The organism is Amycolatopsis sp. lyj-108, from assembly GCF_046549005.1.
Classification (GTDB): Bacteria; Actinomycetota; Actinomycetes; order Mycobacteriales; family Pseudonocardiaceae; genus Amycolatopsis.
Window position 1 is genome coordinate 1 of sequence record NZ_JAJPWQ010000022.1, and the last position, 42,579, is coordinate 42,579.

The following is a 42,579-nucleotide window of genomic DNA, read 5'->3' on the forward strand; positions in this document are numbered from 1 at the left end:
AGAGCGACGCCAATGATCGAAGTGTCCATGATGACCATGAACTGAGCCAACGCGATGAGCCCCAACGCCCACCACCGCCGTGGGTCCGGGGATGACTCCGCCATGACAACCGTCCTTTCGCAACCTAATTACCCCTAGGGGGTATCTGACGGAGATGAACCTAGGCCGCTTCAGGACGCTGCGCAAGTACCCCCAGGGGGTACCTATGTAGTGCTGGTCACACCCCGCTCGGCGACACGTTCGACCTTGCCGACCAGGAAGACGTACGACAGGATCCCGGCGACCGTGATCACGGTCATGTAGGCGAAGCCGGGCGCGAAGCTGTCATCGATGACGATCAGGCCGATGACGATCGGGGTGGCGATCGACGACAGGTTCCCGATGAAGTTGAACATCCCACCGGTCAGCCCGAGCAGCCGTCGCGGCGCCAGCGCGGAGACGAGCGACCAGGTGATCGACGCGAGACCGTTTCCGAAGAAGGCGACCGAGAGGATCACGATGACCAGCGTGGTCGAGTCGGTGAAACCGGCCCCGACCATCACGGTGCTCAGCAGCAGCCCGGCGATGATCGGGCCTTTGCGCGCCACTCCGAGCGACGCCCCGCGCCGGACCAGGAAGTCCGACAGCACACCGGAAGCCAGCACACCGATCAGTGCCGCGATGAACGGCAACGACGCCAGGAAGCCGGACTTGATGTAGTCCATTTCCCGGTATTCGACGAGATAGGTCGGGAACCAGGTGAGGAAGAACCAGAGCGTCGAGGTCAGGCAGAACTGTCCGAAGTAGATTCCCCACAGTTTCCGGCTGCCCAGCACGGTCGCCAGATCCGCGCGCGTGATCCGCGCCCGCTCCGGCCGCTCGTTCGGCAGGTCCACCAGGCCACCGCCGGATCGGATCAGCTCCACCTCGGCCTCGTTGGCCCGCGAGTCGCGCGGCTCGCGGTACTTCGCGTACCAGAGCACCGCCCAGAGGATGCCGACCAGACCGGTGGCGATGAACACCCAGTGCCACGACAGCGCGGTCTGCAGCCAGGACAGCACCGGCGTCAGCAGGGCGAGGCCGATGAACTGACCCGAGGTGTAGAAACCGATCGCCGTGGCCCGTTCGCGTTCCGGGAACCAGACGGTCGCGATCTTGCTGTTGATCGGATAGGCGGGCGCTTCGAAGACGCCGACCATCAGCCGCAACGCGATCAGCGCCACGAACCCGCCGAACACCCCCATGAACAAGGTCGCGAGCGACCACAGGATCAGGCAGGCCGGATAGAGCAACCGCGGCGGGATCTTGTCGACCAGCCAGCCGCCGGGAAGCTGCAACGCGGCGTACGTCCAGCCGAAGGCCGACAGGAGCAGACCTTGTTCCGCTTTGGACAGCTCGAGTTCGCCGGCGATCGCGGGCATCGCGATCGACAGGTTCGAGCGGTCCAGATAGTTGATGACGACGGTGATGAACAGCATCACCGCGATGAGCACACGGTACCGGGAGGGGCGGGTGGCGAGTCCCGTGTGGACGGAGGTGGTCATCGCGCTCACCATTCCGCGAACGAGCCGTCGGCGTGCCGCCACACCGGATTCCGCCAGCGATGACCCTCGGCCGCCCGTTCGGCGACGTACTCCTCGTTGATCTCGATGCCGAGCCCCGGGCGGGCGGGGATGGCGACCTGCCCGTCGTCGTAGGCGAACACCGACGGATCCACCAGGTAGTCGAGGAGATCGTTGCTCGTGTTGTAGTGGATGCCGAGGCTCTGTTCCTGGATCGTGGCGTTGTAGCAGCCCGCGTCGATCTGCAGGCAGGCCGCCAGCGCGATCGGGCCGAGCGGGCAGTGCAGGGCCAGTCCGACGTCGTAGGCCTCGGCCATGTGCGCGATCTTGCGTGCTTCGGTGATGCCGCCGCAGTGCGACGGGTCCGGCTGGATGATGTCGACGGCACCCGAGGCCAGGACGGCCTTGAAATCCCACCTCGAGTACAGCCGTTCGCCGAGCGCGATGGGGATCGGCGAGTTGCGGAGCACGTCGGCGAAGCCGTCGACGTGCTCGGACAGCACCGGTTCCTCGACGAACATCAGCCGGTACGGCTCCAGTTCGCGCAGCAGGACCTTGGCCATCGGCTTGTGCACGCGGCCGTGGAAGTCCACCCCGATGCCGATGTTCGGGCCCACCGCCCGACGGACGGCGTCGACGTTGGCCACACAGCGATCGACCTTGTCCCAGGTGTCCAGATAGGACAGTTCCTCGGTCCCGTTCATCTTCACCGCGCTGAACCCGCGGTCCACCACCTCACGCGCGGCGCGGGCGGTCTCGGCGGGACGGTCGCCGCCGATCCACGAGTACACCTTGATCCGGTCGCGCACGCGACCGCCGAGCAGTTCGTGGACCGGCACGCCGAGCGCCTTGCCCTTGATGTCCCACAAGGCCTGGTCGATGCCGGCCAGCGCGCTCATGTGAAGACCGCCGCCGCGATAGAACCCGCCGCGATAGAGGACCGTCCACAGATCCTCGATCCGCGAGGGATCCTTGCCGATCAGGTAATCGGAAAGCTCCTCCACGGTGGCGGCCACGGAGGCGGCCCGGCCCTCCAGGACCGGTTCGCCCCAGCCGGTGACGCCCTCGTCGGTCTCGATCTTCAGGAACGACCAGCGGGGCGGCACCTGATATGTCGTCATTGACACGATCTTCATCGGTTTCTTCCTTAGTCCTGGTGCCAGATCTCGGAGAGTTCGCGAGCACGGACCGCGACCGTGTCCGCGCTGTCACCCGGGCGGTAGAGGCAGGAACCCAGCCCCGCTCCGGCCGCACCGGCGGCGGCCCATGCCGCCAGGTTCGTCGCGTCGACGCCGCCGACCGGCAGCAGTTCGACCTCGCGCGGCAGCACCGCGCGCCACGCCTTCATCCCCTCGATCCCGACCGCGTCGGCGGGGAACAGCTTGAGGTGCCGGGCGCCCGCGGCCAGCGCGGCGAACGCTTCGGTGGGCGTGGCCACGCCGGGATACGGCGTCATGCCGGCGGCCACGGCTGCGGAGATCACCGCGGGATCGCCGTTGGGCGCCACGATCATCCGCGCGCCGGCCTCCCGCGCCCGCCCGACGTCTTCGGTGGTGAGCACGGTGCCCGCGCCGATCGCGCACCGCTCCCCGAACGCGTCGGCGAGCAGGCGGACGCTCTCGAACGGATTTGGCGAATTCAGTGGCACTTCGATGGCGGGGAAGCCCGCGTCGACGAGCGCCCTGCCGACGCCGATCACCTCGGCAGGGGTCACTCCGCGCAGGATCGCGATCAAACCGGTCACGGCTTCACTGTCCTTTCGAGACGGTCTTCGAGCAGTCCGGCGGACGTCGCGATCCGCCACAGCCCCCTGGCGGTGACCTCCTCGGACAGCACGGTCGCCTCCACTCCCCTTTCGGCGAGTGCGGCGGCGTAGCGACGGCAGAGTTCGCTCGCTCCGCACAGCACCACGCGGGTATCCGAGTCACGCAGCAGATGGGAAACCTCGTCGGCGATCAGCACGCCCGAGAGGTAGTCCGGCAGCGACGCCGGTCCGAGTACGCCGTCGAGCACGAGCGGCCGCGCGCCGAACGCCTCGGTGGCGAGCCCCCGCGAACGCCGTCCTGCGGCCAAACCCCGCGAGAACGCCTCGTCGTCGGGAACCGGACCGGCGGCCGTGCGGGCCAGGATGCCGTGCGTGGTCAGCAATCCGTACAGTTCGCCGGTCATCGCGGTGGCGAAGTCCGTCACGAGCCCGTTCTCGACACGGACCCATTTGCTGTGCGTACCGGGCAGCACCACCGTGAGCGGCCCGGCGGGTTCGCCGAGCGCCTCCAGCACGCCGACCAGTTGCGTTTCCTCACCGCGGATCACGTCGCCGGGGCGCTCACCGGACGGGATCCGCAGTCCCGGCACGAGGTGGAGCACGCCGTCGCGATGGGGCACCGGGACGAGCGAGGGGGAGTCCGGTTTCGCCGGGACGGTGCGATAGCCGGAGTCGGCCCAGCCCTGCGCGCTGCCCACCATGCCGGCGGCGATGGACGGCAGCCCGGGGAACGCCGTGAGCCAGTCGCCGCAGGTCTCCAGGAAGGCCGACTCGTAGGCGGCGGCCCTGGCTCGCGGGTCCCGCGAATCCACGTCCTCGGTCGTGGTGAGCAGTCCGCGCCCGGTGTCGCGGGCGGCCAGGATCTCGCCGGTCCTGCCGAGCAGCCAGGCACGCTGACCGGAGGTTCCCCAGTCGAGCGCGATCAAGGCGGGTCCGATGTCCGTCACGAGCGACATCGTGCGGCGGCGTTCCCGATAATGCGATCGCCGTCCCTATATGTAGGATTCTGGCATGTCCGAACCAGCGCCGCCCGGCACCCAGACCCTCGCCCGCGGTCTCGCGGTGATCCGCGCCGTCGCGGGCGGCGCGACCGATCTCCGCACCCTGGTCGAGCGCACCGGGCTGGGCCGCAGCACGACGCACCGGCTCGTCCAGCTGCTGGTGAGCGAGGGATACCTGCGCAGCGGACGAGACGGGTACACCCTCGGCCCCACCCTGATCGAACTGGGTTTCCAGGCCCTGCACGGAAGTCCGCTGCCGGTGGTCGCCCGGCCGGTACTGGAGGAGCTGGCCGCCCAGTTGCGCGACGCGGTGCACCTCGCGGTCCGAGACGGGGATTCGGTGCTGTACCTGGACAAGCTGCCAGGTTCACGGGGCGCGGAGATGCGCTCCCGGATCGGGCACCGGATGCCCTTGACCCGCACGGGTGTCGGCATGGCGCTCCTGCTGGACTCCTCGCCGGAATGGCGGGAGCTGTACCTCGCCGAGACCCCGGCGGAACCGGGCCGGGTACACCCCGAGGACCTCGACGCGTTCCTGGCGCGGATGCGCGAGTACGCGGAGGCCGGGGTGGCGATGGACCTCGAAGACAACGAGCCGGGGATCCGCTGCGTCGCGGCGCCGATCCGGGACGCCACCGGCGCGATCGCCGGAGCCATCAGCGTTTCGGCGACCAGGCCGTACATGCCCGCTGCCCGGATGCGCGGCCTGAACCGCGTCGTCGGCCATGCGGCACAACAGGTTTCCGCCGGCCTCGGTCACCGCGAACACTGACGGCCCGGCGTCAGACCCCCAACGCGCCCACGAGCAGCGCGCTGACGCCATCACGGTTGGCGGGGACGTCCTCCCACCGCACCCTCCGGCCTGCTTCGACCACCACGCCGAAACCGGCGTGCACGAGCACCCTCGCCTGCCGCTGATCGAGTTCCGGCCGCGCCGACCGCAGTTGCTGTTCCCAGACGGCGATGTGCTCGCGCTGCGCGCTGACCAACGGCCGCTGCAGAGCCGCGGGCAGACCCGCCAGTTCGGCGTTGGCGACGCTGGTGAGCGCGGTGTGTTCGAAGCTGTAGGCCACATAGGTCCGCGCCAGCGCGAGCAGGGCGTCGTGCGGACCGTCGACCCCGTGAAGGTTCTGTTCCACCGCTTGGGCCAATATCCCCGCGGCCTGGAGACAGGCAGCGGCGAGAATGTCGGCCTTGCCGGGGAAATACCGGTAGAGCGCGGACGGGACCAGCCCCACGGCTTCGGCGATCCGTCCGTTCGTGACGTTGACGAAGCCGTCCCGCTCGAACAGCGGGATGGCGGCCGCGAGAATCTCCGAACGCCGCGTACGTGGCACGGGCCGGGACGGCAGCTCGACGGCGCCCGCGTCCGCGACGCTCGTCGTCGGATCGGTCGCGGCCACCCGGAGGGCGGACTCCACCAGCACCTCTTCGACGCGGCGCTGGGCGATCGAGGTCCGGTGCATCGTGATGGACCCGATCACCCCGAGCGCGGCCACCGCCCGCAGTCCCGGGTCGGGGAGCGGGTACTCCCGCCGCACCGCCTCGGTCACCCGGTCGACGACTCTCGCGAACTTCTCCCCCAGCGCGTGCCTGTCGTCGCTGTCGAGATACCGGGACTCCCAGCGGTACAGGCCACTCGACGCGCGGTGGGTCACCGTGCCCTGGGTGACGGCGGCGAGCACGTCCGCCAGCGGCGCGCCGGGCGGCACCTCGTCGAGGGTGGCGGCGAGCCGGTCCGCCATCACGTTCGCGCAAGCGGCGAACAGCGCGTACTTGTTCGGGAAGTGCCGGTACAGGGCCGCCGCGGTGATGCCAACGTCGGCGGCGATCTCCTCCATCGAAGCCGCGTGATACCCGTGTTCGCTGAAGATCCGCCCGGCCGCGTCGACGATCAGTTGCTTGCGATTGCGGGGCCGGACGGCCGCCGTCGAGTCGGCGCTCATCGCCGGATCCGGACGGCTGCGGGCGGGAACAGGGCCATGCGGGGAAGTCAACCACGAACCGGATCACCACCGCCCGAACCGTCCGGCGCAGACCGGCCAACGATGTGATTCCCGATTAACTTATCGCTTCTCAACCGGCGGCTTGGCATGCATACTGGCCTCGCGACCAGTACCGTTCCGACACCTGAGGATGGCCATGTCGACCGCTTCGGCTCCCGCCTCGTCCTTCCGGCACCACTGGATGGCGCACGCGGCCACGCACGCGATGACCCGACCGGACAAGCCCGCCCTGCGCTACCTCGGCGAGACGACCACCTGGGCACAGCTGTCGCAGCGGTCGTTGCGCTTGGCGGCCGCCCTCGCCGGACAAGGTGTCGCCGAAGGCCACCGCGTGGCCACGCTGACCCTGAACCACCCGTGGTTCGTGGAAACCGTGTTCGCGGCGAACAGCCTGGGCGCCATGGCCGTCCCGCTCAGTTTCCGGCTCGCGCCCGCGGAACTCGACTACATCCTCGCCGACTGCACGCCGTCCGCCATCGTCGTCGACGCGCGGCTGCTCCCCCTGCTCGAGGCCGCACCGAGCGCCGCGGCGATCGGGACGGTGCTCGTCGTCGGCGAGCCGGACGAGGGCCGCACTGCGTACGAGGAATTCCTGAACGCGCGGGAGCCGATGGAACCGCCCGACGTCAGCGAGGAGTCGACGGCGCTGATCATGTACACCTCGGGCACCACCGGCAGGCCGAAAGGCGTACTGCTCTCCCATCGGAACATGCAGTTGCAGGCGCTCACCTGCATCCGGGCGATGAAGATCTTCGACGATTCCGACGTCGGTTTCCTGACCGCGCCCTTCTTCCACATCGCGGGCCTCGGTTCGATCGTGGCGAACTTCCTGGTCGGCAGCGTGGTCGTGATCCACCCGCTGGGCGCCTTCGACCCTCGCGCGGTGCTCGACGCCTACGAACGCGAGGGCGCCACCGTCGTGTTCAACGTTCCCCAGCAGTGGGACCAGATCTGCGCCGAGCCGGATATCGCCGCGCGGGACCTGAAGCTGCGGATCATCAGCTGGGGCGCCGCGCCCGCGAGCCGGGCGACCCTGCTGGCCATGGCCGAGAAGTTCCCCGGCGCGCTCAACGTCGCCGTGTTCGGCCAGACCGAAACCTCCCCGATCACCTGCGTGCTCAGCGGCGAGGATTCGGTGCGCAAGCTCGGTTCCGTCGGCAAGCCGATCCCGACCCTCCAATACCGCGTCGTGGACGACGACATGAACGACGTCGCACCGGGAGAAGTGGGCGAGATCGTTTACCGCGGCCCCACGGTGACCAAGGGCTACTGGAACAAACCGCAGGAGACCGCGGAAGCGTTCGCGGGCGGCTGGTTCCACTCCGGCGACCTGGTGACGCAGGACGGCGACGGCTTCGTCTGGGTGGTCGACCGCAAGAAGGACATGATCATCAGCGGTGGCGAGAACATCTACTGCGCCGAACTGGAGAACGCGATCTCCGCGCATCCGTCGGTACTCGAGGTCGCCGTGATCGGCAGGGCCGACGAACGCTGGGGCCAGGTGCCGGTCGCGTTCGTCACCACCCCGCCGGAGGCCGAACTGTCACTGGGGGAACTGACCGCGTTCCTCGACGGCAGGCTCGCGTCGTTCAAGCTGCCCAAGGATCTCGTGCTGGTCCCCGAACTTCCCCGCAACGCGGGCGGGAAAGTGCCCAAGGGCGCGCTCCGCGACCTGGACGAGAAACGAGTCTGACCTCGGCCGAAGGGGACCGATTCAGGTCTGGGCTTCCCTTGCCGACCACCCGACCGCTTCGTTATGTTAATCAGGAATCACTCATCGGACGCACCGGACGCGTCCCGAACCTACCAAGGAAGTTAGGTAAGTAAATGAGCGATCTCAGCAGGAGGAATGTTCTGTCCCTCGGCGTCGCGTTGGGCCTTGTCGGCGCGGCGAGCGTCGCGCCCGCCTGGGGCGAGACCCGGACCGGGACGGCCGCCGATCCTTGGTGGGTCTGGGACGACGAAATCGACCGCATCATGGCGGCGGTCCTCGAAGCCGGCCAGGTTCCGGCGGTCAACACCGCGATCGGCCCGTGGGTGGACAACAACGATCCGCTGCCCGGCGGCCTTCCCGCCGATCTGGCGGGTTACCTCCAGCGCGTCAACAAGCTGCCGTCCTGGGCCGATCCCGCGAAGCTGCGCCGCGCGGCCGATTTCAACCGGCGCAAGGACACCTATCTGTTCATGCTGTACGGGCTCGGCAGCGGCATCATGAGCACGGTCATCCCGCGCGAGGCCAAATCCGTCTACTGGTCCGCGGGCGGGGCCGACATGCAGGACCGCGCCGCCAAGACCTTCACTTTCGGCTACGACCTGAGCGACCTCAACGCTTTCGAGCCCGGCGGCCAGTTCGTGGTCACCGCCAACAAGACGCGGCTGGTGCACGCCGCGGTACGTCACCTGCTGCCGCAGTCGGCGCACTGGAAGGCCGTCGCGGACGAACGGATCCCGATCAGCAACGGTGACATCCTGGTCACCTTCCACAGTCTCGGCACCTTCGTGCACCGGAAGCTGCGCGAATGGAAGGTCCCGATGTCGGCCGCGGACGAGGCCGCCTTCCTCCACATGTGGCAGGTCGCGATCCATCTGCTCGGCGTGCGGGAGGAGTTCATCCCCCAGACGTGGGCCGCCGCGCACGCGCAGTCGGCGCAGGTGCTCACCCCGATCCTTTCCCCGTCGCACGAAGGCAAGGAACTCGCCGAAGACCTGCTCGGCTTGACCGCACAGGTCGATTTGGGTGTCACGCGCGGATTCCTCAACGAGTTCGTGCGGTACGTGCTGAGCGACGCGATCGGCGACTGGCTCGGACTGCGCCGCGACTACGCTTCCGCCGCCCTCATCCGCACCGCGTGGCCCGCCTACATCGCGTTCCGGGAAGGGCTGATCCCCGTCATCCCCGCGGGCTTCTACATGCTCGACCAAATGGTGCGCGCGCTGGCGATGTTGTTCCTCAACAAGGGGACCTCACCGACGACGACCCGCATCACGATCCCCAGCGGGAACCGGCCCGGAGCCTGAACCCGATCTCACCGGCATGACACTCGCACGTCGCGGAATTCCCCTTCGCGTGACAATTTCGAAAAAGCGACCCTAGGAGGCCGTCACCTCTCAGTAGTTTCCACGACGCGCGCCCGGCCGCGGTCCCGCTATACCTGGGAAACCGTTCCATCCCCGGAACGGTTCTCCCGAGAGGACAAACGCGATGAAGCGTGGACCACAGTGGACCGCCGCGGTCGTCGGCGCGGTGACCGCACTCCTGGTGGCGGTACCGGCCGCCGCCGAGGAAAGTCCTTACGCCCGCGGCCCTGAGCCGACCACGGCCACGATCGAAGCGGACCGCGGATCGTTCGAGATCGCCACCGAGAAGGTCCCGGCCGGACAGGGTTTCGGCGCCGGGACGATCCACTATCCGACCGACACCGGCCAGGGCACGTTCGGCGCGATCGCGATCGCCCCCGGCTTCCTGGAATCCGAGGCGGCGATCGCGTGGTACGGCCCGCGCCTGGCCTCCCAGGGTTTCGTCGTCATCACGTTCTCGACGAAGAGCACCTGGGACACTCCGGACAACCGGTCCGAGCAACTGCTCGCGGCACTGCGCTACGTCACCGAAACGAGTCAGGCCAAAAGTCGCGTCGACCGGGACAGGCTCGCCGTCATGGGACACTCGATGGGCGGCGGCGGTGCCTTGATCGCGTCGCAGAAGGCACCGGCGTTGAAGGCGGCGATCCCGTTGACGGGCTGGAATCCGAACACGACGTTCTCCGATCTGAAGGTCCCCACCTTCGTCGTCAGTGCGCAGAACGACTTCATCGCGCCGGACGGCACCTATTCCCGCCCCTTCTACCAAAGCCTTCCCGACTCGTTGGACAAGGCGTACGTGCTTTTGGCCGGGGCAGGCCATATGGTGCCGACGAAACCGAACGTGACCATCGCGAAGTACAGCATCTCCTGGATGAAACGCTTCGTGGACGACGACACCAGGTACGACCGGTTCCTGTGCCCCCTTCCGGCGAACGATCCGAAGATCGCCGTGTACCGGGGAACTTGCCCGATCGGCTGATCACCGCGTCCTACGGGCGGCGTCTCGCTGCTCGACCCAGACGGCCAGCTGCGTCCGGTTGGCGAAGTCGAGCTTGTGCGCGATGTGCTGCAGATGTGTCTCCACCGTGCGCCGCGCGATGACCAGTCGCGCGGCGATCTCCCGGTTGCTCAGCCCCGCCGCGACCAGCCGCGCGATCTCCGACTCGCGCGGCGTCAGCGGCGGGAGACCGGCGGACGGGACTTCCGGGCGTGCCCGCGGGCCTGCCAGGGCATCGTGCGGATTCCGCCGGCGTCCTTCGGCGAACGCGGCGTCGAACTTCTCGGCTCCCAAGGCTTTCCGGGTGGCCTCGGAGAACGCCGTGTGGGTCGCGGTGACGGCCACATCGGGTACGGCGTTGCAGCGGTCCCAGAGCGTGGCGGCGGTGCCGAACAGCTCCGCCGCCCGGACCCATTCCCCGCGCCGCGCGGAAACCCAGGCCAGACCGTCCACCCGGTACGCCGCGGACAGCACGTCGGACGTACGGAGGTCGATCTCCAGCGCGGAACGGATGAAGCGTTCGCCGTCGTCGAGGTCGCCGCCGAAGCAGACCTCGGCGACCCCCAGCCCGAACAGGGCCATGGAGCGATACCGGAATTCCCCCGCTTCCTCGCACAGCTGGCGCATCGAGCCCAGCAGCGCCCGCGCTCCCGGAAGGTCGCCCAGGTAAGCCAGTGCGACCCCTTGAAGGAACATCGGGTGCATCTGGCGCCGTACATCGCCTCGCTCACCGAAGATCCGCACGGCCTCCGCCGCTTCGGTCATCGAGTTCGGCTCGATGGACAGCATCCGCACGAAGGCACGCGCGTGGGCGATGTACGGCACGGCTTCGTCGTTCTCGATCGCCTCGGCGGCGGTCAGCCGCTGCCGGGCACGCGGCAGATCCGCGTGCAGCGCGGCGCAAAGGGCCGCGATCGCCAGGCCCCGGGCCCGGCCCGGGGTATCCGGTGAGACCACGTCGAGGGCCCGATCGATCCAGTCACGCAGTTCCCAGGCCGCGCCACGGGCCACCCAGTACTCGATCACGCCGGTGGCCATCTCCAACGCCACCGGACCTTCCCCAGGGGTGCGGAGCGACCACGACAGCGCCTCGCGGAGGTCGGCGTGCGCCGCGATCAGGCACTCGTACGCCTCGTCCTGCCCCGGCCCGAACCAGGTGCCGGCGGCGTGTTCGATCAGCCGGGCGTAGTGATCACGATGCTTCCTCGCGACGGCGAGCTCGTCACCGGAATCGGCGAGCCGCCCGCCGCCGTATTCGCGGATGAGCCGGAGCATCCGGTAGTGCACCCTGTCCGTGCCGTCGACGCGGGCCAGCACCGATTTGTCGACCAGGCCGTCCACCGCGTCCAGCACGGCCATGGCGTCCAGCCCGCAGTCCCCGGTACAGACGTCCTCGGCCGCGGACAGGTCGAACTGCCCGGCGAACACCGAACAGCGCGCCCAGACGATCCGCTCGGTCGCGGTACACAGGGAGTGGCTCCAGTCGAGGGTGGCGCGCAGCGTCCGATGCCGCTCGACGGGCGCCCGGAGACCGGTGGCCAGTAGACCCGGGTCGTTCTCGACCCGGTCCGCGAGCTGCGACGGCGACAGGACGCGGATCCGGGCGGCCGCGAGCTCGATCGCCAGCGGCAGGCCGTCGAGCCGCCGGCACAGGCGGACGACGTCCGCGACGTTGCTTTCGGTGACCTCGAACGAGGGCACGACGACGGCGGCGCGCTCCGCGAACAGCCGCACCGCGCCGAACGTGAGCGCCTCTTGGGATGTCGTGTTCTCTTCGTGGGGTACGGCCATGGGCGGGATCGGCAGGACGTGCTCGCCGGGGACCCCCAGCGAGCAACGGCTGGTCGCCAAGACCACGAGATCCGGGCAGTCACGCAGTAACGCCGTCACCAGGTCCGCGCTTCCGGCGAGGAGATGTTCGCAGTTGTCCAGCACCAGCAACGACCGCCGGGGACGCAGGTACGACACCACCGCCTCCAGGTCGGTCCGCCCCGCCGTGTCGTGCAGACCGAGGCCGTCGGCGACCGTGCGCGCGACGAGACGTTCGTCCCGCAGCTCCCCCAATCCGGCCACCGCCACGCCACCGGCGAAGGCCCGGGTGAGCGAACTGGCCACCTGAGCGGCCAACCGTGTCTTGCCAACGCCGCCCGCCCCGGTCAAGGTGACCAAGCGTCCCGCGCCGAGCAGCCGTCGTACCTCGTTCTCGTCGTCCGCGCGACCGACATAACTCGTCAGCGGCCGCCGGTGGACGTCACTCTCGCTCGCCATGGACCTCCTCACCCGTGGTCTCATATCGAAGCACGTCCGCCGCACGGGCGAACCCCGGAACGAGCGGTCACTGTGGGCTGTTCACACCACAGCCCGGGTTCTCCCGCATAGTGTCCGCGCACGCGGCGACGACATGAGACAGGTGGGGCACGCCATGACCGGACGGCTGGACGTCGCCAAGGAGCAGGTCGAAGGCGTACTCGGCCCGAAGGCCGCGAAACGACTCGGCGCGTTCGACGACGGGACCCTCTATGTCTCGGCGAGCGAGTGGGCGGAACTGGCGGCCTGGTTCGTGGACTTCGCCGTCTATCTGCTGGGCGCGGCGATCGGTTTCGTCGTGTTCGCGGTTGTCACCCGCGACAGCGCGTTGCCCGACGAGGCGGCACTCCTGACACTGCTCGGTCTGCTGATCGCCGTTCCGGTGCTCTATGGCCTGTTCTTCGGCGGTGGCCGCCTTCTCGGCGCCGTCCTCACCGGGACCCGGCTCGTCCGGATCAAGGACGGCGGCCGGATCGGCGCGGCGGCCTGCTGGGCCATGCTCGTGCGCACGGTGCTGGCTCCCCTCATGCTCGTCGCGATGGTGATGACCGGATTGGGCGCTGGCTCGGTCAGGAGGATCAGCATCGACGACGAAGCCACCCGGCGGCTCCACGCGGCCGGGTTCCCGCGCCTGGTCCGGCCGAACTGACCGGCTAACGGCCGCGCTCGTCCCATTCCGGCACGTCGACGAAGTGGACGTCATACCGTTCGTGAATGCGCTCGACCTCCTCCGGAGCGACGTTCCCGCGCAGGATCTCGGGCAGCACACGGAAATAGCCGAACCGTTCGACGCCGGGCGCCAGCGTGATGAGGACGTCCGCGGCGACGTCCGGCGGCGCGGCGAACGCGTGCCGGACACCCGGCGGGACCACCACGTAGCCACCCCGCTCGACCGTGAGCGTCTCGGCGCCCACCAGCATCCGCAACGCTCCCTCCAGCACGTAGAAGGCTTCGGCGGATTTCTGGTGATAGTGCGGTTTCGTGCCGGGTTCGCCGGCGCGCAGGGACAAGCGGTTCGCGCTGAGGAACCCGCCCGTGTGCTCGCCGTCGGCCAGTAACCACAACGCGGGCTTCTCGATGACCTCCGCGTCCTTCTCCTGCATCACCCAGGCTTCGTTCGCCATCGCGCTCTCCCATCTAGTTGAAGTCTTCAACCAAAGCTAGACCGAAGTGGTTGAAAGCGTCAACTGTTACGGTGTGGCCGTGACCAACTGGCTCGACACGGAACAGCAGCGTGACTGGCGGGCGTTCATCGAAGGATCGGTGCGCTTCATCGACCTGCTCGACCGGCGGCTGCGCGAGGAACATGGGCTTTCCCTGGCGGAGTTCGAACTCCTGGTGCGACTGTCCGAAGCCACCGGCAGGTCGATGCGCATGGCGGACCTCGCGAAATCGGCGTACTACTCCCGCAGCCGGCTCTCGCATCGTGTCAGCGGGCTGGAGACCCGTGGTCTCGTCCAGCGGGAATCGACCGCCGACGACGGCCGCGGCGTACGCGCCCGGCTCACCGACGAAGGGCACGAGACCTTGCGCCGCGCGGCACCGGACAACCTCCGCACCGTCCGCGAACACTTCGTGGACGTGATCGCGCCGGAAGACCTCCAGGCCGTGGGCCGCGCCATGCGCGCCGTCGCCGCACGACTCGATCAGTGACGCGAGGCGGCGGTGGCCGCGGACCGCTATGAGCCGGGCCACACGCTCTGCCACCCGTGGCGACAGCCGGTAATCTCCGTTTCATGAGCGACGCGCCGCCGAGCCCTTCCGAGGCCTTCGACCTTCTGCTCGCCGGTAACCGGCGTTTCATCGCCGGCACCCCGGAGCACCCGAACCAGGACGCCACCCGCCGCGCCGAAACAGCCCCGGGACAGCGTCCGTTCGCTGTCCTCTTCGGCTGTTCCGACTCGCGGCTCGCCGCCGAGATCATCTTCGACCGGGGGCTCGGCGATCTGTTCGTCGTCCGCACCGCCGGTCACGTCGCCGGTTCGGAGGTGCTGGGCAGCATCGAATACGCCGTCAGCATCCTCGGCTGTCCCCTGGTCGTCGTGCTCGGCCATGACTCCTGTGGCGCCGTCGCCGCGACTCGCGCGGCGCTGACCGAAGGACTCGGCACCAACAGCTTCGTCCGCGACGTCATCGAACGGGTCACACCTAGCGTCCTCGCCGCCCGCGCCGCCGGGCTCACCGGCGACGACGAGATCATCGACGAGCACATCCGGCACACCGTCGACCTCTTGGCCGACCGTTCGCGGCTGCTCGCCGACAAGATCGAAGCCGGGGAAACCGCTCTCGTCGGACTGTCCTACCACCTGGCCGACGGCAGCGCGCGCGTCGTCACCACCCGTGGTTTGAGCGAGCGACCGGCGGACGCCCAGCCTGCTTGAGGGCGAGGACGCCGAGGGCCACGGCGAGCAGTCCGATCGCCAGGGCGATGAAGCCGCCGACGATTCCGTAGCCGGTGCCGGGACCACCCTTGGCGGCGACCACCACGAAACCGCCGCCTGCCATGCCGAGCAGGCCCGCCGTCAGGGCCACGACGGCTCCGCGCCGGGTGCCGCCGGAACGGAAACGAGTGAGGCCGCCGGCGATCACCCCGATCAGGCCGGCGAGCACGGCCACCAGCGACCAGAGACGGCCGGCGGTCAGGTAAGCGCCGGTGGCTTCGTTCGCGGCCAGTAGTTGGTGGACCGACATGGGGCACTCCTTCGCTCGATGACTGGATGCCCCTTGATGGTGTCCGTCTGCCCGCCTCCGGTCGTCCCGTGGACGCAGACAATCCGGACTGCCGCCGACGCCGTAGAAGCTCCGGAACTACTGCGTGCGCGGTAGCCGGCGGATCGTCCCCGCGGAGGAGTCGCGCGGCCGGACGGCTGGCTAGTGTGCACGCATGAGCAGGGGCCGGATCGGGATCTGGGACTGGGCGATCGCCGCCGGGGTGACGGCGGTTCTCCTGGTCACGGAACTTTCCGGCTCCTCCTCGAGTTTCGACCCGCTGGGCTACGTGCTGCTGGCAGCCGGTGGCCTGGCGCTCGCCGCGCACCGCCGGGCTCCGCTCACGGTGCTGGCCGTGACCGGCGTGTGCGCGCTGGGATACCAGGCCGTCGGTTTCACCGTGCCCGTCGTCGCCTATCTGGTCGCCGTCCACGCCGCCGTCCGGGCCGGTCACTGGATCGTCGCCGTGGCCGGATCGCTGCTCATGGTCGGCGCGCTGCCGCTGGCGATCCTGGCGTCCGGCAACGCCACCGCCGTGAGTGACGCACTCACCCAAAGCCGGGACGCTCTCCAGCTGGCTTGGCTGATCGCTGCCGGCGCGGCGGGCGAAGCGTTGCGACAGGCCGAACGCCGGGCCGACGAAGCCGAGCGCACCCGCGAGGAGGCCGCGCGGCGCCGGGCCGACGAGGAGCGGCTGCACATCGCGCGGGAACTGCACGATTCCCTCACCCACCAGATCTCCGTCATCAAGGTGCAGGCCGAAGTCGCCGTCCACCTGGCGACCAAACGGGGCGAGCCGGTGCCGGAATCGTTGCTGGCGATCCGGGAGGCGGGCCGGGAAGCGACCCGGGAACTGCGGGCGACCCTGGAAGCCCTGCGTGACGATGAGACGAATCCGCCGCACGGGCTCGACCGGATCGCCGACCTGGTGGAACGGGCACAGGCGACCGGTCTGGACGCGACGTTCATCGTCGAGGGGCAACGGCACGACCTGCCCGCGGCGGTGGACCGCACCGCGTACCGGATCGTCCAGGAGTCCTTGACGAACATCGCCCGGCACGCCGGGGCCACGACCGCGTCGATCCGGATCGATCACCTTCCGGGCGTCGTCGCCATCCAGGTCGACGACGACGGCAAGGCCACCCCGGACACCGAGCCGATCCCCGGTGTCGGGCTGCTGGGGATGCGTGAACGGGTCACCGCTCTCGGCGGCAGGCTCCACGCCGGACCGCGAACCGCGGGCGGCTTCTCCGTCCAGGCCGAACTTCCCGTGGAGCGAAAGTGATCCGTGTCCTGTTGGTCGACGACCAGCCGCTCCTGCGCAGCGGGTTCCGCGCGCTGCTCGACGTCGAGGACGACATCGAGGTCGTGGCCGAAGCCGCCGACGGCCGCGAAGGCGTGGCACTCGCCAAGGAGCACCTGCCCGACATCGCGCTCATCGACATCCAGATGCCCGTCGTCGACGGCATCGAAGCGACCCGGCGCATCGCCGCCGACCCGGCCCTGTCCGGCGTGCACGTCGTCATCCTGACCAACTACGGCCTGGACGAGTACGTCTTCAACGCCCTTCGCGCGGGCGCGGCGGGGTTCCTCGTCAAGGACATCGAGCCCGAGGACTTCCTTCACGCCGTACGCGTCGCCGCGCGCGGTGACGCCCTGCTCGCTCCGTCGATCACCCGCAAGCTGATCGACCGGTACGTCACCCAGCCGCCCCGCACCGGCACCGGAAACGGGTTGAAGGAACTGACGAACCGGGAACGCGAAGCCGTCGCCCTGGTCGCACAAGGCCTGTCCAACGACGAGATCGCCGACCGGATGGTGATCAGCCCGTTGACCGCGAAAACCCACGTCAACCGCGCCATGACCAAACTCCACGCCCGCGACCGCGCGCAACTCGTGGTACTCGCCTACGAATCCGGCCTGGTCGTACCGGGTTAGCCGTCCCGCACCGAGGGACCGCTCCCGAAAACCCCAGTTCCGTCGTCTGCGGCGACAGGACTCGCGACGCCGTAGCGGCATCCCATTGAGGGGTAAGGCGAACGTGTCGCGTTCGTCGCTGAACCCGTGGTCGAGATGCGTCGCGAAAGCCACTTTCGCGACGCCTGACGTCCCGAAAGTGGCTTTCGCGACACGGTCGCCCCGCGGCTGCGAGCGAATCCCCGCGACGCGACACCTTTGACCTTCTACTCAATAGAACCCTCATTGCCACTCACGGCCCCGGCCAAGAACCCCCCACATGGATGCCAATCGGACGTTCGGCTCTCAGAGAGCGCCCTTTGTGGATGGTCGAGGAGACCCGGTCACGCCACCTTTGCCTTACCCCTCAAATAAATGCCTGGTCGCACGGCATCTCCTGTCTCGTCGGTCCCGTTGCCGATCTTCGAGCGCCCGGTTGCGGGCACGCGAATCATGACGGGCAGCGGCGGGCCGCGAGACTGGCGAGCGTGCGATGACAGACCTTGCCGGTCCGGCCCAGCGGGAGTTCGGGAAGGGTGAGCAGGAGTTCCGGCAGTTTGCGGACGGCGAGGCCTCCGGCGGTGAGGAACGCCGTGAGCTCGGGCAACGTCGGCGAGTGTCCGTCACGGACGGTCACGCAGGCGCAGAGCCGTTCCCCCAGGCCGGTGTCCGGGACCGGGACGCAGGCGACCTCGCTGATCGCGGGATGGTCCCCGATCGCGAGCTCGACCTCGGCCGGGCTGATCGTGTACCCGCCGCGGATCACCACGCGTTTGCGCCTGCCGGTGACGTGGAGCCTGCCCTGCTCGTCGAACCGGCCGTTGTCACCCGTCCGCACCCAGCCCCCGTCGAGCCGGTTCGTGGCGTCCAGTTCCGGCGCGGCGACGTAGCACAACGGTGTCATGGGACCTCGTGCGCAGATCTCGCCGTCGACGAGGCGGATCTCGCAGACGGCGGGATCCGGGACGCCGACACCGTTCTCCGGCTCCGTCGTATGACAGTTGACGCCGTCGGACGAGCCGTAGATGTCGATCATCCGGACGCCGAACCGCCGACGGCAAGCGTCGCGTGTCGACGGCGGCAGCGTGTCACCGCTCGACACGATGGACACGAGTCCGGAGGTGTCCACCGTCGCGGGGTGCTCGACCATGCGCCGCCACATCGCAGGTACGGCGAACACCTGCGTCGGACGGTGCTCGGTGATCAGCCGGAGCGCCGCGCCCGCCTCGAATCGGCGTGTCAAAATCAGCGTGCCCCCGGCGCGGCACAGTGTCACCGGCACTCCGAACGAACCGAATCCCGAGGTCAGCGAGACGAGGACCAGGTCGCGAGGCGCCGTGGTGCCGCCATGGACGGCACGGAGATAGTTGGCCCGGCCGCCGGCGAAAGCGTTGTGCGAGTAGGCGACCATCTTCGGCTCGGCCTCCGAGCCGGACGACACCAGGATCCGGGCCGGAGCGTCCGGATGCGGACGGATGTGTGCGGCGCGGCGCGGATCCGACGATCCCTCCACTCGTCCGTTCTCGATGACGAACCGGACACCCGCGCGGTCGAGGAGGCTGTCCGAGCCGGACGGCAGTGGCAAGACCACGGCGCCGAGTGCGAAGACGGCCAGTTCGGCGATCACCGCGTCCCGCCCGTCGGGTTCCCGCACCGCGACGATATCCGTCGAACCGCATCCGGCGACCGAAAGCCGGGCCGCCAGTTTCCGCACCGCGGTGTCCAGCGTCGTGTAGTCGAGCGCGCCCTCGTCGTCGATCACCGCCGTGCGAAGCGGATGCTCGCGCACCCGGTCACGGAACAACGAGTACAGCTCGCGATCCGGGCAATGTCCACATCGGACCCATTCGCGGCGTAACGCGGCGGGCACGAGGTCACGCAGGATCACCCCGGTCGCCGACACCCAGGTCATGACCTGAATTCCCACGGCGATCCGACGAGTACGCAGTCGGTGTGGATCAGCGCGCGGGAAAAGCGGGGATCCGCGGCGAGGGCGGCGAGGTCGTCGCACACCGGAACGGTGAGCGGGCGATCGCAGGTCCGCCGCGCGCCCGCGTTGAGCCTGCCCGCCGCGGACAGGAGCGACGAGTCGACACGGGTGGCGCCACGGGCCAGGCCCGTCACGATCCCGTGTGCGCAGACGACGCCGCCGAACACGTCGACGATCGTCATCAGCGACGACGGGATCCCCGCGTGGGCCTGCACGACGAAATCCGTGCCCACCGGGGGTTCCGGGCCCAGTTCGGTGCCCCATCCCGACGCGTGCGCGTACAGGATCCCCGGCCGGGCACGCGCCAGATCGAGAGCGCGCAGCGACCATCGCCCGGCCTTGCCCGGTGCCCAGTTGTGCAGGAACACGTCGGCGCCGACGGCGAGTTCGAGCAGGTGGTTCCTGCCTTCCGGGGTGCTCAGGTCGATCTCGACGGCTTCCTTGCCGTCGTTGAGCGCGCGGAACCTGGCCGAAGTCCGCCCGGCGATCGGCGGGACCCAGCGCAGCGGGTCGCCGCCCGGCGGTTCGATCCTCAGCACCGTCGCGCCGAGCAGCCGGAGCAGGTGTCCCGCCAACGGACCCTGGACCCGGCGGCAGGATTCGAGCACGACCAAACCGGACAACGGAAGTGGCTCCACCGGCCGGACCGGCCGGTACCCGCGGCCCTCGCCGCGCACGACGAACGCGGGCGAGATCTCGATCGGGCGGTCCGCCACTCGCACCAGCGTCATCCCGGACCGGACGGCGACGTCCTCGATGTCGGCGATCGGCCGGGCGGCAAGGGTTTCCGTCAGCCGCGGCGGCAAGGGGCAGGTCGCGGTGGCGAAGCGTTGCATGAACGGCCGCCAGCCATGGGAAGTCGTTCGCTCGTCGACACCGAGACCCGCCCAGAATCGTTGCCACACCGCCGGATCGAGGGTCTCGATCTCGAAGAAGACCCCGTCGGCCGAAGGGAAAGGCGGTCCGCCGGGAACCAGCGGCTCCTCGTGATCGTCGTCGGTCGTCGCCGCCGCGAGATACTGCGAGATCGCCAGCAAAGCCGCCTGCGCCAGTGAAGTGGACACGCCGCGCAGCGGGATGCCCCGGCCGTGGGCGAGCTTCAGCGCGACGGTGCCCAGCTCGGCGAGTTCGGCCGCGAGGATGGACGCGTAGTCGAGGCCCAGCCGGGTCGGCCCGCCGGACCTCCGGCCGTGTACGTGCATGATCCCGCAGGCGGCTTGCACGTCGAGCTCACCGGCCAGCGGCAGGTCGACGGGGCCTGCCACGGTCACGGTGTCGAGTGCGGCGCTCATCCGGCGCGCCTGCCGTGCACGGAGTACACGACGCACGACGACGCGCGGAAGCCCGGATCCGCCATGACCGCACGCACCTCGGCGAGCTCGTCGTCGGTCAGGCCGGCCGCGATCAGCTTGTCCCGCAGGTGATGGGTGTGGTGGATCAGCAGGTTCAGCCCGGGTGAGCCCGCCCGCCACGGGAACAGCACGGGCACCGGATCGACGTCGACCAGGCCGGCGGCGGCCATCGACGCGGCGGCGCGGCGGCCCCACGTGCCGTCCCCGCCCGCCATGGTGAACGTCTTTTCCTTGGCCGCCAGGAACTTCTCGTAGAGTTCCGCCGATCGCGCGTCGGGCGCGAGCAGCACCGGACCGTAGGAGATGTCGAACTCGTCGATCTGCATCCAGCCGCCCGGTTTGAGGGCACGCACCAGCTTTCGAAGCACGGCCTCCCGCTCGGGCAGATGCTGCAGTACCAGCCTGGCGTGGATGAGGTCGAAATCGTCGCGGGGCAACGGATCTCGGACGATGTCGTGCCGGAGCACGGTCAACCCCGGCCCGGAGGCGAGGTGGCCGGTCTTGATGTCGGTCGCCAGCACCGACCCGGTCGGCGCCACCCTGGCGGCGAGCCACTGTGCGACGCCGCTGCCGCCCGCGCCGACCTCGAGGCAAGCCCAGCCATCACCGACGCCGGTCTCCCCCAGCCGCGCCAACGTGATCGGGTCATACGCCTCGGAAAGACAGCGATGCTGTTCGATGGCGTGTCCACTGTCGTTGTCGAACACGTAAGCCGTTGTCACGTCCACCTTCCCGATCCGTGCGTTTCGGCCGTCCCGGTCAGCCGCGCCAGCAGTTCCAGTCGCCGCACCTTCCCGGTGCCCGTTCTCGGGACCTCGTCCCACCGGAGCACCACCGGCTCCCCCAGCGGCGGCAGGTCGAGTACCGCGGCCCGCCAGCGCGCCGGATCGAGGCCGGTGTCGGTCACGACGACCGGGATCGGCGCCTGTCCCGCCGCGGAAAGCAGCACGCATTCGGCGATGGCCGGGAGGCGGTCCTCGATCTGGTCCTCCACGGCGAGGCAGCTCATTCCGGGAACGCTGTCGACCTCGCGATCCAGCAGGGTCACCGCGCCGGTCCGGCTCACCACGCCGAGGTCTCCGGTGTTCCACCACGGTCCGTGGGCCTTGGCCTCCCACCGGTCCTGTTCACCCACGTACGCCACGCATCGGGCGCGAGTGCGGGCCAGCACCAGCCCGGCGGTGCCCCGCGGCACCGGTTCCGCGGTCTCCGGGTCGACGACCCGCAACCGGGCGAGGCCCGGCAACGGCCTGCCGAGATCGCGCGTCGTATGCGCGGAACGTCTGGTGAAGAACCGGAACGAGAGCGGTCCCGTCTCCGATTGACCCCAGCCCTGCATCCACAGTGGACGCTTCCGGCGGGTCGCGTGGAGCATCGTCCTGATCACCGGAGGATGCACGGCGTCGTAGGTGCTGACGAACCTCCGCACGCGGCGGAACGGGTTCTCCAGCGTGTCCGCGAGCGGCCGCCAGCGCACGTATGCCGACGGGAGTGCCTCGATGACGGTCGGCCGATGACGGCCGAACACCTTTGCCGCCGAAGAGGAATCGCTCAGGATCACGATCTCCTTCGGCGCGAGGCACAGTGCCGACGCCGTCCAGCAGAAGGTGCGGCCGTGCGCGTACGCGCTGGCGTTGCCCAGCACGTCGTCACGCCGGAGCCCGAGGACGGGCCAGCGGACCGACTCCGGCCGCGCCAGCCGGTCGATGATCGTCCGCGTCGTGTGGACGACCAGTTTCGGTGTTCCGGTCGTTCCCGAGGTGTGGCAGATGAGCAGCGGTTCGTCGTCGTGCCTCCGGTGCGGCGCGGGCGGCGACGCGGCGGCGAACTCCTCGACCCGCAGGACCCGGTCCGCGCCAGGGGCCGGGCGATCGGTGACGAGCACCGCGGGACCGAGGCGTTTCAGCAGGAGCTCCACCGTGTCGTCCGGCAGCAGGCCGGACAGCTTCGCCGGGACCGCCCCGATCCGCACCGCGGCGCAGGCGAGCAGGTCGTAGTCCCAGTGGTTGCGCTTGACGATGGCCACCCGGTCCCCCGGCCCCACACCGGCTTCGGACAACCATCCCGCGGCGTCCCGCACCAGCCCGGCGAGTTCGGCGACCGTGTACTCGGTGCCGCGCATCGGCGCGATGTCGAACGGCCGGTCGAGGTGGACCCTCGTACCGGTGTGCGCGCACTGGTCGAACAGCGTTCCCATGTCGTGCGGTTTCATCGGGCCCTTTCCTCCGCCGGACTAGTGGCGAGCCGTCGTGCGGCCCGGATACCGGACCGGACGGCCGCTTCGCTGCACGGGCTCAGGAACACCCAGTCACCCGCGTAGTCGACGACGCCACGGCCGAGACCCGCCTCGAACGAGGCCCGCAGGGCGAGCGCCCGAGGCGTCGCTTCGGGCGCCGCGTGCCGAACCCGCCGGACGATCGAGCGGCGGGTCGCCGAATTCAGGCCGGGAACGAGAGGTTCGGCGGCTCCTGCCAACCGGCTCGCCACGTCCTCGTCGGAGGCGTCGAGCAGCTCCGGTACCACGGCCGGATGGGCCATGAGCGTGACCAGTCCGCGGCCGTCCGGCGCGCGGCCGGGGTGTTTCAGATGGTCGAAGATGACCGTCGACACCGTGCCGTTCTCCGCGGTCGGCACGACCATGGCGTAGTCGGGACCACCGAGCGGACGATCGAGCAGCAGATGCGCCTTGACGACCGGGGTGAACGAGCAGGCGTCGAGGAAGTCCGAACCGTGCCGCGGGTGCAGCCGCGCGGCCACCGGGGCGGGCACGGCCAGCACGACCGCGCGCGCCGTGATCTCGCGCGTGCCGCTGAGGATCCGCGCCGAGGAACCGTCATCGATGACCTGATCGACCCGGAACCCCGTGCTGACGTCCGTTTTCGCGGCGAGAGCGCGGGCGAAGGTGTCCATGCCGTCGCGGTACGCCCGCCAGGTCGGCGGCGGTCCCACCGCGGTCAGCAGGGCGAGCAGGGGTGCGGCCGCCGAACGCGCCGGATCCCAGCCGAAGAAGCCGGAGACCACCGGCTGTAGCAGGTAGTCCAGGAGATCCGGATGATGTGGTGCGGCGAACTCCGCGACGGTGGTCTCACCCAGCCGGGAGGCCTCCGGGCGTTCGGTGTCGAAGCTCCCCCGGATCACGCGCGCCGCGTCCAGCCGCGCCCGGAGGGACAGCCCCGCTCCGGTGAGCAGTCCTCGCGGCTGCGCGACGCCGGACCGCGCCCGGCCGCGCCACATCGCGATGCCACGGCCGATCCGGGGCGCCGCGGCGGCGTCGACGCCCAGTTCCGCCAGCAGCCGCCAGGTCGCCTCGTAACCCCGCTCGGCCATCTGCTCGGCACAGGTGTCGATCAGATAGCCGTCCTCGCGCAACGTCGTCATCCGGCCGCCGACCACGTCGGCCGCTTCGAAGACCCGCGCCTCCCGCCCCGACCGGCCGAGCCGGTACGCGGCGGTGAGCCCGGCGACGCCCGCGCCGACCACCGCCACGTCGACGTCGGTCACGTGATCACCACCAGGTTCACCACGACCAGTATCAGCACGGTGAGCCGGTGGATCCGGATGCCGAGCATCCGCGCCCGCAGGATGTCGTCCTGCGCGAACCCGAGCCACAACTGCCGGATCCGCGCCACGATCGTGGGCGACAGCGCGAGCGGGAACCACCACGGGCCGCCGAGCGCGGGTACGGCGAGGATCAGCGCGAACTCGGCCGCCGAAACGGCGATCACGAAGAACATGTTGCCCCGCGGGGAGGTCAGGGCCGCGACCGTCGGCCTGCCGACCCGCCGATCGCCCTCGACGTCGTTGGTGTTGGAGTAGACGCCGAACAGCAGCGGCCCCAGCCCGAACAGCAAGGCCTGGGCGAGCGCGAATCCGGTGAACTCACCGGAGGCGAGACCGTACGGTGCCAGCACCAGCGCCCAGCCGAGCGCCGCGATGAAGAACTCCTGGAAGCCGTGATAGCTGAGCTTCACGCCCCAGGAGTACTGCAACGAGAAGACGTAGGTGACGACGATGAGCACGACAGTCCACACAGGACGGTTGGGGGCGATCGCGATGGCCGCGAGCCACAAGGCCGCACCGATGACACCGGTCGCCCACGCGAACCGCAGCACCTGGTCCTCGTTCAGCGTTCCCGCCACCAGTGGCTTGCGGTACCGCTTGCGCCGGAGGTCGTCGGGCGAGTAGTTCGTGATGTCGCTGCCGTCGCGGTAACCGGTGAGGTCGTCCAGCGCGACCATCGCCGCGATCACGAACACCTCGCCGAGCAGGAACACCCCGACCGACGCCAGGACACTCGCGTCGAACCTCGACGTCGGCGCGAGCAGCGTCCACACCAGGATCACGCCGAGGTAGTAGTCGACGATGTCGAGCTTCGCGAGCCGGAAGTACGCTTTGCCGCGAGTGACGGCAAGGGTGGTCATCGCGGGTCGTCCAGCGCGATCAGCGCGGCGAACGACCGGTCGCCGCCATAATGCAGCTCACGCCGTTCGAGCAGGTGGGCGCCGGGAAGAAGGGCCAAGTACTCCTCCACGGTCCGCAACCTCGAGAACCTGCCGACCGGGACGTCGGCCTCCTCGTACTCCACCAGGACGAGATGCCGGGCCGCCGCGGCGATCGCCCGGCACGCTCCGGCGATCTCGTCGTCGTCCAGGACGTGCATCAGCACCCACACGCAGACGGCGGCGTCGAATCGCCTGTCCTGCCAGGGAAGCCGCTGGACGGTCGTGTGCACGAAGTCCACAGTAGACAGATGGGCGCAGTTCTCCTTGGCCAGCGCGAGCATCCGCGGGGTCATGTCGATCGCCGTCACCGTGCGGGCCTGCGCCGCGATCGCCGGGGTGAGCCTGCCCATCCCGCACCCGATCTCCAGCGCGGCCCCCACCCCGCCGAGTGAACGCAGCAGGCTCGTGACGAGCCGGATGGTGCGCGCGGTCGTTTCGGCCGCGAGTTCGGCGGGCTGGGAGGCCCGCATGACCCGGGCCAGTCCGGGGCGCTCCGCGCGTCTGCGCCACTCGTCGGCGACCTCACTCGGCGCGGGGGTCCGGGTTACCTGCTGCATCACGACTCCTTCGCGAATCGGCACACCGCGTCCGCGATGCGTTCCACCTGCTCGTCGGTCAGATGCGGGTAGATCGGGATGGCCAGCGTGCGCCGCGCGGCCGACTCCGCCGCGGGCCAGGCGTCGCCCGGCCGGGTGTAGCCGACGAAAGCGGGCTGCCGCGGCAACGGCGCCCGGTAGTACACGTGCGAGCCGATCCCTTGCGCCGCCAAGTGGTCCCGGAGTTCGTCCCGGCGCTCGCTCAGGAGCGAATAGACGTAGTAGCACCGTCCGTCGCGAGCCGGAGGCGGCGCGAGCACACCGCAACCGGCCAGTTCGGCGAACCGTCCGGTGTAGTACTCGCCGATCCGTGCCCTTCGTTCGAGCCGGGCGGACAGGGTCGGGAACCGGTACAGCTGGAACGCCGCCATGATCTCGTCGAACCGGCTGTTGTACCCGACACGGTGATACAGGAAGCGGCTCTTGCCGTCCTGGCCGTGGTTGCGCAACATCCGTACCACCGAGCCGAGCTCGCGGTCGCCGGTGACGACCATTCCGCCCTCGCCCGGCATGCCGAACGTCTTGACCTGCACGAACGAGTACACCCCCGCGTCGCCCCACCGCCCGGCCGGGGTGCCCGCGAGCGTCCCGCCCTGTGCGACGGCGGAATCCTCCAGCAGCCGCACGCCCGCGTCGGTGGCGATCCGGCGCAACGCGGGCATGTCCGCCATGACCGAGAACATGTGCGCCGGCATGATCACCTTGGTGCGCGGGGTGATCAGCCGGGCGACCTCGGCGGGGTCGACGACCATGGTCCACGGGTCGATGTCGGCGAACACCGGCGTCGCGCCGAGCAGCGCGGGCGCGGCCGCGAGCGGTGCGCACCCGAAGGCGGGCACGATCACCTCGTCCCCGGCGCCGACGTCCATCGCGCGCAGCACCAGCATCAGCGCGGAGGTTCCACTTCCGCAAGCAATCGCGTCCGCGGCACCGACCGAATCACGGATGACCTGCTCGAATCGGGCAGTATGCACTCCGAGAATGAATTTCTGTTCCGGCGCGAGACCGACCATCCTGACGATGTCCAGAAGTTCTTCGCGGTCGTCGTCGAAGAGATCCGTCGGGAAGAACGGCAGCGTCATCCGCGCCGCCCCGGAAAGAAATCGCGGATCGAGTCGCAGACCCGGTCGCAATCGGCGGCCGGCATATCCGGATACAGCGGTAACGCGAGAGTGTGACGGCAGGCATTCTCGGCGTTCGGGAAATCACCCTTTCGATAGCCGAGTCCGGCGAAGCAGGGTTGCAGATGAAGCGGCGTCGGGTAGTACACCTCGGTCTGCACGCCTTTCGCCGCCAGATGCGCCGCCAGATCGTCCCGCGAGTCCACCTCGACCACGTACACGTAGAACACGCTGTCCGGCCGCGTCACCGGCAGCTTGCGTACCCCGGCCACGTCCGAGAGCGCCTCGTTGTACCGGGAAGCCAGTTCCGCGCGCCGGGCGATGTCGTCGTCGAGCCCGGTGAGCTTCGCGAGAAGGACGGCCGCCTGGATGTCGTCCATCTTGCTGTTCACACCGGGCAACCCGGTCTCCGTCGAGATCGCGGGGAAGTCGGCGATCGTGCCGCCGAACCGGCCGTGGTGGCGGAGCCCGTCGACGGTCCCCGCGATCCGCGGGTCGTCGGTGAGCACCGCACCCGCGTCACCGAGCGCGCCCAGCGTCTTCGTCGGGAAGAACGACAGCACGCCACCGGCGCCGAACAGTCCCGCGTGGGTGCCGCGGTGCCGCATGCCGATGGCCTCCGCGCTGTCCTCGATCACCGTGAGCCCGAGGCGGCGCGCGACGCCGAGGACCCCGTCGATGTCCGCGAGCTGCGAGAACAGATGCGTCGGCATGACGAACCGGGTGCGCTCCCCCGCGGCGTCGGCCACCGCGGCGGGGTCGATCCCGTACCCGTCCGGCTCGATGTCGGCGAAGACCGGGGTGCCGCCCGCGAGCACGACCGAGGTCGCCGTCGCGCCGAAGGAGAAGGCCGGGACGACCACTTCCTCACCGGACCGGAGACCCGCCGCCCGTAGCAAGAGGACGAGCGCGTCCGTTCCGCTGTTCACCCCGATGACGAACTTCGCGCCCGTGTACGCCGCCAGCGCGGCTTCGAGCTCGGCCACCTTGCGACCGTGCGAATACTTGCCATTCTCGATCACGTCGAGAATATGTCGCCTGGTACTGGTCCAGGTTCGCTCGAATGTGGCCGATTGGTTGTGGAAAGACACCGACAGCGTACCCACCTCCGGTGGCGTAGGAACCGTTCCCGAGCGTAGGTCAGGCAATCCGGCAAGCAGGCAGGTTCGCACTTCCTGGTCAACCCGGGACCGAAGCATTGACACTTGATCTTCGTGATGTCAGTTTTGAAATGGATTTCGAATTGCGAAACTCGAGGAGCAGACTCACCAGTGCGTTCATTCGTTGTGGGACTCGGCCGCGCCGGCGCGGGTCTGCATCTTCCGGTCTTGGCCAAACTCCGCGAACGAACCCCTCAGCTCTTCGACGATGGCCCCGTCACGGCGTGCGAGCCGCGACAGAACGTCGCCTCCCGGCCGGGTCTCGTGGTCGCGCCGACCATCGACGCCGCGGCCACCGGGCTCGATCCCGACGACACCGTCGCCCACGTCTGCACACCGCCGACCGAACGTCTCACGGTGCTCACCGAGCTCGCCACGCTGGGCTTCCGCAAGGTGATCGTGGAGAAACCGCTCGCCGCCGACATCGACGACCTCGCCCGCATCATCCGCCTGCGCCGCAAGTACAAGCTGCATGTCGAGGTCGTCGAGCCCTGGCTCGCCAGCACACTCACCGCACGGTTGGTCGAGCTGATCCGCGACGGCCGGTTCGGCGCCGCGAAGTCGATCGACATCGTCCAGAACAAGCCGAGATTCCGCCGTTCACTCGTCCGGCCTGGGCATCCGACCGCCTTCGACGTCGAACTGCCGCACGGGGTCGCGCTCGCGCTGCGGCTCGCGGGCGCCGCACGGGTCACCCACGCGTCCGGGACCGATCTCGAAGTCGAGGGCAACATCGGCCCCCGGATGGGCGGCGCCACGATCGGGCTCCGGCACAACTCGGGTATCCACACGGAGATCCGTTCGGACCTCACTTCCCCGGTGCGGGAACGGCGGGTCACCCTCGAATTCGAACAGGGCACCGCTGTCGGGCATTTCGCGGTGAGCGGCGACGACCACCACTCCCAGCTGACGCTGTCTTCGAACGGCCGGTCCGAGCACGTCGTGCTGCGGGACGACGCGATGACCGAGTGGATGTTCGAGGCCTACCGGAAGTTCCGGCTGGACGGGGAGCAGACCCAGGGGTTCACCTTCGCCACCGAGGTGGTGCGGCTGCTTTCGGTGGCCAAGAACATCTGCGCGGAACCGGTCTCCCGGCCGAGGCGTCCCGAACCCGACGCGGTGGCCACCCATGCCGGATGACCCGGTGCTCGCCGGCATCACGGACGAGGCGGCGGCGGACCTCGGCGGCCAGCTCTCGGTGCTCGACGCACTGGGGTGGAAGGCGATCGAACTGCGCAGCGTCGACAACGCCGCCATCGCCGACCTCTCCGACGAACGGTTCGACGCCGTCGCGACCACCTTGTCGCACCAGGGAGTGCGCGTGGTCTGCCTGGCGTCCCGGATCGGTGGCTGGGCCCGGCCGATCGGCACCGATTTCCGGCACGACCTTGTCGAACTCGACGTACTCGCCGGGCGGGCCAAGACGGTCGGCACCCGCTACCTCCGGATCATGTCCTATCCCAACGACGGGCTGAGCGATCACCGATGGCGCGCTCAGGTCATCGCGCGGATCACCGTCCTCGCCGAACGCGCCGAAAAGCACGGGGTGACGCTGCTGCACGAGAACTGCTCGGGCTGGGCGGGGACCAAGGCCGAGCGCATGCTCGAACTGCTGGACGAGGTCGCCAGCCCGGCGCTGAAGTTGTTGTTCGACACGGGAAACGGCGTCGCCCACGGGTACGACGGATTCGACCTGCTCGCCGACATCGCCTGCCACGTCGAACACGTCCACATCAAAGACGCGGACGAGCGCGGCTTCACCCTTCCCGGTCAGGGCGCCGCGCGGGTCGCCGACTGCGTGAAACTCCTCCGAGCCAACGGCTACCAGGGCGCGTGGTCCTTGGAGCCGCATCTCGCGATACAACCGCACGAACAGGGTGTGCCGGCACCCGGCGCGATCTCCGCGTTCGTCGCCGCGGGCCACGCTATGGCCGGGCTGGTCCAATGATCCCCTCGGATCGGGACCTGCTGTTGCGGCTACTCGACCTGCCGACGGCCGGTCCGCTCGAGACCACCGGCGAGGTCCGGCTTTGGGACGCGATGCGCGCCTACGCCGACGCCGCGACCGAAATCGGTTTCGACGTCCTGAGTCTCGCCGCCCCGGACACGTCGGTGCTGGACCGCCCCGGTGTTCCCCTCGCGGTCCGCGACGCCGGGCCGGAGTTCCTCGCTTGCCAGCCGAGCCTCGCGCTGCGGATCGGCCCGGCCGCTCCCGCCGTGCTGTTCAACGTGCACCTCGACACGGTGGCGCCGTTCGAACCGGCGGGTTTCGACGGCACCAGGTTCACCGGACGCGGCGCGATCGACGCGAAAGGACCCGCTGTGGCGCTGCTGGCCGGTGTCCGGGCCGCCATCGCGGCGGATCCGGCGGTCGGCCGGGATACCGGTGTCCTCATCCAGGCCGTGTCCGGTGAGGAGGGCGGCGCGATGGGCACCTTCGGCACGCGGCCGCTCGTCGAAGCGGGATTTCACGGCGCTCTCAACATCTTCTGCGAGCCGACCGGGCTGCGGTACCTGCCCCGATGCTCGGCGTCGATGACCGCGTGCGTGCGTGTGGAGGGTGAAGACGCCATCGACGACGAGCCGCACCGGGGGCACAACGCGACGGTTCTGCTGGGCTTCCTCGCCCAGCACCTCGCGGACGACCTGGCGAAGCACGGTCAGGTCTGTGTGGCCGGGCTGCACACCGGACGGTTGCACAACAGGGTGTACGGCAGCGGAGAGCTTCTGCTCAACATTCCTTACGACTGCGAAGAAGTAGCGGCGAAGATGACTTCCGCTCTGGAGGACGGGCTGCGCACCGGCATCGCCGGGTTCGTTTCCCGGTTCCGGGAGTCGCCGTCCTTCGCCCGCACCGCGACGGACGCCGCGGCGATCACCGGCCTGCGGTGGCTGAAACGCGATCTGCCCGCTTTGCCGGTGCAGGACATTCCGCTGCTGGACGCGTTCGTTCCGCGCTGGCCGGACGACGAGCCCGGATTCACCTGCGACGCCCTGTGGCTCGCCGGAGTCCCCGGCGCCCGGACGGCCGTTCTCGGTCCCGGTTCGCTGGGCGCCAACAACGCCCATTCGCGCGGGGAATACGCCGATGTCGAAGAACTCGACCGGTTCAGTGAGCTCGTGCGCGAGATCGTCGTGCGGTTCAGCCGGAATGGAGGAGCATGACCGTGCTGGTGCCCTATCCGGCCTTGCTTTCCCAGGTCACCACGGTTTTCGTGGACCGCGGGATGCCCGAGGACCGGGCGGTGATCGCCGCCACCGCGTTGTGCCACGGTGACCTGACCGGGGTGACCTCGCACGGCCTGGTCAATCTGACCCGGCTGTACCTCCCCCTGCTCGACCAAGGACGCGCGGAGCCGAAGGCGGACATGGTCGTCGAGACCGATCTCGGCGCGTGTGTCCTCGCCGACGCCCGCCGCACGCTCGGCTTGTGGTCGGCGTCGCAGGCGATGGAATTGGCGTGCGCCAGGGCTTCACGGCACGGCGTCGGCATGGTGTCGCTGCGCGGGGCCACGCATATCGGCTGCGCCGGTCACCACGCCGCGCGCGCCGTCACGCACGGCATGATCGGCCTCATCGCCTCGAACTGCGGCGGGCAGCGCATCGCCCCGCCACCGGGCGGCGCGGCCGCGATGCTCGGCACGAACCCGCTCGCGCTGGCCTGCCCCGCCGGTGGCGCGCATCCGTTCGTCCTCGACATGAGCACCACGGTCGTCCCGACCGGCCGGATCCGGGCCGCGGCACGGGAAGGCCGGGAGATCCCGCCTGGGTGGCTCGCCGACGACGACGGTTCACCGGTGACCGATCCCGCCGCGTTCGACCGCGGTGAAGCTCACCTGCAGTGGCTGGGCGGCGCTCCCGAAACGGGGGCGTACAAGGGATTCGGGCTCGGTCTGCTCGTCGAGGTGCTCGGCGCGCTGGTGCCCGGCGCCACGCTCGGCGCGACCTCCGCCGACGCGGACCGAGACGACGACATCGGGGTCCTGGCGCTGGCGATCGCCCCAGAAGTGTTGCGCTCCGGATTCGCCTCCGACGCGTCCGCGCTCTTCACCGCCGTGCGTGGCTGGCCCGCCCGTGATCCCGCCTCCCCGGTCGCCTACCCCGGCTGGCACGAGGGCGAGCGCGCGGCCCGGTTCCGCGACCACGGTGTGCCGGTTCCTGACGCGGTCCACGAGGAACTCCGCGCGGCACTGGAAAGGACGCCAGGATGATCCGGGCCGGAGTCGTCGGACTCGGTGTCATCTCGAAGTTCTACCTCGCCGCGCTGGAGCGATCGCGGGAGTTCGCGCTCGCCGCGGTCTGCGATCTCGACCCGGCCAAACTCGCGAAAAGCGCTGTGCCCGGCTATCGCGATCATCGCGAGATGCTCGCCGACGGCGGGCTCGACGCGGTGATCGTGACCGCGCCCAACGACGTCCACGCCACCGTGTGCCGGGACGTGCTGGACGCCGGCCTGCCGGTGTGCGTGGAGAAGCCGATCGCCACCAGGCTCGCCGACGGCGAGGATCTCGTGGCGAGGGCGGCGCGGCGGGACGTCGCGCTGTTCACCGCTTTCCACCGCAGGTACAACGGCAACGTGCTCGCCCTGCGTGAGCGGCTCGTCGGCGGGCCACCGATCGCTTCGCTGACGGTGCGCTATCTGGAGCGGATCGAAGAGCACGTCGGCGGGGATCGCTGGTACCTCGACGCGACGCGGTGCGGCGGTGGCTGCGTGGCGGACAACGGGCCGAACGCCCTCGACCTCGTCCAATTGTTCCTCGGCTCGATGGTGCTGCGGGACGTCCGGATCAGCCGTGACGCGGACGGTGTCGACCGGCGGGCGACGCTCGTGCTGGAAGGCGCTGTCGTGGAACTCGACTGGTCGTTTCCCGGTGAGGTCAAGGATGTCGAGGTCCGGCTGACCGACGGCACCGTCCTGCGTGCCGACCTGCTCGCCGGTTATCCGGAGTTCAAGGAGTCGCTGTGGCACGAGTACGCCGGACTGCTGCGTGAGTTCGCACAGGCCGTACGCACGGGCGGGGCTTGGCGCGACAGCGGCCTCGACGCACTGTCCATAGTGGACGAGTGTTATCGAAGGGAGAACGATGCGGGAAGACGGACCGAAACGCGAGATCATCGGCACAGTGGTGAAGGTGCTCGTACATCACCGTGACGACCGGGGAATGAGTCTCGAACCGTTCGCCAGCCGGTGCGTCCGCGTCGGCGAGGTACACGAACTCGTCACGACCAGCCATGACGACACGGAGCCGGGAGCGCGCATCGACCACGTCGGCTTCCTCGGCTTCGCCGAAATAGCGCGGGCCGGCGTGATCGACCGGGGCGACGAGGTGTGGATCGGCGGCGAACTCGTCGGCACCGTCCTCGGCTTCGACGGCTGCCATTTTCCCAACCACTACAACATTCTCATCCACACCGCGCTGCCCGTCACCGGCGAGGAGCTCGGCCTGAAGCCGGAACGGGAAGTCAGCTTCCGCGGCCGGTGGTGAGCGGCCTCCGCGCCGGAGAGCCACTCACCACCACGCTGTCAGGTCACCGTCATTTGCCCAGCAGCGGCACGTCGCTCTTGCCGAGATGGTAGTCACGGACCGCGTGCACGAGTTCGTCGACGGTCAGCTTCCCGTTGCCGTTGACGTCGATGGCCCGGAACGCGGGAGCCACGGCCGAGGCTTCGACACCGATGGCGTTCAGCCACTTGGCGAACTCCTTCTGGTTGACCTCGCCGTCGCCGTCGGTGTCGCACAGGCCGACGATCGCCGCGATGGTCGGACGGACCACGCGCGAGAATCCCGCGTCGCCCTCCTGGAAGATCTGCGCTTCGATCACCTGCGTGAACTGCTGCTCGTTCAACGAGCCGTTCGGGCCGACACCCGCCTTGCCGGCCAGGTACTCGTACATCGTCAGGAACGAGTCCTTCACCGCGCGGGCCTGTGGCGACGCGTGGTCCTCGCCGAACGCGTCGATGATCCGGGTGGCCTCGGCCTCGAAGTCGGACCTTTCGATCCTGCCGTTGCCGTTGACGTCCCACTTCTCGAAACGCTTCTTGAGCCTGTCGTTCTTGACCGCCGTGGTCATTCGTACACTCTCCTATTCGCGGAAGCTTCGAAGAATTGCGGTACCGGCGTCCGCCCGGCACACCCCGGGCGGAACGTTCAAAGACGGACGACCTCCTTTCCGGGAACCTGTCCCGTCACGTCGAACAGCAACCTGGCCGTCGAGGCCAGGCGGCCGTGGTCATAGGCGCGGTGCGCCACCAGCAGGACGGCGACGTCCGCGGTACGGAGCACCTCGTCGAGGTCGGCCACCGGTGGCCCCAGTTCGGGCACCGTGACGGCCACCGGATCGTGGTAGGACAGGTCGGCCCCGAGCGCGCGCAACCGGACGGCGATCCGGATGGCGGCGGACTCGCGGGTGTCCGGCACATTGGCCTTGTACGCGACACCGAGCAGGAGCACTTTCGCGCCTCGCAACGGTTTCCCCTGTTCGGCGAGCAGCCGTGTCACCCGTTGGACCACATGCTCCGGCATCTGGTCGTCCACGAGGCGAGCCGCGTGGACGACGCCGAGCAGGGCGCCTTCCCGCTCGGCCTTGTCCAGCAGGTACTTGGGGTCGACCGGGATGCAGTGCCCGCCCACGCCCGGCCCCGGCACGAACGGCGTGAAACCGAACGGCTTGGTCGCGGCGCAGTGCAGCACGTCCCACACGTCGACGCCGATCCGGTCGCAGAAGATCGCGATCTCGTTGACCAGCGCGATGTTCACGTAGCGGTAGGTGTTCTCCAGCAGCTTGGCCATCTCGGCTTCCCTGGTGCCGCGCGCCACCACCACCGTGTCGACGAAGCGCTCGTAGAATTCCGCGCAGGACTTGGCGCATGCCGGGGTCTGGCCGCTGATCACCTTCGGGGTGTTACGGATGCCGAAGCGCCGGTTTCCGGGGTCGACCCGCTCGGGTGAATAGGCGAGCGAGAAGTCCTTACCCGCGGTCAGACCGTATTTCTCCAGGATGGGCCGGACTATCTCGTCGGTGGTGCCCGGAAAACTCGTCGACTCGATCACCACCAGCGTGCCCGGCGTCAACTGTTCGGCGACCGTCGCCGCCGCGGCTCGCACGGCGGCGAGATCGGGCCCGCCCGCCGAATCCAGCCCGGTCGGCACGCAGACCACGATCGTCTTCGCGTCGCCGAGAACCTCGGGATCGGTCGTCACGGTGAACCCGCCCGCCCGCATGGACCGCAATCGGCTCGCGGGCACGTCGGGCACATGCGAACGGCCCGCGGCCACCGCGGCCGCCACTCGCGGCGACGTGTCGTACCCGACGACCGACAACCCCGCCGCGGCGACGGCTTCCGCCAGCGGTAGCCCGACGTAGCCGACTCCTACAACGACAACGTCGACAGACACGGGACCCCCTCAGTCTCGTCACGCGAACCGATCAGCTGACCGAGAATGAGCCACTACCCGCAGCGACGTGGGAGCCGTATCCCGCTCTGACCGTCAAGCCGGGCGTCAGGCACAACGGATCGCCGTGAATGACCAGATCCGAAGAACTCAGGTTGGCCAGAACATGGGCGGCGATAGGAAGTTTGTTGCACCCCTCAGGATTCCTGAAGGTGTCCAGCCGCTGGAATTCGGTGGAGAAGACCACCACACTGCCGGCCGCTGCCTCCGCGGGCGGACTCGGCAAGATCAGCAAGGCGCCCGCGGATGCCGCGCTCAACGCCGCTATGACAAGACGATTCATCGAATGCCTCCACATCCAAGATCACGACTTCTCTCCGCACGCTAACAGTCACTCCGCGTAAAACTCGCTGCTAGGCGGATCTTCACGCGCACAGGTTGCGGCCGACCCGGACGGATCATTCGGATGGCTGCCTCAAGCGCTCTCTACGTGATCTTCAAACGCGCGCTGTTCACATGAACGAGTGGCGCGAACGCTTTCTCGGACGACGGAGGACTACTCGACCGGACTATCCTTTGTGGACCGGCCGAACAACCCGTCCACGATCAGCTCCGCGAGTTCGCGCGCGGTGCGCGCCTGGCTTTCCCGCGTGACCGGCTGGGCACGTCCGAGCCGATGCGCGAGCGGCAGTTGCACCAGACCGGCGACCGGGCTGATCACGGCGAAGAACAGTACGTCCACGGGCACGGTGGGCAGCCGGCCGGCGGCCATGAGCCGTTCGAGTGCCGGGACCAGCGGACCCAACGTCGGTTCCACGTAGTGCTCGTACAGGTAGTCCAGACGCTCGGACTCGCGGGCGAATTCGTCGGCGAGCAGGCGGCCGAGCAGGGGCGCCTCGACGGCGGCCTGGTAGAAGTGGACGATCACGGCGCGGACCCGCTCGGCGTCGTCCATGTCGGCCTCGATCAGCCGCCGCCGGTCTCGCTGGTCGCGTTCGAGGGTCGAATCCACCACGGCCCGCCAGAAATCGGCCTTTGATCCATAGCGGTCGTTGATGAAGTTGTGGCTCACGCCGAGTCGTCTCGCGAGCTCCCTCGCCGAAGTCCGGTCGTAACCGAGCTCGGCGAAAGCCTCCATCCCCCGCCGAAGGATCTCCGCCTCGGCGGGCACCGGACGCGCGCCTGCCCCGGGACGCCCTGGTCCTCGCCCCGCACCCGCTGCCGCCATGCGTTCATTCTCCCGAATAACTGGGTGACTCAACTTGACACCTGTCAGATAGACCTTAATCTGACAGGTGTCAGCCAGCAAGCCGAGGAGAAGAACGATGGCGAAGACCACGCCGGACATCCCGGTCCCCGATCTCACGGGCAAGCTCGCAGTGGTCACCGGAGCGAGTGACGGCGTCGGCCTGGGGCTGGCGAACCGGCTCGCCGCGGCGGGCGCGGAGGTCGTCTTGCCGGTCCGCAACCCGCGCAAGGGCGAGGCCGCGATCGCGCGAATCCGCCGCGAGAACCCCGATGCCGAACTCTCCCTGCGTGATCTCGACCTGTCCTCACTGACGTCGGTCGCCGCCTTGGCGGACCGGCTCGCCGAGGAAGGGCGGGCGATCCACCTCCTGATCGCCAACGCCGGCGTGATGACACCGCCCGACCGGCAGACCACCGAGGACGGTTTCGAACTGCAGTTCGGCACCAACCACCTCGGGCATGTCGCCCTGGTGGCACGGCTGCTTCCGCTTCTGCGCGCGGGCAAGGCCCGGATCACTTCGCAGATCAGCATCGCCGCCGGACGGCATTCCCTCAACTGGGACGATCTCCAGTGGGAACGGAAGTACAACGGCGATCAGGCCTACAGCCAGTCGAAGATCGCCTTCGGCCTGTTCGGCCTCGAACTCGACAGGCGCAGCCGTGACAACGGCTGGGGTATCACGAGCAACCTCTCCCATCCCGGGGTGACACCCACGAACCTTCTCGCCGCGCGCCCGGAAATCGGCCGCGGCCGCGACACCATGACGGTGCGATTCATCCGTACGCTGGCCGCGCGCGGAATCCTGTTCGGGAAGGTGGAGTCGGCGCTGTTGCCCGCTCTCTACGCCGCGACGTCGCCGAGCGCCGAAGGTGGCCGCCTCTACGGACCCAGCGGCTTCAACCACCTCTCCGGCCCGCCCGCCGAACAGAAGCTGTATTCACCCTTACGCAGCACGGATGACGCGCGCCGGATCTGGAAGATCTCCGAAGAGTTGACCGGCCTTCGTTTCCCAGCCGAGAGCGACCGTCCCCTCGCTTGATTCGCTTCACTTCGCGCATTTCCGTTTCCCTCGCCGTTTCATTGTCCGATACCGCACTTCGCGGCATTATCCGGCACGGAATTCGACCCCAGCGTCGGATTCCTGGCCGCCTATCACGACCCGAGTCGCGGTGGGCTCCATCGTCATCAACCGGACAGTCCGACGACAATACGGCCGGCGATGATCGGGACACGGGAATAAAACAGCGGCGCTGACCAGCGTCAATACGTCGCACTGGGACGAATCGGCCCCCAGCGGACAGTTCAGGGAGACGGAATTCGTCCCTCCCTCGCGCCGGAGCGATCCCGTACGATGAGCCCCATGTCGGGGGACGAACCGAAGAAAACCGACGACGAGCCCGAATACAAGAAGTGGGCCGTCATGATCGGCGCGGTCAGCGGCGTATTGGCCATTTTCGTGGCCGTCAATACGCTGACCGGGTTCAATCCATTCAAGGACCCCGACCCGTCCACCACCAGCGAGCCACCGGTTTCACGGACGTTCGCGGCGGCGACGAGCGCGCCGCGGACGACCCGGGCCACCGAGCCGGAAAAGACACGTGAACCGGTGTCGAACACCGACGTGGCGGACGTGACCACCACCCAAGCCACCCGGACGACGCCGCCGGCCCGGCCGGAATTCCAAGTGCGCTCGTCGCAGTGGAACGGGCCGTGCAACGACAACGCCTGCTCGATGAGCGCCGTGTTCCGCAACAACGGCGGAACGGGATCCGGGAGCGCGACCTTCTTCGTGCTGTGGCCGGACAAGTTCAGCTATCTCGCGCAGTGTTCCGTCGCCTTGCCGAGGACGGCGGGCGACGATTTCACCAGCGCCGGTTGCATCGCGAGCAGCGCACAGCTCCAGGACTATTTCCGCACGCACCGCGGCGGAACCGTGCGCCTGTACGTCAAAACCGAAAGCTGACGTCAGCCGATACTCTCGACGACGGCCTCGGCCACCGCCTTCATCGTGGTCCGGCGGTCCATCGCGGTGCGCTGTATCCACCGGAACGCGTCCGGCTCGGTGAGCCCCTGACGGCTCATCAGCAGCCCCTTGGCGCGGTCGATGACCTTGCGCGTCTCGAGCCGGTCCGTGAGACCCGCGACCTCGGACTCAAGGGCCTGGAGCTCGGCGAACCGGCTCACGGCCAACTCGATCGCGGGCACAAGGTCGCGCTTCGCGAACGGCTTGACCAGGTACGCCATCGTGCCCGCGTCCCTCGCCCGCTCGACCAGGTCACGCTGACTGAACGCGGTCAGGATGACGACCGGCGCGATCCGGTCACCGGTGATCTTGGAAGCGGCCTCGATCCCGTCGAGCTTGGGCATCTTGACGTCGAGAATCACCAGATCGGGCTTCAACTCGGTAGCAAGGTTGATGGCCTGCTCGCCATCACCGGCCTCGCCGACCACCTCGTAGCCCTCTTCGCGCAACATCTCGACGAGGTCCAGCCGGATGAGGGCCTCGTCTTCGGCCACGAGCACCCGCCGCTGGGGTGCGGCGACGGCACCATTGGCCTCGGCAGCCTGCTCGGTCACCGGGGTCCTCCTGAAGGTCGTCGGGCAGTTCGGCTCGCGGTCTGTCCGCGAACCTGAAGCCTACCGGGAACGATCCAGACGGCTAGATGGCGTTCACCACGTCAGACGGTCGTCACACTCCCGGGCCCGGCGAACGGCGCGCTCCCGTGATCCCGTAAAGTTCACCGCGCACCGCCCCCGTAGCCCAACTGGCAGAGGCAACGGATTCAAAACCCGTCCAGTGTGAGTTCGAATCTCACCGGGGGCACAAACAGCATCTACATGGACTCCTTCCTCTCGTGAACTGCGGATTTCCGCGACGACGGTGATCGAACGACGCCGTCGCAACGCCCGGTGACCGCTGTGACCACCACGAGCGGAGCAACATCCGGCGCATTGCGTGACCCGGCTCTGGCGGTGCAGTGCAGCTGTACAGCCCTGGTCGCCCTCGGCGCCGCTTACGCCTCCTACCGCCACGGACGAGACTTCGCGCTGCAATTCGGCGCAGACCGCACCACCGCCGCCATCTGGCCACTCATCGTCGATGGCCTCCTCATGATCGCCACCGTCGAGCTCTGGAAGCCGGTGGACCGCGACCGAGCCGGAGGCCGCTGGACGGCATGGCTTGCCTTCGTCTTCGGCATCTCGCTCTCGCGCCAACGTCGGCTCCGCAGCCGACCTGAGCATGTTCGGCGTGATTGTCGCCGCCTGCCCTCCTCTCGCCTTGCTCCTCGCCGTCGAACTACTCAACCGAGCGCTCAAACGACACAGGACCGAAGCTGTCGGCCCCAGGGAGGAACAGAGTGCCGACAGCGTAGGAACAACTTCGACTAGCAACACCACCGTCATCCAGCTGACCTCGGAGAACGAACAGGAGCCACCTGTCGAGCAGACCGCTGAAGAACGCATGAGGGTCTATTACCTCGCCGAGCAAGCCGAAGGCCGAACGCATCCACTGCTGCTCGCGGCGGCCGGGAACACCTCGGCGGTATGGGAAGACCTGCGCACCTGCCGAGCCAGCGTGATCTTGGCCCGCGCGCTCGGGGAATGCCGGCAAGGCCAGCACCTCTCCTAACAGCTACCGCGCGGCACCTACACGCCGCTGACGGGGTCAGACAGTCAGCGGCCGGACGCGCTCGACCGGGGAGGGCGATCGCGATCGCTGACCGTGTCGCAACTGCAGGCGCGAGAACGCCGGATTACCTGCTGCTCCTGCAGGAAGGCGGCCGCCAAAGGTGTGATTAATTCACGGTGGAGACAGTGTATTTCCTCCCTTGCTTCCCTGGAATCGTTGACCTATTTTCGGTGCAGTGAAACAATTTGACCACGCTGGGGATATGCAGAATTCCCCATGCTGGACAATCTTTGCCTGCTCTTAGTAGTCCGCGATGGGAGAAGAATAAAAGAAGGTTGGCTCTGACAATGCTGGCGTCGATGTTCTTTGCCTTGGTCGTGATGGCGAATCCAACGCTGGTAGTGCGGGAACCGTGACCCCCTGCTTGTGTCTATGCCCCGCAAGACTGCCATCGGAAACAAGTATAGGCAACTTTGCGCCTTCAGGTGATCGTCGACCCATCATGCGGAACCATCGCCCCTGGAACCTGCATATCGTAACCTTTCATGGGTTCTTTCCGAAAGTGGACCGCACTGAATTGTGGTGAATGTTACGCCGCATGAAATCAAGGAGAATTTACGTGAAGAAGCTTTCCTTGTTCGCGGCCGCAGGCGCGAACACGACGGGCCCGATCATGATGGCCGGTGTCGACGAGGCGGGTGGCTGATGGTTGGTGTGGTGGTGGCTGGGTGCGACGAGGTGCTCAGCGCGGGGTTCAAGGTAGTCATCGAGGAGCGTGCCGGACTGGGCGCGGTGGCAACTGTGGCTTCGCGGGCGGGGCTTCCTTTGGGGATTCGCGACCTCGCTCCTCGAGTGGTCTTGCTGGATGACGGCTTGGTGGGTGACGGCGAGATCGTCGAGAGGCTGGTGGACGGGCGCGGCGACGTGGCTCCGGAGGTGCTGTTGCTGACCGAGTCCGGAGACTTGGAGGTCACCTTGATCGGGTTGCGGGCCGGAGCGCGAGGCGTGTTGTCCAAACACGCCTCCGCCGACGAAATCGCCGCGACCGTCCGTTCAGCGGCGAAGCGCGAGGCTGTCGTCACCCAGCCAGTCCTGCGGAGGCTGATCGAAGCCTACGCGGGCATTCCCCCGCATCGCGAGCAGCTTCCCCGCCTCCTGTCTGTGCTCACTTCCCGGGAAACCGAGGTTCTGCGGGCGGTCGCCACGGGTATGGACAACGCCCGAATCGCGAGGAAATTGTTCGTGAGCGAGTCCACGGTGAAAACCCACTTGAACCGCGCGATGGTGAAACTGGGAATCTCCAGCCGCGCCGGTATTGTCACAATGGCCTACGAGAGCGGGCTCGTGGTCCCGGGCCGTCCCGGCGGGATAGACATGCCGACCTTGACCCCGTCCGGAAAGCGCGTGTCCGTCGGGACTTCCCGAGGAAATGGCCCTCCTTGAGGAGAGCTCCGGGAAGTCGTCATCCGGTGATTCCCGCCTTCAGGTCAGGGGCGGCACGGGCCCTGGATTTGCGTGGCGGTGACTTTCTGTGCCCCGGCCCAGCCGAGGTAGACCTCCTGGTTTGGGGCCATACACTGGGTCCTGGACGAGGACGGGCCGCCCCCGTAGCGCACGAAATCGAACCGGACCAGGCCGGTGCCGCCGCAGTTGTGGTAGTAGTACCCGCCAGCCCAGTTGGTATAGAGGCCACATTGCTGTGCGGCTGCCGGCGCTGCCGTAGCGGGTTGGGCCAGCAGGGCGCCGGTCGCCGCGATTCCTGCGGTCAGTGCCGCGAGTGTGAGCTTGGACTTCTTGGACATTGTCGTCCCCCCGTAAGTGTGGATTTGGTTGCTTTGTCTTAGGGAGGACGGTATTTATCCGTGGTTTCTTTGTCGTCCACCGCTTGCGGTACTTTGCGAGTGGACCGAGGCGGCAGTGTTGTCACATCGGTGGAACCGAAATCGTGTCCAGGTCGAAGGAGTGGGAATTGCAGTCGAGTTCGCCGTTCGCCAGATTCGCCGCGGCCTTGGGCGCCGTGGGAAGTTCGGTGTTCGTGTCCGCGGGAATCGGCTATGCGCTGATCACCCTCAGCGGGAAGGTGCTGACACCTGACGAAAGTGTGGCCTTCCTGGGGTTCTGGGGCGTGCTCATGGGGGTCGCCAGCGCTCTTTCGCCGATCGAGCAGGAACTGTCCCGGCAGGCCGCGGCCGCCTCGACCTCAGGCACCCCGCTCGGCGCG

General features: G+C 68.6%; 42 protein-coding genes, 1 tRNA gene and 2 pseudogenes. 22 read left to right on the plus strand and 23 right to left on the minus strand.

Going from position 1 to position 42,579, the window contains the following annotated elements:
• Window positions 1-203: 203 nt before the first annotated feature.
• The 4 genes from ACLJO0_RS43520 to ACLJO0_RS43535 are packed head-to-tail and all read right to left on the minus strand — an operon-like array spanning window position 204 to window position 4,262.
• Window positions 204-1,523 carry an MFS transporter gene (locus ACLJO0_RS43520; RefSeq protein ID WP_410585751.1) on the minus strand — a complete coding sequence of 440 codons (1,320 nt, stop codon included), beginning with the start codon at window positions 1,521-1,523 and terminating at the stop codon, window positions 204-206.
• Between the two features lie 5 nt (window positions 1,524-1,528).
• Entirely contained in the window at window positions 1,529-2,677 is a 1,149-nt protein-coding gene (gene dgoD, locus ACLJO0_RS43525; RefSeq protein ID WP_410585752.1) for a galactonate dehydratase, read from the minus strand.
• A gap of 11 nt (window positions 2,678-2,688) precedes the next feature.
• Entirely contained in the window at window positions 2,689-3,285 is a 597-nt protein-coding gene (locus tag ACLJO0_RS43530; RefSeq protein WP_410585753.1) for a 2-dehydro-3-deoxy-6-phosphogalactonate aldolase, read from the minus strand.
• Window positions 3,282-4,262: a 2-dehydro-3-deoxygalactonokinase gene (locus ACLJO0_RS43535; RefSeq protein ID WP_410585754.1), complete on the minus strand. Its 981-nt coding sequence runs from the start codon at window positions 4,260-4,262 to the stop codon at window positions 3,282-3,284. The genes ACLJO0_RS43530 and ACLJO0_RS43535 overlap by 4 nt, the downstream gene beginning before the upstream one ends.
• A 55-nt stretch (window positions 4,263-4,317) precedes the next feature.
• On the opposite strand from ACLJO0_RS43535, the gene ACLJO0_RS43540 reads away from it, so the two are divergent.
• Complete coding sequence (locus ACLJO0_RS43540; protein ID WP_410585755.1) at window positions 4,318-5,079, plus strand: IclR family transcriptional regulator; 762 nt, start codon at window positions 4,318-4,320, stop codon at window positions 5,077-5,079.
• A gap of 10 nt (window positions 5,080-5,089) precedes the next feature.
• On the opposite strand, the gene ACLJO0_RS43545 is transcribed toward ACLJO0_RS43540, so the two are convergent.
• Window positions 5,090-6,253 carry a TetR/AcrR family transcriptional regulator gene (locus tag ACLJO0_RS43545; protein WP_410585756.1) on the minus strand — a complete coding sequence of 388 codons (1,164 nt, stop codon included), beginning with the start codon at window positions 6,251-6,253 and terminating at the stop codon, window positions 5,090-5,092.
• Between the two features lie 196 nt (window positions 6,254-6,449).
• Between ACLJO0_RS43545 and ACLJO0_RS43550 the strand changes: the two genes are divergently transcribed.
• The 3 genes from ACLJO0_RS43550 to ACLJO0_RS43560 all read left to right on the plus strand — a co-directional run bounded on the left by ACLJO0_RS43550 (window position 6,450) and on the right by ACLJO0_RS43560 (window position 10,373).
• Window positions 6,450-8,006 carry a long-chain-fatty-acid--CoA ligase gene (locus tag ACLJO0_RS43550; RefSeq protein ID WP_410585757.1) on the plus strand — a complete coding sequence of 519 codons (1,557 nt, stop codon included), beginning with the start codon at window positions 6,450-6,452 and terminating at the stop codon, window positions 8,004-8,006.
• A gap of 134 nt (window positions 8,007-8,140) precedes the next feature.
• Complete coding sequence (locus ACLJO0_RS43555; RefSeq protein ID WP_410585758.1) at window positions 8,141-9,331, plus strand: oxygenase MpaB family protein; 1,191 nt, start codon at window positions 8,141-8,143, stop codon at window positions 9,329-9,331.
• A gap of 184 nt (window positions 9,332-9,515) precedes the next feature.
• On the plus strand, window positions 9,516-10,373 hold the full coding sequence (locus ACLJO0_RS43560) for a dienelactone hydrolase family protein (RefSeq protein WP_410585759.1): 858 nt from the start codon (window positions 9,516-9,518) through the stop codon (window positions 10,371-10,373).
• Here ACLJO0_RS43560 and ACLJO0_RS43565 read toward each other — a convergent pair whose 3' ends face one another.
• Window positions 10,374-12,659 (minus strand): ATP-binding protein, encoded by a 2,286-nt coding sequence (locus ACLJO0_RS43565; protein WP_410585760.1) that lies wholly within the window; start codon window positions 12,657-12,659, stop codon window positions 10,374-10,376. It abuts the gene before it with no gap.
• A gap of 154 nt (window positions 12,660-12,813) precedes the next feature.
• Here ACLJO0_RS43565 and ACLJO0_RS43570 point away from each other — a divergent pair, with 154 nt between their 5' ends.
• Window positions 12,814-13,347, plus strand: coding sequence for a hypothetical protein (locus ACLJO0_RS43570; RefSeq protein WP_410585761.1), 534 nt, complete (start codon window positions 12,814-12,816; stop codon window positions 13,345-13,347).
• Between the two features lie 4 nt (window positions 13,348-13,351).
• On the opposite strand, the gene ACLJO0_RS43575 is transcribed toward ACLJO0_RS43570, so the two are convergent.
• On the minus strand, window positions 13,352-13,822 hold the full coding sequence (locus ACLJO0_RS43575; protein ID WP_410585762.1) for a cupin domain-containing protein: 471 nt from the start codon (window positions 13,820-13,822) through the stop codon (window positions 13,352-13,354).
• A 79-nt stretch (window positions 13,823-13,901) separates the two neighbouring features.
• Between ACLJO0_RS43575 and ACLJO0_RS43580 the strand changes: the two genes are divergently transcribed.
• Complete coding sequence (locus ACLJO0_RS43580) at window positions 13,902-14,351, plus strand: MarR family winged helix-turn-helix transcriptional regulator (RefSeq protein ID WP_410585763.1); 450 nt, start codon at window positions 13,902-13,904, stop codon at window positions 14,349-14,351.
• An 83-nt stretch (window positions 14,352-14,434) separates the two neighbouring features.
• Entirely contained in the window at window positions 14,435-15,079 is a 645-nt protein-coding gene (locus ACLJO0_RS43585; protein WP_410585764.1) for a carbonic anhydrase, read from the plus strand.
• On the opposite strand, the gene ACLJO0_RS43590 is transcribed toward ACLJO0_RS43585, so the two are convergent.
• Complete coding sequence (locus tag ACLJO0_RS43590) at window positions 15,030-15,389, minus strand: DUF6223 family protein (protein WP_410585765.1); 360 nt, start codon at window positions 15,387-15,389, stop codon at window positions 15,030-15,032. The two genes, ACLJO0_RS43585 and ACLJO0_RS43590, sit on opposite strands and share 50 nt — an antisense overlap.
• Before the next feature lie 193 nt (window positions 15,390-15,582).
• On the opposite strand from ACLJO0_RS43590, the gene ACLJO0_RS43595 reads away from it, so the two are divergent.
• Together ACLJO0_RS43595 and ACLJO0_RS43600 are read left to right on the plus strand one after the other, a co-directional pair.
• Window positions 15,583-16,692, plus strand: coding sequence for a sensor histidine kinase (locus tag ACLJO0_RS43595; RefSeq protein ID WP_410585766.1), 1,110 nt, complete (start codon window positions 15,583-15,585; stop codon window positions 16,690-16,692).
• Window positions 16,689-17,345 (plus strand): response regulator, encoded by a 657-nt coding sequence (locus ACLJO0_RS43600; RefSeq protein WP_410585767.1) that lies wholly within the window; start codon window positions 16,689-16,691, stop codon window positions 17,343-17,345. The genes ACLJO0_RS43595 and ACLJO0_RS43600 overlap by 4 nt, the downstream gene beginning before the upstream one ends.
• Before the next feature lie 469 nt (window positions 17,346-17,814).
• Here the strand turns inward: ACLJO0_RS43600 and ACLJO0_RS43605 are convergent, their stop codons facing one another.
• The 9 genes from ACLJO0_RS43605 to ACLJO0_RS43645 are packed head-to-tail and all read right to left on the minus strand — an operon-like array spanning window position 17,815 to window position 28,096.
• The gene (locus ACLJO0_RS43605) at window positions 17,815-19,275 is read right to left on the minus strand and encodes a class I adenylate-forming enzyme family protein (protein WP_410585768.1); all 1,461 of its coding nucleotides are present in this window, start codon (window positions 19,273-19,275) and stop codon (window positions 17,815-17,817) included.
• Window positions 19,272-20,645: a CoA transferase gene (locus ACLJO0_RS43610; protein WP_410585769.1), complete on the minus strand. Its 1,374-nt coding sequence runs from the start codon at window positions 20,643-20,645 to the stop codon at window positions 19,272-19,274. The genes ACLJO0_RS43605 and ACLJO0_RS43610 overlap by 4 nt, the downstream gene beginning before the upstream one ends.
• A complete protein-coding gene (locus ACLJO0_RS43615) occupies window positions 20,642-21,433 on the minus strand; it encodes a class I SAM-dependent methyltransferase (RefSeq protein ID WP_410585770.1) in 792 nt (263 codons plus the stop codon). Before ACLJO0_RS43615 ends, ACLJO0_RS43610 begins: the two co-directional genes overlap by 4 nt.
• Window positions 21,424-22,917: a class I adenylate-forming enzyme family protein gene (locus ACLJO0_RS43620; RefSeq protein WP_410585771.1), complete on the minus strand. Its 1,494-nt coding sequence runs from the start codon at window positions 22,915-22,917 to the stop codon at window positions 21,424-21,426. The genes ACLJO0_RS43615 and ACLJO0_RS43620 overlap by 10 nt, the downstream gene beginning before the upstream one ends.
• Window positions 22,914-24,206 carry a protoporphyrinogen/coproporphyrinogen oxidase gene (locus ACLJO0_RS43625; RefSeq protein ID WP_410585772.1) on the minus strand — a complete coding sequence of 431 codons (1,293 nt, stop codon included), beginning with the start codon at window positions 24,204-24,206 and terminating at the stop codon, window positions 22,914-22,916. The genes ACLJO0_RS43620 and ACLJO0_RS43625 overlap by 4 nt, the downstream gene beginning before the upstream one ends.
• A complete protein-coding gene (locus ACLJO0_RS43630; protein ID WP_410585773.1) occupies window positions 24,203-25,126 on the minus strand; it encodes a UbiA family prenyltransferase in 924 nt (307 codons plus the stop codon). Before ACLJO0_RS43630 ends, ACLJO0_RS43625 begins: the two co-directional genes overlap by 4 nt.
• The gene (locus tag ACLJO0_RS43635) at window positions 25,123-25,764 is read right to left on the minus strand and encodes a class I SAM-dependent methyltransferase (protein WP_410585774.1); all 642 of its coding nucleotides are present in this window, start codon (window positions 25,762-25,764) and stop codon (window positions 25,123-25,125) included. The genes ACLJO0_RS43630 and ACLJO0_RS43635 overlap by 4 nt, the downstream gene beginning before the upstream one ends.
• The gene (locus tag ACLJO0_RS43640; RefSeq protein ID WP_410585775.1) at window positions 25,764-26,885 is read right to left on the minus strand and encodes a DegT/DnrJ/EryC1/StrS family aminotransferase; all 1,122 of its coding nucleotides are present in this window, start codon (window positions 26,883-26,885) and stop codon (window positions 25,764-25,766) included. The genes ACLJO0_RS43635 and ACLJO0_RS43640 overlap by 1 nt, the downstream gene beginning before the upstream one ends.
• Window positions 26,882-28,096 carry a DegT/DnrJ/EryC1/StrS family aminotransferase gene (locus ACLJO0_RS43645; RefSeq protein ID WP_410585776.1) on the minus strand — a complete coding sequence of 405 codons (1,215 nt, stop codon included), beginning with the start codon at window positions 28,094-28,096 and terminating at the stop codon, window positions 26,882-26,884. The genes ACLJO0_RS43640 and ACLJO0_RS43645 overlap by 4 nt, the downstream gene beginning before the upstream one ends.
• Window positions 28,097-28,195: 99 nt before the next feature.
• On the opposite strand from ACLJO0_RS43645, the gene ACLJO0_RS43650 reads away from it, so the two are divergent.
• Genes ACLJO0_RS43650 through ACLJO0_RS43675 form a run of 6 tightly spaced genes read left to right on the plus strand, consistent with a single transcriptional unit; the run spans window position 28,196 to window position 33,570 of the window.
• On the plus strand, window positions 28,196-29,224 hold the full coding sequence (locus ACLJO0_RS43650; RefSeq protein WP_410585777.1) for a Gfo/Idh/MocA family oxidoreductase: 1,029 nt from the start codon (window positions 28,196-28,198) through the stop codon (window positions 29,222-29,224).
• Entirely contained in the window at window positions 29,214-30,032 is an 819-nt protein-coding gene (locus ACLJO0_RS43655; protein WP_410585778.1) for a sugar phosphate isomerase/epimerase family protein, read from the plus strand. Before ACLJO0_RS43650 ends, ACLJO0_RS43655 begins: the two co-directional genes overlap by 11 nt.
• Entirely contained in the window at window positions 30,029-31,249 is a 1,221-nt protein-coding gene (locus ACLJO0_RS43660; protein ID WP_410585779.1) for a M20/M25/M40 family metallo-hydrolase, read from the plus strand. The genes ACLJO0_RS43655 and ACLJO0_RS43660 overlap by 4 nt, the downstream gene beginning before the upstream one ends.
• Window positions 31,246-32,295, plus strand: a complete 1,050-nt coding sequence (locus tag ACLJO0_RS43665; protein ID WP_410585780.1) for an Ldh family oxidoreductase — start codon at window positions 31,246-31,248, stop codon at window positions 32,293-32,295. Before ACLJO0_RS43660 ends, ACLJO0_RS43665 begins: the two co-directional genes overlap by 4 nt.
• The gene (locus tag ACLJO0_RS43670; protein WP_410585781.1) at window positions 32,292-33,236 is read left to right on the plus strand and encodes a Gfo/Idh/MocA family protein; all 945 of its coding nucleotides are present in this window, start codon (window positions 32,292-32,294) and stop codon (window positions 33,234-33,236) included. Before ACLJO0_RS43665 ends, ACLJO0_RS43670 begins: the two co-directional genes overlap by 4 nt.
• Window positions 33,169-33,570: a DUF6917 domain-containing protein gene (locus ACLJO0_RS43675; protein ID WP_410585782.1), complete on the plus strand. Its 402-nt coding sequence runs from the start codon at window positions 33,169-33,171 to the stop codon at window positions 33,568-33,570. Before ACLJO0_RS43670 ends, ACLJO0_RS43675 begins: the two co-directional genes overlap by 68 nt.
• A 49-nt stretch (window positions 33,571-33,619) precedes the next feature.
• Here the strand turns inward: ACLJO0_RS43675 and ACLJO0_RS43680 are convergent, their stop codons facing one another.
• The 4 genes from ACLJO0_RS43680 to ACLJO0_RS43695 all read right to left on the minus strand — a co-directional run bounded on the left by ACLJO0_RS43680 (window position 33,620) and on the right by ACLJO0_RS43695 (window position 36,706).
• Window positions 33,620-34,156: an EF-hand domain-containing protein gene (locus ACLJO0_RS43680; protein ID WP_410585783.1), complete on the minus strand. Its 537-nt coding sequence runs from the start codon at window positions 34,154-34,156 to the stop codon at window positions 33,620-33,622.
• Window positions 34,157-34,233: 77 nt separating this feature from the next.
• Window positions 34,234-35,481, minus strand: a complete 1,248-nt coding sequence (locus ACLJO0_RS43685; RefSeq protein ID WP_410585784.1) for a nucleotide sugar dehydrogenase — start codon at window positions 35,479-35,481, stop codon at window positions 34,234-34,236.
• A 31-nt stretch (window positions 35,482-35,512) separates the two neighbouring features.
• Window positions 35,513-35,821 (minus strand): hypothetical protein, encoded by a 309-nt coding sequence (locus ACLJO0_RS43690; protein WP_410585785.1) that lies wholly within the window; start codon window positions 35,819-35,821, stop codon window positions 35,513-35,515.
• Between the two features lie 213 nt (window positions 35,822-36,034).
• Window positions 36,035-36,706 (minus strand): TetR/AcrR family transcriptional regulator, encoded by a 672-nt coding sequence (locus tag ACLJO0_RS43695; RefSeq protein ID WP_410585786.1) that lies wholly within the window; start codon window positions 36,704-36,706, stop codon window positions 36,035-36,037.
• A gap of 97 nt (window positions 36,707-36,803) precedes the next feature.
• Between ACLJO0_RS43695 and ACLJO0_RS43700 the strand changes: the two genes are divergently transcribed.
• Window positions 36,804-37,766 (plus strand): SDR family oxidoreductase, encoded by a 963-nt coding sequence (locus ACLJO0_RS43700; protein WP_410585787.1) that lies wholly within the window; start codon window positions 36,804-36,806, stop codon window positions 37,764-37,766.
• 381 nt (window positions 37,767-38,147) lie between these two features.
• Window positions 38,148-38,690 (plus strand): hypothetical protein, encoded by a 543-nt coding sequence (locus ACLJO0_RS43705; protein WP_410585788.1) that lies wholly within the window; start codon window positions 38,148-38,150, stop codon window positions 38,688-38,690.
• A gap of 2 nt (window positions 38,691-38,692) precedes the next feature.
• On the opposite strand, the gene ACLJO0_RS43710 is transcribed toward ACLJO0_RS43705, so the two are convergent.
• A complete protein-coding gene (locus ACLJO0_RS43710; protein ID WP_005157321.1) occupies window positions 38,693-39,304 on the minus strand; it encodes an ANTAR domain-containing response regulator in 612 nt (203 codons plus the stop codon).
• 173 nt (window positions 39,305-39,477) lie between these two features.
• Here ACLJO0_RS43710 and ACLJO0_RS43715 point away from each other — a divergent pair.
• The 4 genes and pseudogenes from ACLJO0_RS43715 (at window position 39,478) to ACLJO0_RS43730 (ending at window position 41,801) form a co-directional block, all read left to right on the plus strand.
• Window positions 39,478-39,551 (plus strand) — tRNA-Leu (locus ACLJO0_RS43715).
• A gap of 149 nt (window positions 39,552-39,700) precedes the next feature.
• Window positions 39,701-39,868: pseudogene (locus ACLJO0_RS43720) on the plus strand (DUF2637 domain-containing protein); the annotation flags it as partial.
• Window positions 39,869-39,977: 109 nt separating this feature from the next.
• Entirely contained in the window at window positions 39,978-40,358 is a 381-nt protein-coding gene (locus ACLJO0_RS43725) for a hypothetical protein (protein WP_410585791.1), read from the plus strand.
• A 705-nt stretch (window positions 40,359-41,063) separates the two neighbouring features.
• Window positions 41,064-41,801: a DNA-binding response regulator gene (locus ACLJO0_RS43730; protein WP_410585789.1), complete on the plus strand. Its 738-nt coding sequence runs from the start codon at window positions 41,064-41,066 to the stop codon at window positions 41,799-41,801.
• A 44-nt stretch (window positions 41,802-41,845) separates the two neighbouring features.
• On the opposite strand, the gene ACLJO0_RS43735 is transcribed toward ACLJO0_RS43730, so the two are convergent.
• Window positions 41,846-42,160, minus strand: a complete 315-nt coding sequence (locus ACLJO0_RS43735; RefSeq protein ID WP_410585790.1) for a hypothetical protein — start codon at window positions 42,158-42,160, stop codon at window positions 41,846-41,848.
• Window positions 42,161-42,303: 143 nt separating this feature from the next.
• Here ACLJO0_RS43735 and ACLJO0_RS43740 point away from each other — a divergent pair.
• A pseudogene (locus ACLJO0_RS43740) lies at window positions 42,304-42,579 on the plus strand (hypothetical protein); the annotation flags it as partial.

Bases quoted from the DNA above. Each gene is read 5' to 3' on its own strand.
- ACLJO0_RS43520 (WP_410585751.1), bottom strand. From the start codon at position 1,523: ATGACCACCTCCGTCCACACGGGACTCGCCACCCGCCCCTCCCGGTAC.
- dgoD (WP_410585752.1), bottom strand. From the start codon at position 2,677: ATGAAGATCGTGTCAATGACGACATATCAGGTGCCGCCCCGCTGGTCG.
- ACLJO0_RS43535 (WP_410585754.1), bottom strand. From the start codon at position 4,262: ATGTCGCTCGTGACGGACATCGGACCCGCCTTGATCGCGCTCGACTGG.
- ACLJO0_RS43540 (WP_410585755.1), top strand. From the start codon at position 4,318: ATGTCCGAACCAGCGCCGCCCGGCACCCAGACCCTCGCCCGCGGTCTC.
- ACLJO0_RS43545 (WP_410585756.1), bottom strand. From the start codon at position 6,253: ATGAGCGCCGACTCGACGGCGGCCGTCCGGCCCCGCAATCGCAAGCAA.
- ACLJO0_RS43550 (WP_410585757.1), top strand. From the start codon at position 6,450: ATGTCGACCGCTTCGGCTCCCGCCTCGTCCTTCCGGCACCACTGGATG.
- ACLJO0_RS43555 (WP_410585758.1), top strand. From the start codon at position 8,141: ATGAGCGATCTCAGCAGGAGGAATGTTCTGTCCCTCGGCGTCGCGTTG.
- ACLJO0_RS43560 (WP_410585759.1), top strand. From the start codon at position 9,516: ATGAAGCGTGGACCACAGTGGACCGCCGCGGTCGTCGGCGCGGTGACC.
- ACLJO0_RS43565 (WP_410585760.1), bottom strand. From the start codon at position 12,659: ATGGCGAGCGAGAGTGACGTCCACCGGCGGCCGCTGACGAGTTATGTC.
- ACLJO0_RS43570 (WP_410585761.1), top strand. From the start codon at position 12,814: ATGACCGGACGGCTGGACGTCGCCAAGGAGCAGGTCGAAGGCGTACTC.
- ACLJO0_RS43575 (WP_410585762.1), bottom strand. From the start codon at position 13,822: ATGGCGAACGAAGCCTGGGTGATGCAGGAGAAGGACGCGGAGGTCATC.
- ACLJO0_RS43585 (WP_410585764.1), top strand. From the start codon at position 14,435: ATGAGCGACGCGCCGCCGAGCCCTTCCGAGGCCTTCGACCTTCTGCTC.
- ACLJO0_RS43590 (WP_410585765.1), bottom strand. From the start codon at position 15,389: ATGTCGGTCCACCAACTACTGGCCGCGAACGAAGCCACCGGCGCTTAC.
- ACLJO0_RS43595 (WP_410585766.1), top strand. From the start codon at position 15,583: ATGAGCAGGGGCCGGATCGGGATCTGGGACTGGGCGATCGCCGCCGGG.
- ACLJO0_RS43605 (WP_410585768.1), bottom strand. From the start codon at position 19,275: ATGACCTGGGTGTCGGCGACCGGGGTGATCCTGCGTGACCTCGTGCCC.
- ACLJO0_RS43610 (WP_410585769.1), bottom strand. From the start codon at position 20,645: ATGAGCGCCGCACTCGACACCGTGACCGTGGCAGGCCCCGTCGACCTG.
- ACLJO0_RS43620 (WP_410585771.1), bottom strand. From the start codon at position 22,917: ATGAAACCGCACGACATGGGAACGCTGTTCGACCAGTGCGCGCACACC.
- ACLJO0_RS43630 (WP_410585773.1), bottom strand. From the start codon at position 25,126: ATGACCACCCTTGCCGTCACTCGCGGCAAAGCGTACTTCCGGCTCGCG.
- ACLJO0_RS43635 (WP_410585774.1), bottom strand. From the start codon at position 25,764: ATGCAGCAGGTAACCCGGACCCCCGCGCCGAGTGAGGTCGCCGACGAG.
- ACLJO0_RS43640 (WP_410585775.1), bottom strand. From the start codon at position 26,885: ATGACGCTGCCGTTCTTCCCGACGGATCTCTTCGACGACGACCGCGAA.
- ACLJO0_RS43655 (WP_410585778.1), top strand. From the start codon at position 29,214: ATGCCGGATGACCCGGTGCTCGCCGGCATCACGGACGAGGCGGCGGCG.
- ACLJO0_RS43660 (WP_410585779.1), top strand. From the start codon at position 30,029: ATGATCCCCTCGGATCGGGACCTGCTGTTGCGGCTACTCGACCTGCCG.
- ACLJO0_RS43665 (WP_410585780.1), top strand. From the start codon at position 31,246: ATGACCGTGCTGGTGCCCTATCCGGCCTTGCTTTCCCAGGTCACCACG.
- ACLJO0_RS43670 (WP_410585781.1), top strand. From the start codon at position 32,292: ATGATCCGGGCCGGAGTCGTCGGACTCGGTGTCATCTCGAAGTTCTAC.
- ACLJO0_RS43675 (WP_410585782.1), top strand. From the start codon at position 33,169: ATGCGGGAAGACGGACCGAAACGCGAGATCATCGGCACAGTGGTGAAG.
- ACLJO0_RS43680 (WP_410585783.1), bottom strand. From the start codon at position 34,156: ATGACCACGGCGGTCAAGAACGACAGGCTCAAGAAGCGTTTCGAGAAG.
- ACLJO0_RS43690 (WP_410585785.1), bottom strand. From the start codon at position 35,821: ATGAATCGTCTTGTCATAGCGGCGTTGAGCGCGGCATCCGCGGGCGCC.
- ACLJO0_RS43695 (WP_410585786.1), bottom strand. From the start codon at position 36,706: ATGGCGGCAGCGGGTGCGGGGCGAGGACCAGGGCGTCCCGGGGCAGGC.
- ACLJO0_RS43700 (WP_410585787.1), top strand. From the start codon at position 36,804: ATGGCGAAGACCACGCCGGACATCCCGGTCCCCGATCTCACGGGCAAG.
- ACLJO0_RS43705 (WP_410585788.1), top strand. From the start codon at position 38,148: ATGATCGGCGCGGTCAGCGGCGTATTGGCCATTTTCGTGGCCGTCAAT.
- ACLJO0_RS43730 (WP_410585789.1), top strand. From the start codon at position 41,064: ATGGTTGGTGTGGTGGTGGCTGGGTGCGACGAGGTGCTCAGCGCGGGG.
- ACLJO0_RS43735 (WP_410585790.1), bottom strand. From the start codon at position 42,160: ATGTCCAAGAAGTCCAAGCTCACACTCGCGGCACTGACCGCAGGAATC.